At 37.3% G+C, this 57671-nt stretch carries 47 protein-coding genes and 5 pseudogenes; 18 read left to right on the top strand and 34 right to left on the bottom strand.

The features are described 5' to 3' along the window. Positions 1–5: 5 nt before the first annotated feature. Positions 6–1010 (bottom strand): annotated as a pseudogene (gene tnpC / locus NST97_RS18645) (IS66 family transposase); the annotation flags it as partial. 131 nt (positions 1011–1141) lie between these two features. Here tnpC (NST97_RS18645) and NST97_RS18640 point away from each other — a divergent pair. The 3 genes and pseudogenes from NST97_RS18640 (at position 1142) to NST97_RS18630 (ending at position 3889) form a co-directional block, all read left to right on the top strand. Beyond that, positions 1142–1705 carry a DUF6431 domain-containing protein gene (locus NST97_RS18640; protein WP_063388963.1) on the top strand — a complete coding sequence of 188 codons (564 nt, stop codon included), beginning with the start codon at positions 1142–1144 and terminating at the stop codon, positions 1703–1705. Between the two features lie 140 nt (positions 1706–1845). Continuing rightward, positions 1846–3096 (top strand): annotated as a pseudogene (locus tag NST97_RS18635) (IS481 family transposase). Further along, positions 3089–3889 carry an ExeA family protein gene (locus NST97_RS18630; RefSeq protein WP_063389145.1) on the top strand — a complete coding sequence of 267 codons (801 nt, stop codon included), beginning with the start codon at positions 3089–3091 and terminating at the stop codon, positions 3887–3889. The pseudogene NST97_RS18635 and the gene NST97_RS18630 overlap by 8 nt, the downstream one beginning before the upstream one ends. Positions 3890–4065: 176 nt before the next feature. Here NST97_RS18630 and NST97_RS18625 read toward each other — a convergent pair. The 6 genes and pseudogenes from NST97_RS18625 to NST97_RS18600 form a co-directional block, all read right to left on the bottom strand. Continuing rightward, positions 4066–4662: pseudogene (locus NST97_RS18625) on the bottom strand (transposase); the annotation flags it as partial. A 44-nt stretch (positions 4663–4706) separates the two neighbouring features. Further along, positions 4707–5063 (bottom strand): IS66 family insertion sequence element accessory protein TnpB, encoded by a 357-nt coding sequence (gene tnpB, locus NST97_RS18620; RefSeq protein WP_340881105.1) that lies wholly within the window; start codon positions 5061–5063, stop codon positions 4707–4709. Then, positions 5053–5379, bottom strand: a complete 327-nt coding sequence (gene tnpA / locus NST97_RS18615) for an IS66 family insertion sequence element accessory protein TnpA (protein ID WP_340881104.1) — start codon at positions 5377–5379, stop codon at positions 5053–5055. Before tnpA (NST97_RS18615) ends, tnpB (NST97_RS18620) begins: the two co-directional genes overlap by 11 nt. A gap of 303 nt (positions 5380–5682) precedes the next feature. Further along, entirely contained in the window at positions 5683–6420 is a 738-nt protein-coding gene (locus NST97_RS18610; RefSeq protein WP_340881103.1) for an ABC transporter permease, read from the bottom strand. After that, entirely contained in the window at positions 6417–7331 is a 915-nt protein-coding gene (locus NST97_RS18605; RefSeq protein WP_340436152.1) for an ABC transporter ATP-binding protein, read from the bottom strand. Before NST97_RS18605 ends, NST97_RS18610 begins: the two co-directional genes overlap by 4 nt. A gap of 91 nt (positions 7332–7422) precedes the next feature. Further along, entirely contained in the window at positions 7423–9723 is a 2301-nt protein-coding gene (locus NST97_RS18600; protein ID WP_341343596.1) for a type 2 lanthipeptide synthetase LanM family protein, read from the bottom strand. 176 nt (positions 9724–9899) lie between these two features. On the opposite strand from NST97_RS18600, the gene NST97_RS18595 reads away from it, so the two are divergent. The 6 genes from NST97_RS18595 (at position 9900) to NST97_RS18570 (ending at position 17885) form a co-directional block, all read left to right on the top strand. Beyond that, complete coding sequence (locus NST97_RS18595) at positions 9900–11261, top strand: IS4 family transposase (RefSeq protein ID WP_341343243.1); 1362 nt, start codon at positions 9900–9902, stop codon at positions 11259–11261. A gap of 828 nt (positions 11262–12089) precedes the next feature. After that, positions 12090–13748, top strand: coding sequence for a hypothetical protein (locus tag NST97_RS18590; RefSeq protein ID WP_339199304.1), 1659 nt, complete (start codon positions 12090–12092; stop codon positions 13746–13748). Between the two features lie 10 nt (positions 13749–13758). Further along, the gene (locus tag NST97_RS18585) at positions 13759–14175 is read left to right on the top strand and encodes an immunity 70 family protein (RefSeq protein WP_181556890.1); all 417 of its coding nucleotides are present in this window, start codon (positions 13759–13761) and stop codon (positions 14173–14175) included. 159 nt (positions 14176–14334) lie between these two features. Next, positions 14335–15240, top strand: coding sequence for a transposase (locus NST97_RS18580; RefSeq protein WP_341343592.1), 906 nt, complete (start codon positions 14335–14337; stop codon positions 15238–15240). A 20-nt stretch (positions 15241–15260) separates the two neighbouring features. After that, a complete protein-coding gene (locus NST97_RS18575) occupies positions 15261–15656 on the top strand; it encodes a CDI toxin immunity protein (protein WP_063386457.1) in 396 nt (131 codons plus the stop codon). Between the two features lie 855 nt (positions 15657–16511). Next, positions 16512–17885, top strand: coding sequence for an IS1380-like element ISGsp2 family transposase (locus tag NST97_RS18570; RefSeq protein ID WP_327847978.1), 1374 nt, complete (start codon positions 16512–16514; stop codon positions 17883–17885). Between the two features lie 194 nt (positions 17886–18079). Here the strand turns inward: NST97_RS18570 and NST97_RS18565 are convergent, their stop codons facing one another. The 6 genes and pseudogenes from NST97_RS18565 to NST97_RS18535 form a co-directional block, all read right to left on the bottom strand. Beyond that, a complete protein-coding gene (locus NST97_RS18565) occupies positions 18080–18892 on the bottom strand; it encodes a hypothetical protein (protein ID WP_341343591.1) in 813 nt (270 codons plus the stop codon). Between the two features lie 262 nt (positions 18893–19154). Next, a pseudogene (locus NST97_RS19405) lies at positions 19155–20177 on the bottom strand (ISL3 family transposase); the annotation flags it as partial. A 174-nt stretch (positions 20178–20351) separates the two neighbouring features. Further along, positions 20352–21098, bottom strand: a complete 747-nt coding sequence (treR, locus tag NST97_RS18550) for a trehalose operon repressor (RefSeq protein ID WP_063386458.1) — start codon at positions 21096–21098, stop codon at positions 20352–20354. A 23-nt stretch (positions 21099–21121) separates the two neighbouring features. Next, positions 21122–22807, bottom strand: a complete 1686-nt coding sequence (treC, locus tag NST97_RS18545) for an alpha,alpha-phosphotrehalase (RefSeq protein ID WP_339194799.1) — start codon at positions 22805–22807, stop codon at positions 21122–21124. Positions 22808–22924: 117 nt separating this feature from the next. Beyond that, a complete protein-coding gene (treP, locus tag NST97_RS18540) occupies positions 22925–24340 on the bottom strand; it encodes a PTS system trehalose-specific EIIBC component (protein WP_341343590.1) in 1416 nt (471 codons plus the stop codon). Positions 24341–24375: 35 nt separating this feature from the next. Next, the gene (locus NST97_RS18535) at positions 24376–24861 is read right to left on the bottom strand and encodes a PTS sugar transporter subunit IIA (protein WP_063386461.1); all 486 of its coding nucleotides are present in this window, start codon (positions 24859–24861) and stop codon (positions 24376–24378) included. 417 nt (positions 24862–25278) lie between these two features. On the opposite strand from NST97_RS18535, the gene NST97_RS18530 reads away from it, so the two are divergent. After that, positions 25279–26883: a hypothetical protein gene (locus NST97_RS18530; protein WP_341343589.1), complete on the top strand. Its 1605-nt coding sequence runs from the start codon at positions 25279–25281 to the stop codon at positions 26881–26883. A gap of 12 nt (positions 26884–26895) precedes the next feature. Continuing rightward, on the top strand, positions 26896–27429 hold the full coding sequence (locus NST97_RS18525) for a hypothetical protein (RefSeq protein ID WP_066249858.1): 534 nt from the start codon (positions 26896–26898) through the stop codon (positions 27427–27429). A 178-nt stretch (positions 27430–27607) separates the two neighbouring features. Here NST97_RS18525 and NST97_RS18520 read toward each other — a convergent pair. After that, positions 27608–28776 (bottom strand): IS3 family transposase gene (locus NST97_RS18520; RefSeq protein WP_341343588.1). Its coding sequence is split into 2 segments (ribosomal slippage): positions 27608–28509 and positions 28509–28776, totalling 1170 coding nucleotides; the frame shifts between segments, so codons are not numbered across the junction. Positions 28777–29167: 391 nt separating this feature from the next. Here NST97_RS18520 and tnpA (NST97_RS18515) point away from each other — a divergent pair. The 3 genes from tnpA (NST97_RS18515) to tnpC (NST97_RS18505) all read left to right on the top strand — a co-directional run bounded on the left by tnpA (NST97_RS18515) (position 29168) and on the right by tnpC (NST97_RS18505) (position 31477). Continuing rightward, positions 29168–29488, top strand: a complete 321-nt coding sequence (tnpA, locus tag NST97_RS18515; protein ID WP_003352856.1) for an IS66 family insertion sequence element accessory protein TnpA — start codon at positions 29168–29170, stop codon at positions 29486–29488. Next, positions 29482–29838, top strand: coding sequence for an IS66 family insertion sequence element accessory protein TnpB (gene tnpB, locus NST97_RS18510; protein ID WP_003352857.1), 357 nt, complete (start codon positions 29482–29484; stop codon positions 29836–29838). Before tnpA (NST97_RS18515) ends, tnpB (NST97_RS18510) begins: the two co-directional genes overlap by 7 nt. Before the next feature lie 61 nt (positions 29839–29899). After that, positions 29900–31477, top strand: a complete 1578-nt coding sequence (gene tnpC, locus NST97_RS18505; protein ID WP_094245431.1) for an IS66 family transposase — start codon at positions 29900–29902, stop codon at positions 31475–31477. A gap of 101 nt (positions 31478–31578) precedes the next feature. On the opposite strand, the pseudogene NST97_RS18500 reads toward tnpC (NST97_RS18505), so the two are convergent. The 10 genes and pseudogenes from NST97_RS18500 to NST97_RS19400 form a co-directional block, all read right to left on the bottom strand. Next, positions 31579–31839 (bottom strand): annotated as a pseudogene (locus tag NST97_RS18500) (transposase family protein); the annotation flags it as partial. Between the two features lie 641 nt (positions 31840–32480). Next, the gene (locus NST97_RS18495) at positions 32481–33812 is read right to left on the bottom strand and encodes a hypothetical protein (protein ID WP_341343587.1); all 1332 of its coding nucleotides are present in this window, start codon (positions 33810–33812) and stop codon (positions 32481–32483) included. Next, complete coding sequence (locus NST97_RS18490; RefSeq protein WP_341343586.1) at positions 33805–35157, bottom strand: hypothetical protein; 1353 nt, start codon at positions 35155–35157, stop codon at positions 33805–33807. The genes NST97_RS18495 and NST97_RS18490 overlap by 8 nt, the downstream gene beginning before the upstream one ends. A gap of 23 nt (positions 35158–35180) precedes the next feature. After that, positions 35181–35624, bottom strand: coding sequence for a hypothetical protein (locus NST97_RS18485; protein ID WP_341343585.1), 444 nt, complete (start codon positions 35622–35624; stop codon positions 35181–35183). 1 nt (position 35625) lies between these two features. Then, a complete protein-coding gene (locus NST97_RS18480) occupies positions 35626–36207 on the bottom strand; it encodes a hypothetical protein (protein WP_341343584.1) in 582 nt (193 codons plus the stop codon). A gap of 549 nt (positions 36208–36756) precedes the next feature. Further along, a complete protein-coding gene (locus NST97_RS18475; RefSeq protein WP_341343583.1) occupies positions 36757–37161 on the bottom strand; it encodes a restriction endonuclease subunit S in 405 nt (134 codons plus the stop codon). Positions 37162–37476: 315 nt separating this feature from the next. Beyond that, positions 37477–38052, bottom strand: coding sequence for an HXXEE domain-containing protein (locus NST97_RS18470; protein WP_341343582.1), 576 nt, complete (start codon positions 38050–38052; stop codon positions 37477–37479). Between the two features lie 374 nt (positions 38053–38426). After that, positions 38427–38570 (bottom strand): hypothetical protein, encoded by a 144-nt coding sequence (locus NST97_RS18465; protein ID WP_235600428.1) that lies wholly within the window; start codon positions 38568–38570, stop codon positions 38427–38429. A 520-nt stretch (positions 38571–39090) separates the two neighbouring features. After that, a complete protein-coding gene (locus NST97_RS18460; protein ID WP_339194785.1) occupies positions 39091–39468 on the bottom strand; it encodes a hypothetical protein in 378 nt (125 codons plus the stop codon). 948 nt (positions 39469–40416) lie between these two features. Beyond that, positions 40417–40722 (bottom strand): TIGR04104 family putative zinc finger protein, encoded by a 306-nt coding sequence (locus tag NST97_RS19400; protein WP_445684621.1) that lies wholly within the window; start codon positions 40720–40722, stop codon positions 40417–40419. 127 nt (positions 40723–40849) lie between these two features. On the opposite strand from NST97_RS19400, the gene NST97_RS18455 reads away from it, so the two are divergent. The 4 genes from NST97_RS18455 (at position 40850) to tnpC (NST97_RS18440) (ending at position 44473) form a co-directional block, all read left to right on the top strand. Then, complete coding sequence (locus tag NST97_RS18455; RefSeq protein ID WP_021292746.1) at positions 40850–42019, top strand: ISL3 family transposase; 1170 nt, start codon at positions 40850–40852, stop codon at positions 42017–42019. Between the two features lie 144 nt (positions 42020–42163). After that, entirely contained in the window at positions 42164–42484 is a 321-nt protein-coding gene (tnpA, locus tag NST97_RS18450; protein WP_311066156.1) for an IS66 family insertion sequence element accessory protein TnpA, read from the top strand. Further along, positions 42478–42834 carry an IS66 family insertion sequence element accessory protein TnpB gene (gene tnpB / locus NST97_RS18445; RefSeq protein ID WP_003352857.1) on the top strand — a complete coding sequence of 119 codons (357 nt, stop codon included), beginning with the start codon at positions 42478–42480 and terminating at the stop codon, positions 42832–42834. The genes tnpA (NST97_RS18450) and tnpB (NST97_RS18445) overlap by 7 nt, the downstream gene beginning before the upstream one ends. A 61-nt stretch (positions 42835–42895) precedes the next feature. Further along, a complete protein-coding gene (tnpC, locus tag NST97_RS18440; protein WP_094245431.1) occupies positions 42896–44473 on the top strand; it encodes an IS66 family transposase in 1578 nt (525 codons plus the stop codon). Between the two features lie 801 nt (positions 44474–45274). Here tnpC (NST97_RS18440) and NST97_RS18435 read toward each other — a convergent pair. The 10 genes from NST97_RS18435 to moaA form a co-directional block, all read right to left on the bottom strand. Further along, on the bottom strand, positions 45275–46525 hold the full coding sequence (locus NST97_RS18435) for a benzoate/H(+) symporter BenE family transporter (protein ID WP_341343581.1): 1251 nt from the start codon (positions 46523–46525) through the stop codon (positions 45275–45277). Between the two features lie 97 nt (positions 46526–46622). Further along, on the bottom strand, positions 46623–47411 hold the full coding sequence (locus NST97_RS18430) for an enoyl-CoA hydratase/isomerase family protein (RefSeq protein ID WP_341343580.1): 789 nt from the start codon (positions 47409–47411) through the stop codon (positions 46623–46625). Between the two features lie 30 nt (positions 47412–47441). After that, positions 47442–49001, bottom strand: coding sequence for a class I adenylate-forming enzyme family protein (locus NST97_RS18425; RefSeq protein ID WP_311067057.1), 1560 nt, complete (start codon positions 48999–49001; stop codon positions 47442–47444). Positions 49002–49008: 7 nt separating this feature from the next. Further along, on the bottom strand, positions 49009–49500 hold the full coding sequence (locus tag NST97_RS18420) for a (2Fe-2S)-binding protein (protein ID WP_063387539.1): 492 nt from the start codon (positions 49498–49500) through the stop codon (positions 49009–49011). Next, entirely contained in the window at positions 49487–50374 is an 888-nt protein-coding gene (locus NST97_RS18415; RefSeq protein ID WP_341343579.1) for an FAD binding domain-containing protein, read from the bottom strand. Before NST97_RS18415 ends, NST97_RS18420 begins: the two co-directional genes overlap by 14 nt. Before the next feature lie 606 nt (positions 50375–50980). Next, a complete protein-coding gene (locus tag NST97_RS18410) occupies positions 50981–51436 on the bottom strand; it encodes an SRPBCC family protein (protein WP_144596576.1) in 456 nt (151 codons plus the stop codon). Continuing rightward, positions 51433–53850: a xanthine dehydrogenase family protein molybdopterin-binding subunit gene (locus tag NST97_RS18405; RefSeq protein ID WP_341343578.1), complete on the bottom strand. Its 2418-nt coding sequence runs from the start codon at positions 53848–53850 to the stop codon at positions 51433–51435. The genes NST97_RS18410 and NST97_RS18405 overlap by 4 nt, the downstream gene beginning before the upstream one ends. Before the next feature lie 539 nt (positions 53851–54389). After that, positions 54390–55478, bottom strand: coding sequence for an XdhC family protein (locus tag NST97_RS18400; protein ID WP_144596580.1), 1089 nt, complete (start codon positions 55476–55478; stop codon positions 54390–54392). A gap of 11 nt (positions 55479–55489) precedes the next feature. Then, positions 55490–56242 (bottom strand): response regulator transcription factor, encoded by a 753-nt coding sequence (locus NST97_RS18395; RefSeq protein WP_341343577.1) that lies wholly within the window; start codon positions 56240–56242, stop codon positions 55490–55492. Positions 56243–56390: 148 nt separating this feature from the next. Next, positions 56391–57410: a GTP 3',8-cyclase MoaA gene (gene moaA, locus NST97_RS18390; RefSeq protein WP_341343576.1), complete on the bottom strand. Its 1020-nt coding sequence runs from the start codon at positions 57408–57410 to the stop codon at positions 56391–56393. Between the last annotated feature and the right edge of the window lie 261 nt (positions 57411–57671).

Here is a 57671-nt window from a genome sequence, read left to right as displayed (position 1 = left end):
ATGCTTTATTTAGTTTTCATTGGAATGCGACTTTCTTCTGGAATTGTCTTCGACCAAGGAAGGAGTTGATCAATAGTTTCGGCATCATGGAGATCCATCAATGGTAATTGTTCGAAAAGATATGTTAAGTAGTTCAGTGGATTTAATTGATTCTCTTTAGCTGTTTCGACAATGCTATAAATAATTGCACTCGCTGATGCACCTTTCATCGATTGGGAAAATAGCCATGCCTTACGGCCCATCACGAATGGTTTAATCGAGCGCTCTGCACGATTATTATCGATTTCAAGTCGCCCATCTTCTAAAAACACTATGAGCTTACTCCATTGATTTATACAATGTGTAATTGCCTCTCCCAATTTGCTTTTTGGGGGAACTTGAGGGCGTTTTGTTTTTAGCCATGCCAAAAAAGCGTCTAACACAGGTTTACTGTGCTCAAGACGGTATTCTTTGCGCTGTTCGGGAGTACAGTTCTCAAACTTTTCGCTGATTTGTCTTTCAATCTGGAATAATTGATTACAGAATTGAATTCCTTCTGCAGCGGTTGATGATGTTTTATCCACATTGGCTGGTAATGCCTTCAGTGCTTCATCGAATTTTCGCCTTGCATGTGCCCAACAACCTACCAGTTTGACATCCTTTAATTCATGATATCCTGCATATCCATCTACATGCAGATATCCCTTAAATCCATTTAGAAAGGCCTTCGGATGTTTACTGTGACGAGTCGTTTGATAATCATATAAGATAATCGGCGGTATGTCTCGTCCTGTTCGATACATCCACATATAAGACTTCGAATCCGCTTTTCGTCCAGGTTCTGCTAGAACCTGAAGTGTAGTTTCATCCGCATGCAGAATATCGTTTTCGAGTAATAGCTCATGCATCCGTTTATATAGAATGGAAAGCCAATTGGTTGCACCATAAATCATCCAATTGGCGAGCGTTTGGCGTGATAAATACACACCGAATCGTTCCAACTGCTTTTCTTGACGATAAAGAGGCATTCCTGTAAATTATCATTTTATCTCCGCATAAAAAGCCTTCTTTTTTGCAAATTCCTTCGGGATGTTCTTCTCCCCTTTTCTGAAAGAGTGTGCTAAATTTTTAGTAAATTGTTTCGGAGGGGGAGAACGAGACCGTGATTCGATTGTACGACTTTGGAATCGATGTGCAAACCTATGCGGACTTAGGAAAACAGAATGCTTTTCCGTCGATCCATCGTTGTCCACATTGCCAAGTCAAGCGAACCCTTTACCGTCACGGCTATTATGAACGAAATGCATTAATGGGACAAGAAGCCTATCGGATTTGGATTGCTCGTTATCGATGCACGATATGCCAAAAGACGGTTACGGTGCTTCCCACGTTTCTCTTCCCTTATTTCCAATACACGATTTGGACGATCCTCCCATGCATCAACGAGCGCCTCTCGTTTCTCTTAGACAAGGGGACACGTTCGTCAAGGTTCTTTCCTACCCGACAAGGAGTCTATTTTTATATGCGTCGACTACTCTCCAACTTACCGTGGCTTCGTTGGTTTTTTCAAACCAAAGGGAAGCGAATTCTTGGGTTGTCCGATGAACCACTCGTTCAAGCACAGGAGTGGATTCAAAAAATGGAGGAGGTCTGTTTGGAAAAACTCATCCAAGCGATGTGGAATGAACAATCTACCCATTTTTTAGCGAATAGATTCGGTGCCTAATTTGTTTCTTTTTGGATCTATTTCCAAAAGCAATCGATTCCACAAACCTTTTGCGTCGACGAGTGGAAAGTGATGGGTTATGATGAAGGCAGGACGAACCTGTTGGTTCTTCCGCAAAATCGAAGAAGGAGGAAACCCTGATGGACGAATCGGTGAGACAAGAAATCGCCCTATTTCGGTATGGATTGATCGCACCGTTAGTCAATGGGCAGGTGGATCGGACATCGTACCTGAAGGAGGTGTCAACGCGCATGCATTGGGTTCCGCACTATGGAGAGAAACGGATCGCAGCGAAGACGATTCTAGATTGGTGCACGCAGTACAAAAAAGGGGGCTTTGAGGCGCTGAAGCCAAAACGACGGTCAGACCGTGGTCATTCCCGAAGGCTGTCACCTGAAGACGAAGATCATATTTTAACCCTAAGAAAAAAACTTCCCCACATGCCCGTGACGGTGTTTTACCAACACCTTATTGAGCAGGGGGAAATCGAAACACAACTTGTATCTTACTTTACTATATATCGATTGTGCAAAAAATACAACCTCGTGGGGAAAGAAATTTTACCGATTCCTGAACGAAAACGGTTTGCGTACGATCGAGTCAATGAGTTATGGCAAGGGGATTTGTCCCATGGTCCAATGATACGAGAGAATGGAAAAGCGCAAAAAACATTTTTGATTGCCTACATCGATGACTGTTCGCGGGTCGTACCGTACGCTCAGTTTTTCTCTTCCGAGAAATTTGACGGGTTGCGGATCGTGACCAAAGAAGCGCTGCTTCGGTACGGGAAGCCGAAACGAATTTATTCGGACAACGGCAAAATTTATCGATCGGAGACACTACAATATGCTTGCGCAGAATTAGGGATCACGCTCATTCATACGCAGCCATATGATCCACAGAGCAAAGGGAAAATCGAGCGATTTTTTAAGACGGTGCAAACTCGGTTTTCCCCGTTGTTGGAGATGAAACCGGCTACGTCGCTTCAAGAGCTGAACGAACGCTTCTAGAAGTGGCTCGAAAAAGACTACCACCGGAAGCCCCATGCGTCGTTAGACGGAAAAACGCCGCATGAAGTGTTTCAATCGCAAGTGCAGGTAGTATCATTCGTGGAGGATGCGACTTGGCTGGATACGGTCTTTTTGAAGCGAGAGTTTCGCAAAGTGAAAGCCGATGGGACGATTACGTTAAACAAACAGCTGTATGAGGTTCCACCTCGGTTTATCGGACAATCAGTGGAAATTCGGTATGATGAGCAAGGGGTGTATGTATACGAAGACGGCAAAGAAGCAGCGAAAGCGACGCTGGTGCGTCTGCACGATAATGCCCACGTGAAACGCCATCGATCGCCATTTACGGGACTAGGAAAGGAGGAAGGAACGGATGTATAAAACGTTCTACTCCCTTTCTCGAGAGCCGTTTTCGAAAGACACAAGTCCGTCTGAAGCATATCGAGGGTCTTCTTACGAAGAGGCATTACATGCATTGGATTACGTGAAACGAACGAAAGGAATCGGTCTACTGACAGGAGAGCCGGGGGTGGGGAAAACGTTCGCCCTTCGGACGTTCAAAGAATCGTTACATCCTTCGTTGTATCACGTGGTGTATTTCCCGTTATCAACGGGTGGTGTGATGGATTTTTATCGAGGACTAGCCTTAGGGTTAGGCGAGGAGCCGAAATACCGCAAGGTGGACTTGTTTTACCAAATTCAACAAGGAATCGAACGAATGTATCATGAACGTCGAATCACCCCTGTGATTCTGCTTGATGAAATGCATCTAGCGAAAGATGCGTTTTTGCAGGATATCGCCATTCTGTTTAATTTTCACATGGATTCAACGAATCCGTTCGTGTTGATTTTGGCAGGGCTGCCGCACTTACAGATACGACTGCGCTTGAATCACCATCGTCCGCTTCAGCAACGAATCATCATGCGATATCGGATGGGGACACTCTCCAAAGAAGAAGTGGCAGCGTACATTGAGCAGCGAATGAAGCAAGCAGGGGTAAAACACTCGATTTTTACCCCTGCGGCTCTAGAGGCAATTGCCCTACAGTCGCAAGGATGGCCACGAGTCATCAATACGTTAACGACTACCTGCCTTTTATACGGCTACCAGCTAAAAAAAGACGTGATTGACGAAGAAATTGTTCGAATGGCGGTGGAGGAAACAGGGGCATAATGAAAGGGGCCGAACGGCTCCTTTTGGTTTTACGATTCTCGTCTGAAATAGTGCGCAAACAATCGGAAAAAGCGTGCAAAATCGGAGAGAATTCGCAAACATTTTTAGAGGTATTTCCGATTTTAGTCCAAAATAATTTGAAAAAAGTGGTTCTAAAATAGTGTGCTAATTTACAGCATTCCTTCCACGTATTTTTGATTCATGATATAGGCCATAGCCGATGCAGATGCCAGACTTTTTGGGTAAATAGGTGTTGGCATTTTGGCTGTGACAATCGGTGTCTCGATTCCTTCCCGTTCACATTGACGACAACTGTAAATATGTTGAACATGCTCAACGACTTTTACTTGAGCAGGAATAATCTTGATTTCTCTTCGGATTTCCGTACTCATTTCATGTACGGTTCCACCGCAACACAAACAAACCTGCTCTTCTTCGGCTAAGCGATAGTGAATCGTTTCCGTAGGCAAGTTCTCTAGTTTCGCATCGCGTTGTCCTACAGACTTCTTCCGTTTATAAGTAATCGTTTCAAGTGTAGGTTCTTCCACTTTGGCATCCGCTGTGATTTCAGCTTCATTAAAAAGAGGAAGTTCGAGTTGATCCGGATTCGTTTTTTCACTGGAAGCCCCAAATTTTTTATGTTGGCTAAGGCGGAATTGTTCTTCCAACCATTTGATTTTAGCCTGTAAGGCTTCATTTTGTTTTTCGAGTTCCGCATTTCTCGCTTGCAGTTCTTCAATTGTTGATTCATTGGTTTGTTTGTGTTTGTTCATAAGTTAAAGAATAAAGGAATTGACAGGTCCATGTCAAATTCCTTTTAAATCATGATTTTAGCGGATACTTGTTCATGTGCTTGTTTTTGTTCAAAAGAAAGACCATCGAGCAACCAACTGAATTGGCGGGGAGTGATGCACAAAGGGCCGGGAGTTCTTTCATCAGGCCATTGAAAGACCCCTTTTTCTAAACGACGATAGTACAACCAAAACCCATTGTGATCCCAATGGAGAATTTTCAATTTATCTCGTTTACGATTACAGAAGACAAAGAGATTAGAAGAGAAAGGATCTAACTGAAAGCTCATTCGAACAATGGCTGCTAATCCATCAATCGACTTGCGTAAATCCGTTACTCCCGCTGCTAAATAAACATGTTGAATGGGTGTTTTACTTAACATGTGTTTTCAGAACCTGAACCACTTCGTTGAAAAGGAGTGGATTGAAACCTTCTTTTACTTCGATGGAAAATTCCCCAATGTTAACGATGAGTGGGGAGTTTTTTTCATCTAACGGATGGGATACTTCAACAGTTAGCCATTGAGTGGAAGTGCGTGAAGTTTCAGTTGTCTCTAACTCTAGTCTTTTCATCCATTTATACATACTTTGATGACCTACTTGATTTTGTTTGCGCCAAGCTTTTACACTTGACTCTCCACTAGATCGATAGGCATCGATTCGTTGTTGCCACATTTGTTTTCGTTCTTCTAGGGACATAAAAATAAAAACCTCCTAACTTTTGATGTTGATGTAGTTATCACAAAACATCAAAATGGTTAGAAGGTGTGGGATATTTGGCGCTTACTTAGATCTTGAAAGGGCTATCTCTTTCACAGCAGACCAAAAATTAAGATGATCAAGTGTATTGCTTTTGGTTATCGCCCCAAAACTTCGCAAATTAAAAACAGCTTAGAAGATGCAAGTCCTCTAAGCTTCTGATTGTATTATATCTATTGAAAGTCACAAAAAATATTCACCAACACCATTTAATAAAGAGCCTATTATTTTAGAAAAGATATATTAGTCTATTTTGTTATATAATCTTTTAGAATACCATGTTGTAACAATACAAAATAAGATAAGAATTACGATTCCAGTAAAGAACATGATATTTTCCATCGTAGCATGATTACCCAAATGAAGTATAACATTTAAAGGGATAGCCCACGGAAATATTTGTGAAACTGTTGTTCCTGTTGTAAAGCCTGTTACAATAACTAAAATTATGGCTACTCCAACTGGAAGTACCATACTCTTTTTAGAAATACTTAAACAAATTGCAAAAGGTATTAAAAATATTTGAAGAATAATTGAGAATATATATAAATCTACTCCGCCAAGTAAAGTTTGTATTTCAAAACCGCTACTTTTCCAAATGAATCCGATTATTAATAATCCTATAAAGGAAATAGCAGTAGTAATTACAATACACGTACTGATAGCTAAAAATTTTGCAAATAAAATACTATTTCTCGAATTAGGATAGCAAAAAAGCTGAGATATAATGTTATGTTTGTATTCATATGCGAAAATATAACCTGTAATTAAATAAAATAAGGGTATTCCGATTAGTAAGTTGAAATAAGAAAGATTACCAAGTATTATTAAGTCCCATGACACTGGTGCATCTGCTGCCATTTGAGCCATGAATTGAGGAAACACAGTGAAAAAAACAGGAGCAATTCCGGCTAAAACCATAAGAAATCTAATAGGTGACTTCCATAATTTTAGCAACTCACAATAATATAGGTTACTCATAGGGCTACACCTTCCGTTAACTTTAAGAAATAATCTTCAAGTGTATCTGCGGTAAGATTGACTTGCTTAATACTTATTCCTTCATTTACTAAAACACGAGTAATTTCATCGGACTCGTCAATTCGTTCGTAGACACGAATTATATTGGTGTTTTCTACATGATAATCGTATATTCCTAGTTTTTGTTCTAAGACCACGCTTGCCTTATTAGCATTATCTATAACAAGTTGCAGATATTTTCGATTTCGTTTGGAAATCTGTTCAGAACTAATCTCTTCCAACAATTCCCCTCGATGAATAATTCCTATTTTAGTTGCCATTTGTTGAATTTCACTTAAAATGTGACTAGAAATTAATATTGTAATTTTTTTGAATTCAGCTAGTTTGTGAATCAATTCTCGAATTTCACGTATCCCTTTAGGATCCAAGCCATTAGTCGGTTCATCTAGGATTAATAATTCAGGTTTATGCAATAACGCTCTTGCGATACCTAAGCGTTGTTTCATACCTAATGAATAATCCTTTACCTTTCTATGTTTATTTTCTATTAATCCAACTATTTCTAAAGCTTCGTCGATATATTCTTTATTGTAGATATTCATATATCTTCTATGAATATCCAAGTTTTCATAGCCTGTTAAATTATTATAAAAACCTGGGGTTTCAATAATTGCTCCAATTCGTTCGAATGGAATCTGTGAAGGGTTATTCACTTTCTTGTTGAATAAATGAATTTCTCCAGAACTTGGTTTGATAAGGCCCATAATCATACGAATCGTGGTTGTTTTTCCAGCTCCGTTTTGACCTAAAAAACCATATATTTCTCCTTTATTGATAGTCATATTCATGTTTTTTACAACACTATGACCTTTATATTTCTTGGAAAGATTTACAGTTTTTAATATTTCCAATCCAGACACCCCCTATTTATCCTGATTTTAGTATAAGTCTATAAAATTAATTAAACCATTAAATGCTTCTTAACATTTTATTAATTTATACCTAATTTTTCTTAGGGAATTCTAAAAAGAGGGGAGAAGGTAATGGCTTTAATAACGAAAGTAAGACGTATCCTGCTCCAGTCAATCCCATCATAAAACTTGTTAGTCTTGCTGTATCCTTTTCTATTACTTTTTCATACAGAAATCTTCCTATAACATTTTGGGTGAGTTTATTAATATTTTCATCCGCTAAATTTGAAATACTTCTAAGAATAGATAGATTTCCGAGATCGCCATGACATAAACAATATTCATTTCCAAAACCTTTTTCTATTGTTGTTTGGATAGCAGCGTTTAAGTCAAGAATTAATTCTTCGCTATTTTTTAATACATCTAAATTTAATTTGTTACTTAGTGCTATACCAGCTGCTCCATTACACCAACTAGGAAATGACATTGTATTAGTTCTTAAATCATACCAATTTCGTTCTTCTGGTTTGTATTGCGCTCTTTCGAAATTCAAAGCGTTCAATGCTTTTTGTTTAAAAGTCTCAATCCCACTAACATTATATAGTTTTAATAAAGCCCATGCGATACCAGAAGCTCCATGTGAAAAACCGCCAATTGGTTTTCTAATTAATGGATTTAACCAACCCGCTTTATTATCCAAATCCATAGAATTATTGATTAGATGTTTGCCACATTTAATAGCTGCTTCGTAGAATGTCTTATCCCCAAAAGCAAGATATAACTCTAAATAAACAATTAATGCTCCTGCAACTCCATCTAAAATATCATAATTCTTATCATTCTCGATTAATGGAATTAGATCTTTAGCGATGAAGAAAGCCTCCTTTTTTAGTTCTTCTTTCATTTCATAATTGTCTTGTAACTCTGAAAGATGTATTAACGTATAGACAATGGACATATCACCCTGAAATGCTGAAATACTTTTATCTGAATCAGTCTTATGCCTATACATATTAACCGCAGACATAATAGCGGAATAGGATAATTGTTTATATTTTAATTCACTTGTAATTTCTCCTAAATAACCAAGAAACAAGGAAACACCACTTAAACCACTATACAGATTCGATTCGAGAGATGAGAAATTCCATTGACTTGCTTTACCTTTCCATTGAAGACCGAGCCATGTAACATCGTTTTCATCTTCGCCATGAAAGGCTTTTTTTTCTAATAAATCTCCAATTTGAATAGCTGCTTTTAAAAGTTCCTCTTTTTCATAAGAAAAATTAGTATTTTCATTTTCCTTAGAAATATTTTCTTTTCTATACATATGGGAGTTAGAACTAATTTGAAGTGAAATTTGAATATAGTCACACTGTTTTATACAGTCTTCGTCACTTAATTGTTCACATCGCTTTTTAACTACAGAAAGAGAATCATTATAAAAGAAATTAGGAATGATTTCATCAAAACTATTCCATAAGTGTCTAGAATTTGTTTTTGTATAGAAAAATGGAATATCGTTTAATAACATATCTTTTTTTTCTGAAGCAATAACGCCTTTTAAATGTGGTACATATTCAACACCACACCATAAACGATCCAATAATCTGTCTCTATCAAGTCCATTTCGATAATAATCTGGATGATAACTTCCTTCTAGTAGAAGAGAATAAACATAGGTCGGTCTTATTACTTTTCTAATTGTGTCATTTTCAAAGATATTAAGGAATTTTTTCAATTCAAATTTATTTTCTTTCATGATGTTATAAGTGGTTACAAAACCTTCAATAAGTTCCTTTTTATAATCCTGGACATTGACTAATTTTCCATTAATTTTAGGAATGTTATTTCCTCCAGAAATTTTTCCTTTTTCCCTTGTTGCTTTCATGGAAACTTTACCTACATCTTTCCACTGCAGAACATCAAATGGAGTTTCTTGACCTTCCATTCCTCCCAAACCGCTAACTTCTGTTCCACCAATGAAAAATGGTATTAACTGTGTTCTAAAGACTGAATTTCGAAACTCCTTCATAGCCTTAGACATTGCTGTTGTTTCATTAACACTATCTGGGATAGTTTGATGTGTAAATAGTGATTCTAAATCAATAAGGAAGGGGTGTTCTCCTGAAGCGATGACATTTTCAAAATGGAAATCTGTAGCTTCAAGTAAATATAAAAGAGCTAAATATCCTCCTTGACGTTTATAAAAATGCTTAACTTCATCTTCAGAAACACATTCAGTGTATTCTATATATTCTTCCCATCCATATTCTTGTTTGTCTAAGATTTTTTGAATTTTAAACTTGAGTTCAATGCCTTTTTCATTAATCCATTCTAAAAGATCTTGAAAATGTTTAGAAATAGAAAGGGATTTCGGTTTATATACAATCTTTTTGTTATTATCTCAGCTTTCGCAGTCCAAAATCTTGTTTAAATGCTTGATGTAAATGGTTTTGGGAAGTACAAAATTATCATTTGACATTTTTTAAAACATAAAGAAAGACACCTATTCTTTTGGTAAAATATTGGTGACGAAACCAAATCCAAAAGAAAGGTGTCACCACTATGATAACGAATAAAGACTACTTTGCGCAATTACCAAAAGAAATTAAACAAGGATTTTCCGAATTAAATATTGGATATCATTTAAGAAAAGCGAATATTACGAAACTTTCCGGGTATTCTTGTCTTACTGTTTTCAAACTGATTTTTCTTTTAGTCTTCCAATATAAGAACTGGTTTCGTGCTTTTATGAGTAAACGATCTCAGGATCTGCCCGGAAAGGATACAGTCTATCGCTTTTTAAATACACCAACCTATCATTGGAGAAAGTTTCTGCTTTCATTAAGCAGTGAAATGATCCGTCTGCTTCAACCATTAACTTCAAAAGATCGTGTCACAGCTTTTGTGATTGATGATTCTGTCTTTTCAAGAAACCGTAGTAAGTCGGTTGAACTGTTGGCTAAGGTTTTTGATCACTCTACCCATCAGTACTTGAAAGGGTTTCAAATGCTTACCCTTGGCTGGACCGATAGTTTTACTTTTATTCCCGTTGATTTTGCTCTTCTAAGTTCACCGAAAAAGGAAAGTCGCCTGCAAGAAATCAATACCAATATTGATAAACGAACATCTGGCTATAAGCGTCGCCAGGAAGCTCTGAAATCAAAACCGGACGTGGCTTCAGCTTTACTTGATCATGCGCTTGAAAAAGGGATTATAGCTGACTATGTTCTCATGGATTCCTGGTTTACACAAGCGCCTTTAATTGAGAAGATTACGAACAAAGGGTTATTTGTCATTGGCATGGTGAAGCAATTAAAGCAGCGATACGTTTACAATGGTGAACGTTTCACACTGAATCAACTTTACAAATTGGCAAAACCTCACATGGGTAAAAAAGACATTCTCGGATCCGTTTATGCTACTTTAGACAATGGAATTCCAGTAAAAATTCTATTTGTACGAAACCGTAATAAACGGAGCGAATGGCTTGCCATTCTCAGCACAGATACAACATTAGAAAATGAAGAGATCATTCGTATTTACGGCATGCGTTGGGACATTGAAGTCTTCTTCAAATGCAATAAATCCCTTTTAAATTTAGAGAAAGAATTCCAGGGACGTTCCTACGACATGTTAATTAGCCATACAACCATTGTTTTTACACGATATATTCTCATTGCTTGGCAAATGCGAAAAGAGGAGGATCCTAAGACGATTGGCAACCTTTTTTACATCCTTTGCGAAGATGTAAAAGACATAGATTTTATTACTGCCCTTCAATCACTTATTGACCTTTTCCAAACTTTGGCGGAAGCCGAGGTTTCTTTGAACATGGACATCTTTAAAAATCAAATGAATAAATGGTTGGCCACTATACCTAATTATATCAAGCAATGCTTAAATATTTCTGTGTGCGAAAGTTGAGTTATAATATTAAACCCATTTTTAATGCATGGGGTAACAAAATAAGCATTCGAGATTTAAAATCCTTGTGTTCCGAATAATAAAGCACTCGGTCATTCACCGATTGCTGCAAATTTGATAGGTTACTTCTAGGATCGATTGATTCCTCCACTTTTGCTGGGGATTTAAATCACTTCTGGGATCTTTCCCATCACTTTGGCTAGGGATTCAATCACTTTTAAGCACTTTCCCATCACTTTGGCTAGGGATTCAATCACTTTTAAACGCCATTCCATTACTTTCCCCTAACATTTTTACGCACCTTTCCATCACTTTGGCGGGTGATTCAATAATCAATCTTTTGTTTCCACTACTCGATCGACTCTCAACTTTTGAACATTAAATAGGTCAATGCCCTTATCTCAAGGATTTATGACTTTTCATCTCGATGATTCCGACTGGGTTCGAACCAGTGACCTCCACCCTGTCAAGGTGTAGTAGTAGGATAAATCATAGTCTAATAGAATGCAAAAAATTTATTTTTATCTTAAACAAAAAATACGCCAACAAACATATTATAAAACCAAAAAATCGACGACAAGCTGCCGTCAAGATTACCTGCAAAACAGAATCATTTATCCCCCTTCAAATTTTAAGGGGGATTTTTATTTTAAGACAATATGATTGGTCTCTATTACCTAAATAAGAAAATAATCTAGAAACCTCTTGGTAGTTTTTTCTTAAAATTCCCTTTTTTCATTTCTATTTACTAAAAATTCCTTTATCTGTCTTATAATGAAACAAAAAGCTTTTCCACTTGATGGAATCCATTTCGTTTCAATCGGAGGCATGGATACAGTGAATGTCAACTATATACCTTCAGAATGGGAAAGGACCAAGAAAGGCATTGGCGATCTGATCGGCCTTGGCGCATGGGGAAAAGGCATGATCGACAACTTAAAAGATATCAGCGATCTTTTGGAAGACGCCCAGTCAGACATAGCCAAATATGACAGCGATGGTGTCATCTCTTTCACCCATACCGATCGCAAAAGCCAATATCAAAGCTTATATGAGGATTTTCTTGTCATGCACCGCTTTAGCGGCCGCATCGGAGATATTGTCGACCGCACCATCGATGAGCCGTTTTATCAAGATATCGATGCTTTTGTCGAAGCGATGCGCGACTTATCGATATCAAAGATCAAGACGAAAAACCACATCGGTGTTAAAGAAATAATCGTCGTTCCAGGAACTTATGGCTCACAGGAGACGATCGAAGTGCCGAAAGCGGAAGTTGGACTGGAAGATCTGTTCAGCGGCAGCAACTACTATGCCAGGCTAATGGAACGGGAATACGCCTCATGGAAAGAACTGAACACCCGCCATGACTTTTCGAAAAAAGAATATATACAGACGACATTGAATTCCCATGCTTTTCAGTATGAATCGATCAAAGAAGGACAGTTGAATAAAGAATTCTGGGGGCAAATAGCGGCGCTCGTCGTGATTGTCGGCGTCTCATTTATTTGTCCGCCGGCAGGGATGGCATTGGGCATGGCCTATGGTACACTGGAATTAAGCTCGGCCGTTTCCGGAAAAGACTGGATTTCAGGGAGGGAACTGGGAACAGGCGAAAGAGTATTCCGCGGTGTCCTCGCCCCATTGGATATCGTCCCTGGCGTCAGCGCGCTTTCGAAATTCAGCAGCACCGCCCGGTTCGCACCTCTTCTAGAAGCCATGGATCCCAAGCTATTTACAAGCTTGAAAGCTGGCTTGCACCAGAAATCACAACGTGCCTGCGACCTGATTGTCCATGCTGAAAAAGACATCGTTGCCCGCATTCGAAATGCGAAAGCATGGGCGAAGGAAATGCCGCAGCATTTGAAAACCGGCGCAGCAAACGGTGCGTTGCAAGTCGGCCGATTCGTAGACAACGCCGCAACAAACTTAAGACACCTCCTGCCAAGCCGGCAAATGGGATTGGCCATAGAAGGGGCTGGGAATGTTAAGGTTCCGGTGGAGAATAAGATTCAAGCTTGGTTAAGTAAGATGGATGGGATAAATGTAGGCGGAGGTAAAGCAGGCAACGATGGCATTGAACTTAGCACTAAGGGTATGGGTAATGCTAGACCGTCTTGGAGACAATCAGAAATTGACATAGGAAAAGAATATCCAGAATATAGTGCTCAAAAATCTTTCAAAAACGGAAAAGAAGTACCTTATGGGACAAAAGGAAGCTCAAGACCAGATTTTTATAGAGAAGGATTTAGTATAGAGGTAAAAAATTATAAAATTACTACCCCAAGTGGTAGAAGCAGATTAGTAAACAATATTTCTACCCAAGTTGAAAAACGATTAAGTGATTTGCCGAGAGGTACTAAACAAACTGTTATTATCGATATACGGGGACAAAACGTATCGGAAGAAATACTAGATGATTTGTATGATAGAATAATGAAAAAAACAAATGGTAAAGTAAATATTAGATTTAAAACTAATGAGTGAGGTGACAGAATTGGCTGTAGGTTTGAAAGTAAAATATTACTGGTATCCAATTGGTCATGGTGATTTTTTACATTCGTTTTTTTCAACAGTAAGCTATCATTTAGAGCCAAATGGTTGGGGAACAAAGTATCCTCTTTTATTAAACAAACTATATAATGGTAAACTTGAGTATAAATATATTAAAGATGTTATTAAAGAAATAGATGAAATTCAAGAAAGTTTGAAAAATTACAGTCCATCACAAGTCGTTTGGGATATCGAAGACCTTTCAAAAACACCTCCATGGGGAGATAATATAAGTGATGAAATTACAGACTTATCTAACTATTTTGTTACAAGTGATGGGGAAGATTTAATAACTATTTTAAAAAAAGCATTAAATAAAGCTTTAAAAATAAAGTCAGACATTGAAATAGAAAGTATTTAAGAAAGTTTAAACTATGATTTTTGAAGGGGCTGTCCAAAAAGTCAGGTAACTGACTTTTTGGAGCCCCTCATTTTTTCACTTTTAAAAAAATGCACAAAAAAATCGTCCTTTCTAGTAAAATGAAGTTGCGACACAACATTACAGAAAGGACGATTTTTTATGAGCAATCAAATGATTACTCCTGAAAATTATAACACACAAATGACACTTCCTCTAGATGGAAAAGAAGAAAAAACTTCTGCCAAAAGAAATTTAGCCCCTACTTTCAAACCATATGACAACCGTCAAGTTCAAATGATTTATGATATTGAATCGCTCATACCCGAACATCACGTGGCACGTGTCGTGGACGAAATGGTGGAGGCGATACCAGATAAACAATTGTTTTCTCATTATAAAGGCGGCGGCAGAAGTTCCTATCATCCCAAAATGATGCTGAAAATCATTCTGTATGCTTATTCTCAAAAGGTTTATTCCTGCCGAGGAATCGAAAAACTCGTTAAAGAAAATATTCCTGCCATGTGGCTTTCAGCGATGCAACAACCAGATTTCCGGACAATCAACGAATTCCGAGGCGGACGGATGAAGGTCCTAATGGATGAGTTATTTGAAGCGATGATTCTGAAGCTGATTGAAGAAAATTACATCACGATGGAAAACTACTTTTTGGATGGTACTAAAATTGAAGCCAATGCCAATAAGTATTCTTTCGTGTGGAAAAAATCAACCTTGAAATTTGAAGCGAAGGTAAGAGAAAAAATTCAAGAAACACTTCAGTACATTCAAGAATTAACCCAATTAGAAGCAGGAACAGCACAAAAAGAGGCGAAAGAAGATCCAGAAATCACGGAACAGAACTTGGAAGCCATCGCTCAAAAATTAGAAGAAAAAGTCGAAATCCTAACAGAGGAAATCGAACAGGAATCTGATACAAAAGTTCGGAAGGAAAAACGAGCAGAACGCAAGAAATGGAAAAAACCTTTAAAACGGATTCGAGAAAATTTTTTACCTCGACTAGCCAAATACAAGGAACAGAATGAAATCTTTGGCGATCGTAACAGCTGAATAGATAAGGGGGAATTTGAATGAGTTTATTTGATGAATGTATTGAAGCACTAGGTGAGAATGTACACGTCTTATCTGATAGTGAGGGAGAGCAAGTACTAAGAGATTTTGAGAATTCTTTTCCATTTACTGAGTGGGGGCGTATTGAATGGGAGAAAGTGACTTATCATGCTAAAATGAATACAGTTGATGAGATCATCTCCTTTTTGAACCAAAACATTGATGAATACAGCAACGTTATATATGTTATTTGGGATGAAAGGACATTACCTATAATTCAATCTGAGTTAAATAAAGTATTTGAAGTTATAGATGATGTTACTGCTGTAAGTTTTGATACATGGATATTTTCACCATCTTCAGGATATGTTATTGAGATATTTCATGACGGTGAAGTAAGAATAGGATTGAAGTAAAATATCATTGAATTAACCCTCAAAAGGGGAATATAAATTCTCTTTTGAGGATTTTCTACTAGTGACGTAGTGCCGAACGAGCTGCTAGTGATACAATTTGTGCATGTAATCTATTCAAGTTCTATATGATAATTTTTAGAGTTATCTTGTACGCACAAAATGTGTATAAAAAAGATGCCCTATTTTACAATTTTCATCAAATATAACCCGCTGAAAAATTATCAGTTACTACCGTTTTTTTCGCCAAAAACCTTACCCTTGTTTTCCCACCATTTTATAAAAATTTTTTTCGTAACTTTTTCTTCGCTACCACCGATTACTATAGCGAGAGGATTACTCCACCTCGATTAACTCCTGGATGTCTAATAAATTTTTGATTAGGAAAATAATCTATAGACTGTTACCCATTTTCCACACTTAACCCTTGTTGCTAAGATAATTAAATGGCAGTCATTATATTTAAAATAGATTCAGGACCAATAATAAATTTAAAACATAAAAATAAAATTCCACTCTGGATTTTCAGACAAATGATGAATCGGGAACTTTTTGAAAGTATTTTGTTTTTTTCATCAAGAGAGTTAAAAATTCTTTTAGCATTTTCTTTGTTTTAATAATACTTCACATGCAAAGTAGATGTTTTTATTTGGTTATGTTAACATTTTCAGCCCCCTTAATTGACGTCTGATAAAATTATTCACACTTTTTCTTTTATAATAAATTGTCTAGACATCCATTACTGCTTCAAAAACATTTTTTCCTGAATCCGTGACAAAACATCTTTACAATGGTCGCAAACCGTTGATACGATAAGGGAAAACGACGTTGACGATTCTTCATCAAGTAGGTGATGTGATGAAAGATTTCCCGATTCGGTTTGTATTGACAGATGAAGCGATTACCCCAAGTGCTGGGCTTGCTCTCGTTGGCTACTTACTCCATCGAACGAAACTGGATAAACGGGTAAACGCACTTCGGCTTCCAACGGTTCGTCGAGAAGTGCACATTTCCCATAGCGATGTCATTCGCTCGATGATTGGCTTGCTTGCCACAGGAAAAACGGATTTCGATCATATCGAAGCGTATCGTCAGGACGATATCTTTTCGGCATCGATGGGGATTCAGCACGTGCCTTCCTCTCCAACCTTGCGACAACGACTCGATCAGCTCGCTTGTCTTCCGATGACCGAAACGATTCTTTGGGAGGAGTCCATACGTCTGTTGATTCAACGACATGCCACTTTGTCCCCTTGTTGGACCAAAGGAAAGACGACATGGCTTCCCCTTGATATAGATGGTTCCCCATTTGACAACTCCGATACGAAAAAAGAAGGAGTCAGTCGAACGTATAAAGGATTTGACGGTTTTACACCGTTGTTTGCGTATGCAGGGAAGGAAGGGTATCTCGTTCATGCCGAGTTGCGTCCAGGGAAACAACATGTGCAAGACAACATGCCCTCGTTTTTAGTCACCGCTATCCGTCGAGCTCGTCAACTGACTTCATCTCGTCTGCTTGTTCGCATGGATGCAGGAAACGATGCAGAAGCGAATGTGCACGTATGCCTAAAGGAAGACGTGGACTTTGTCATCAAGCGAAACTTACGCCGAGAATCGACAGCGCTTTGGTTCCAGATCGCTTCGCAAAAGGGCAAACGTGTCGATGATGGACAAAGCGAAGGAGTACAAACCTATGAGCTATGCCTTCCACAGAAGGCAGCGATCGATGGAAACACGTATACGTACGTTCAAGTCACCCAAGTGACGGAACGGACGATGGAACGCAATGGACAGCTGATGCTCGTTCCTGATTATGAAGTGGAAAGCTATTGGGTGCGGCTCAAAGGATACGAGCATGTTCGAATGAGCGATGTGCTCGCGTTGTATCATGACCATGCGACATGCGAACAGTTTCATAGCGAACTGAAGAGCGACTTAGATTTAGAGCGGCTTCCATCTGGGAAGATGAAAACGAATGCGCTCGTGTTGGTCATGGGAGCCTTCGTTTACAATCTTCTTCGTCTGATTGGACAAGATCTATTAAGCGATCCGAGACATCCGTTGCACCACAAAGTGAAACGCCGCCGCATCAAGACGATTATTCAGACGGTGATCACGATGGCAGGGCGACTCGTCCGTCGATCACGACAGATCTGGATGAAACTGACGCGAAGGAGTGGCTATAGCGAGCCCCTACTGAACGTCTATCAGAAATGGAGAGAGGCAAGATAACGAACGAATGTTCGGGCACTGATGTCCAACGTCACTCCCTGTGCTTTTTTGTCTATTTTTTTGGTTCGTATACCTAAAAAAGAGATTTGTTCCATTTTCGGAAATAGAGATGACATAGGTCATAAGCATAAAAGGGGTTTTATGGATTATCAATCCATCAAAATTACAACAAAATCAAAGTCGATTTCAATTCATCACGGATTCAGGTTTTTTGGTATTGAACCAGATATTGGATTATATTCGTTCCAATTGCCAAAATCATTTCTATAAATAACAAAAGCTTCAAGATAACTGTTTAATAAGTAGACTTCGTTTTCTATAATTTCAATTGTTTCAAATGCCTCTATATTTTCAATTAATCTATTTGCTTTCCTCTCCATTTTTTGTAATTCTTTCATATTAGTAACAGAGGAATTTAATATTTTAGGAGTAGAGTTTTCAAGTTTGTTACCACGTTTACTTGCAATCTCATTTTCCAATACATTCATTAGCTTTTGTACTTTTATTGAAAGTCTATTGATCGAATCTTCGGCAATACCAAATTTTTCTATATTATCATTTAACCAAGCAAGAAAAGTATAGCCATTTGTATTGTATGGAGAATATTTCCGATGATATTCTTTGTGTAATGTTTTATTGAGTAAAATCGCGTTATCAGGGTGGTAAGCAAGCTCAGGATATTTTCTTATACTATACAAATGATGAACCACAACGTTTTTAGTATCGTTAGTAAGTTCGCATTTCCCATCATTATATTTTTTTACTTTTTGCAAATATAAGTTATATTCTTTAGTTTTACGACTAATATTTTCATCAATCTCACAAATTGGACATTGTTTATTTTTTAGAAATTCGTCAGGTTTCATTTCAAAAAAGTGACCAGCTATACACTGATAAACAGCTTTTTCATTCGGATTATTTGGGTATTTTATTAATATGAATTTATAGTTGTGAGAATCTTCTTCAAGAATATGTACTTCTTTACGATGTTCATCTATAGTTTGCATAACCATCCTCCGTTTATATTTTTATATGATATAAAAAACAAATTTTTCACAAATATTTGTTTTATTTTTATTTTATCAAATAATTGGTGAAATATAGAAAATCTTGTAAATAAGTTTATAAAAAAAATCAAATTTTAATAGAAAAGAGAAAATTTGAATTTTACGAACATAATGTATTATAAGTCATTATTTTTGGTCTCTTCACCATTTTCTGTGATTTGTACACAAACCTTGCATCATGTTAACTGCTGAAGAAGAGCCCTTAAGCAATTTGATCAACATTCGTATTCCCTGTACATTCCAAAAATAAACGAAGTCGAAAACGCTTTAGATTCCGATATCCATAAGCCCTCCGTTTTATATGTTTGATTTTATGATTGGTTCCTTCTGTTCGGGCATTCGTGTGTGGAGATAAGAAATATTGGAGTATGGGTGCTTTCCACTTTTCTAATGTGTTGGCCACTTTATAAAAAGATTAGTAAGGACTATTCCGTGCTAATTGAATCCATTCTTCTAAAAGATCATGGGCATCATTGTAATCGGTCAATTTATAGAAATCTCGAAATAGTTCCTTTAAATCGTAAGCACAAGCAAGTTCTGGGTACTCTTCTAAGATTTCTTCCAAGCGTGCTTTCTGATGATCCTGTAGTGATTCATATCCTTTCAACAGGAGGAATCTTGCTTTTTTAGTTTTGCAAATCCTTTTCTAACTTTGTCTAAGGCTTGTGTGACTTTTTGAACAACTTGGTATTGATCAATGACGATCGTCGCTAAAGGAAAGACGGATTGAACGCTTTATGATAAGGCTCCCAAATGTCAAAAACGATGGTTTAAACCGTTTGGGAGGAAAGGACATTCTGATTGAATAGTTGAATGGTGGAATCACAATCTCGGTCTTTATGCATTCCGATGACACAGCCTAATTTCGCCTCTGTCAAAACGGTTTCGTATCGATGACCTTTTCGTACAGACACCTCATCTAAACTTAAAACCAGTTCATCCTTATCTAAAGCTTCATGAATTTGTTTTTGATGAAGGGCAGCTTTTTCTTGAGCGACCGAGTAGTACATTCTCTCTAAGGTCGAATACGGAATCTTTTGTTTTCGACTTACATCTTGTATAGTTGTATCCTGACATAATTCAAACAAGTATTCACGATACCTATTCGTTTGGTGTTTATTAGGTTGAATCGACTCATAAGGCTCCGAGAATACCGATTAACAATTTTGGCATTGATATCGTTTGACCAGCACAATAAACACACAGAATGATTGAGAATAGGAAGAACTTTCAATATAATGGAAATATCAATGAAAAAATCAGTTTTGATTTCTAGGAGCCGTGCAATATAAGTAATTATAAACACCTTGAATGAGTGTTCGACACTCTTTCAAGGTCAGCTTGTCAACAAAGTCTACAAGCTGAGTGGAGAAAAACAACTCGTTTTTCTCCACTGGCTTCATTTTAAGGACTTATCGGACATCCCCGGGTGATGAGTACGCCGCGCAAAATCAACAAACCGAAATTTATCGAGCCGATGTCTCGATTCGGTATACTGAAACAAGCTCGCATCTTCTAAGTAGACAAAATTTTTCACCACTACTACATGCTCGTAGCCGTTTAAATCCATATATTTTTGATCCTCAGCTGTCACTCGGTCGACAAACATTTCTTTTTTCGCAAAGCTAATGCGAAGCTTTAATTCATTTTCGATATATTCATAAATCGAATTTTCACAAATGCCGCGCGTCAATGTTGGAACGAATTTTTGGCAAAGAAAGTCCTTGTCTAAAATAATTTTCTCTTCTTCTATTTCCCTAGCACGAATCACTTTCCAAACTTTTTCCTTATTTTCGGTTTCCAATTGTCTTTTAATATATTCATCAGGCTCGATCAATTCCAGTTCATGTACGATCGTTCTTGCCGGCTTGTTCATTTTTTGAGCCAATTCTTTAAAGCTGACAAGTCCAGAGACAGGAAAATCATATTTTCCTACATCTAACACAATCGAACCTTTTCCTTTTATTTTTTGAATATAGCCATGCTCTGATAAAAGATTGAGCGCTTTGCGAATCGTCTCACGCGATGTTTGATACCGCTGGGACAATTCATTTTCAGAAGGCAGCTTTTCGTTCGGCTGAAAAATGCCTTTGCGAATATGAAGCAAAAGGTCGTTGTAAATCGCCATAAATTTATTTTCCTTCATAGTCATCACCGAATTGTATAGTATCATTTTGTTAAATGATACACAATCGCTTCATATGGACGCAACATGATTTCTTGTACATGTTCAGAAGAGTCATTATAGTTGGAAAGCAGGATACGGCTTCTATATCCGTTTATATCAAGCTCATTCGGCAAAACAAATTCTGTTTGGTCGCCAAAAAAGTTGGCCACTACTAGAAGCTTTTCACCATCTCCATTGCGCACATAAGCAAAAATTTGCGGATGATCCTCTAACAATAGCTGATAGTTTCCTGTTGTAATAATGTCATAGTTCTTTCGCAATTCAATCAAACGTTTGTAATGGTAAAAAATCGATGTTGGATCCTCTAATGCTTTTTTCACATTAATCTCTTTAAAATTCGGCGCGACATGAATCCAAGGAGTCCCAGTTGTGAATCCGGCATGCGGACTGTCGTCCCATTGCATAGGTGTCCGTGAATTATCGCGCGATTTACATTTTAAAATTTCAAGCACCTCTGCTTCTGTTTTTCCTTGCTCAAGCAAGATTTTATACATATTTAATGTTTCCACATCACGGTATTCTTCAATTCGCTCAAACTTCGGGTTGGTCATGCCAATTTCTTCACCTTGGTAAATATATGGTGTTCCTTGCATCATATGAATAACTGTTGCCAGCATCTTCGCCGATTCTTTATGATATGCTCCATCATTGCCATAGCGCGACACAATTCTCGGTTGGTCATGGTTGCACCAGAAAAGCGCATTCCAGCCTCCGCCTTTATTCATCTCCACTTGCCAAGTAGATAAAATTCGTTTTAGAGCCAGAAAATCGAATGGAGCTGCCACCCATTTTTCACCATTTGGGTAGTCTACCTTTAAATGGTGGAAGTTAAACGTCATATTCAATTCGTTCCGTGCTGGATTAGTATATTGAATGCAATGGTCAATGGTGGTCGATGACATCTCACCGACTGTCATAATATCATATTTAGAAAATACTTCCCTATTCATTTCCTGCAAAAACTCATGGATGCGCGGACCGTCTGTATAAAATCGGCGGCCGTCACCCAATGGCAGGGATTCGTCATCATCGAGAAAACGTTGATCTTTCGAAATCAAATTAATGACATCTAAGCGAAAGCCATCAATTCCCTTTTGAAACCAAAAATGCATCATTTCATAAATCGTTTTGCGCAGTTCTTCATTTTCCCAATTTAAGTCGGCCTGAGTTACATCAAACAAGTGCAGATAATATTGTCCCGTTTGCTCATCATACTCCCAAGCCGATCCGCCAAATTTGGATTTCCAGTTTGTTGGGGCACTGCCGTCTGGTTTGGCATCCTTCCAAATATAAAAATGGCGGTAGCGGTTTTCTTTTGACGAACGTGCCTGCTGAAACCACTCATGATCGGTCGAGGTATGGTTTACGACCATGTCCATTATCACTTTGATACCGCGCTGATGGGCTTCAGCAAGCAAACGCTCGAAATCCTCCATTGTTCCATAATCTTGATGAATGCTAAAATAATCACTAATATCATAGCCGTTATCTCGCTGCGGCGAAGCATAAATAGGCGTCAGCCAAATGACGTCAATCCCTAATGTCTTTAAATAGTCTAATTTCTCGATAATCCCTTGCAAATCTCCTATTCCATTTCCCGTCGTGTCTTTAAAGCTTTTCGGATAAATTTGATAAACAACGGCTTTTTTCCACCATGGCTGCTTCAATGAATATCACCTCGTTTATAATATTGAGACTATCGGGAAAAACGATACCATTGGCGGTCATTCACCAATGGTATGAATCTTTGATTATTCATATTTATTATTTAGAACACAGTTCTATTAATTATGATCTTTGCGAATTTTTCCTAACACAAATGTAAGGGCAAATGGCAGCACAATCGCGATCGCCATTCCAATGAAAAACGGCGCCCATTTTTGCTGAACGATTGATAAAAACCCAGGAAGACCGCCAACACCAATAGAAAATGCGATCACTTTATTGAGCGTAATGAACATTCCGCCAATTGCTGCTCCGATCATCGCTGAAATAAATGGATAACGGTAGCGTAAATTCACTCCAAACATTGCTGGTTCCGTGATACCCAAATAAGCTGAAACGGCAGATGTGAATGACAGCCCTTTCAGTTTTTCATCTTTTGCTAAAAACATTATGGCTAACGCCGCCGAACCTTGAGCGATATTAGAAAGAACGAGAATCGGCCATAAAAATGTTCCGCCAGTGTTGGTGATCAGCTGCAAATCAACCGGCAAGAACGTATGATGCATCCCCGTGACAACAAGAGGGGCATATATCGCTCCATATAGAAGCCCGCCAATTGCTGGAACATTATGAAACACTGAAACAAATACACTTGTAATCCCGTTGCCGATTGCAAATGTAATCGGTCCGATTGCAATAAACGCTAAAAAACCGGTAAATAGCAGTGAAAGCGGAGCGACTAACAGCAACTGAAACGCATCGGGAATTCGTTTGCGCCAAAACAGCTCTGTTTTCGCCAGCACGTACGATGCCACTAACACAGGCAATACTTGACCCTGATATCCTACCTTTTGAACATCCAATCCGAACAAATTCCATACAGGAATGTTTCCTTCTTCTTTCGCTGCTCCCCAGCCCCATGCGTTTAACAAATCTGGGTGAACAAGCATTAAGCCTAGCACAATACCAAGCAATGGACTGCCGCCGAATTTCGTTACCGCTGACCAACCGATTAAACCTGGCAGAAAGACGAACGCCGTATTGGCAATTAAGTTAATAATGCTGGCAAGATCGGCCCACTCTCTATGCACTTCCACAAATGATTTGCCTTCATAAAAAATATCTTGGCCTGTCAGGATATTATTAATTCCCATCAACAAACCTGCTGTCACAATCGCCGGCAAAATCGGAATAAAAATATCAGCTAATGTTTTAATCGCACGCTGAAGCGGGTTTAGCTTCGCTTCCGCTGCATCTTTAATCTCTTGCTTTGTCGCGCGGTCAATCCCCGTCAACTCCACCATTTCGTTGTACACTTTATCAACAAGCCCTTGTCCAATCACGACTTGAAATTGACCGTTTGCCGAAAAGGAGCCTTTGACGAGATCAATGCTTTCCAAAGCCTCTTTATCTACTTTTCCCTCATCCTTTAATGCAAATCTTAACCGGGTAACACAATGTGTTGCCGCTACAATATTCTCTTTTCCTCCAACAGACTCAACAATCTTTTCAACTGATTGTTTGCTGATATTCATGATGATCCCCCCCGTAATCGTTTACAAAACAAGTGTTATTTTGCTACGACAACCATAAATGAATCCGTTCCTGCCTGCACGCTTTCGAGCGACTTCTTTTCGAGTGATTGAACGGCATCCATATTGGTGATGACAATCGGTGTGATCGTGCTTGCTGCTTTTTCTTTGATCAATGCAAGATCGAATGTCAGTAAACTGTCGCCCGCCTTGACTTTGTCACCGACCTTCACATGTCCAACAAATCCTTCACCGTTCATCATAACGGTGTCTAAACCGATGTGGATCAATAGCTCCAGTCCCGTCTCAGAACGAATACCAATCGCATGCTTCGTATGGAAAAATTGAATAACTTCCCCATTGACCGGCGAAACGACAATTCCGTCTGCAGGATCAATAGCCACTCCATCCCCCATGAGCTTTTGGGAAAATGCTGGATCAGGAACTTGTTCGATCTCGACTATTTTTCCGGTTAAAGGTGCTAAGAGCGTTTCCTCTTTTTTTCGAAACCATTTTTTTAACATTGTGAACTCTCCTTTTAACCGCTTTCAAAACTTGTATATACAAGATGCTTTTATTTTAACCTGTATATACAAGTTCGTCAATAAAAAAGTGGCTCGGTTTCATGATAGCCACTGAAAAAGTACTTTATTTAATAAAAGAGTTCCTAATTTTGAACTTCCCCCTGTCAAGTTTACAGTGGAAATAATAAAAGTTGCTTTATACGGCTTTGATCCTATATTCCATAAAGGGCATTTTTATTCGAGACAATATGATCGGTCTCTATTACCTAAATAAGAAAATAATCTAGAAACCTCTTGGTAGTTTTTTCTTAAAATTCCCTTTTTTCATTTCTATTTACTAAAAATTCCTTTATCTGTCTTATAATGAAACAAAAAGCTTTTCCACTTGATGGAATCCATTTCGTTTCAATCGGAGGCATGGATACAGTGAATGTCAACTATATACCTTCAGAATGGGAAAGGACCAAGAAAGGAATCGGCAACCTGATCGGCCTTGGCGCATGGGGCAAAGGCATGATCGACAATTTGAAAGATATCAGTGATCTTTTGGAAGACGCCCAATCAGACATCGCCAAATATGATAGCGATGGTGTCATCTCTTTCACCCACACGGACCGCAAAAGCCAATATCAAAGCTTATATGAGGATTTTCTTGTCATGCACCGCTTTAGCGGCCGCATCGGAGATATTGTCGACCGCACCATCGATGAGCCGTTTTATCAAGATATCGATGCTTTTGTCGAAGCGATGCGCGACTTATCGATATCAGAGATCAAGACGAAAAACCGCATCGGCGCAAAAGAAACAATCGTCGTTCCAGGAACTTATGGCACACAAGAGACGATCGAAGTGCCGAAAGCCGAGGTCGGACTGGAAGATCTGTTCAGCGGCAGCAACTACTATGCCAGGCTAATGGAACGGGAATACGCCTCATGGAAAGAACTGAACCCCCGCCAGGACTTTTCGAAAAAAGAATATATACAGACGACATTGAATTCCCATGCTTTTCAGTATGAATCGATCAAAGACGGGCAAATGAACAAAGAATTCTGGGGGCAAATAGCGGCGCTCGTCGTGATTGTCGGCGTCTCATTTATTTGTCCGCCAGCAGGGATGGCATTGGGCATGGCCTATGGTACACTGGAATTAAGCTCGACCGTTACCGGAAAAGACTGGATTTCAGGGAGGAAACTGGGAACAGGCGAAAGAGTATTCCGCAGTGCCCTCGCCCCATTGGATATCGTCCCTGGCGTCAACGCGCTTTCTAAATTCAGCAGCGCCGCCCGGTTCGCACCTCTACGAGAAGCCATGGATCCCAAGCTATTTACAAGCTTGAAAGCTGGATTGCACCAGAAATCACAACGTGCCTGCGACCTGGTTGTCCATGCGGAAAACAGCATATTGGCCCGCATCAGGAGTGCCAAGGCATGGACGAAAGAAATGCCGCAGCATTTAAAAACCGGTGCGAGAAAAGGTTCGTTGCAAGTCGGTCGGTTCGTAGACAACGCCGCAACAAACTTAAGACACCTCCTGCCAAGCCGGCAAATGGGATTGGCCATAGAAGGGGTTGGGAATGTTAAGGTTCCGCCCGAAAACACCAAAGGATTGGAGAATAAAGTTCGAGCTTATCTAAGTGAGAAGACGGGGGTAAATTTAGGCGGAAGTAAAGCAGGCAACGATGGCGTTGAACTTGGCACTAAGGGTACGGGTAAAACTGTTAAGCTACCAAGCCAAGGGACGGTGGATGCAGGCGTTCCGGGAGCACCAAAAGTAGATGCTGGTAAGCAAGGAAAGCATGTTTTAGGTCATCCTAATAGTATGCCTGGTAAGAAAACTCAATGGCCAGAAGGAGAAGATGGAGTTAAATTGACTCAAGAAGCATGGGTAAAGGGAACTGTAGTTAAGCCAGATGGTAGTGTTAAAATTTATGACTTTCACAAACCAATTGGGGTGAATGGAGAAACTAGAGTAAAAGTTCATATGGATAAAAAAGGAAACATCCATGGTTACCCAGTAAAATAACGGAGGTATATCATGAAACAAAATGTATTAAATACAATTGAACAATTATATCACCATGGTGATTTTGGATATGTTTTATTGAATTATGTCGATACTAATGTTTGGGCTAATAAAATCACTCATGAAATAAAAGGAATAAACGTTGAGAATTTAACAGATTTTAATTATTCAAAATGTTTCACATTATATATTATGCCTTCGATCCATCCTAAGATAAAAATTGGTACGGATGAATTTAGAGCATATATCAGAGAACACACTTATTTAAACGGATTATTGGTTTATATTTCGGCAATTGCTCCATTCGCAGCAATAAAATATGTTAGGTATGAATATGTTGATGGAGAGATTGAAATGCAAGAACAATACCAGCCATTCGATGAAGAAACAGAACGAATCGGCAAAGATATTTTGAAATTATTAGAGAATGAGGGGATAGAAGTTCTTGAAAAAAGCTTATTAGAAATAGAAGTACCTAATATTTCGTTAGAACTTAGAGAGGAAAAGGTAACAGTATTTCATTGCCTATTTGAAGATAGTTATTAAAAAGAAATTATACTTGGATTGGCATTAAGCAAGAGACTTTAATGGTTGTAGATTATTTGAACAACGAAGACAATGAGAGCATTAGTTTTGGAGTTTTTAAAAGATAAAGTAAATTTTAAACTCTATGTGGTGTTATGTCAAGAAAACGGACACGTTAAACAGAGAGAAATAGCTGAATTTATACAGCTACCTTTCTCTGATTAGCGTAGTAAGCAGCTTCAAATTCACATGGCGATACATATTCAAGAGCGGAATGACTTCTCTTACGGTTGTAGAAACATTCGATGTACTCAAAAATGGCTTGTTTCGCTTCTTTTCGCGTACGGAATCGATTCGGATAGATACATTCTTTCTTGATTAAGCTATGAAACGACTCGATACAAGCGTTATCGTAACAGTTCCCACGTCTCGACATGCTCACTTGAAAATGGTGTTCCTGTAAGAGCTGCTGATAGTCATTTGAAGCATACTGGCTTCCACGATCCGAATGATGAATCACTCGTCCCGTTGGTTTTTCGCTGTTTAGAGCCCGTTGTAACGCTTTAATGACTAACTCTTTCGTCATTTGGTTATCGATATACCATCCTACGATTTTACGGGTATATAAATCCATGATGCTCGCTAAATACAACCATCCTTCATCAGTAGGAATGTACGTGATATCGGCCATCCATACTTCATTTGGAGCCGTTGCTTGGAAGTTCTGTTCTAACAGATTCACATACACGTTGTAAGGATGATTACTATTCGTCGTTGCCTTGTATTTACGTACCGTAATGGATCTCAATCCTTCTTCGCTCATGATGCGAGCGACCGTCTTTTGAGACACACGAATCCCTTGTTTGTGTAGTTCTTGCGTAATTTTTGGGCTTCCGTAAATCTTACGGGACTTTAGATACTCATTTCGAATTTGTTGAGTGAGTTGTTCTTTTCGTTCTTTCTGTTTACTTTTCACACGCTTGAGCCAGTCGTAATACCCACTTCTTGAAACACCGAAAACTTGGCACATCTTCACAACAAGAAATTCATTATGGCGTTGAAAAATGAACGCGTAAATTACTTCTGGTTTCTGGTGAAGATGCCTAGCGCCTTTTTTAGGATCGCTAATTCCTCCTCCAATTCTTGATTACGACGGCGTAATTCAATGATTTCTTGATTTTGCGGCTTGATATGGCCTGAACCCACAAAACTCTTTCCGTCGCTTTCTTTGTATTCTTTAACCCAACGGTGAAGAGTGTTGTAAGCCAAACCTAGTTCTTTTGCCACTTGAGCGATGGACTTGTCCCCCTCCAAGCATAACTCAACAGCTTGAATCTTGTATTCTTGATCAAATGTTCTCTTTTTCATGATTGAACACCTCGAACCTATTGTAATTAAGTTTATTATAATCTCCCTGTTCTCCGTGTCCAATTTTTAGACTAACATCACGCTTATATCATGCCTGAACGGAAAGTCAGTTGATATAATGGGTGATGGTTAGTGAAACTGCCGCCCATTTATAAAGTACATTTTTATAATTTCCTAAGGGTACTGGTAAAAAAACAGTTGAAAAAGGAAAAGATTACTCAACTCGTATTGACAATCAGGTAGAGGAAATTGAAAAAATGCCTTTACCTTCGAGTATTGCTACTACATTTAAAGATTCAAATTATAGGTAAGCGTCAAATCTTGCACACCTTCTTGATGTGCTAATTTCATGAGATAATCTCCTCAAGATGAAATTGAAGGAGGTTTTTTTATGCCTAAGAATCCTGAATTACGAAAGGTTTGGGAACAACGAATCGCTGACTATCGTAAAAGCGGTCAAACTCAAGTAAACTGGTGCAAGGAAAATCAATGGAGTATTCACCAGTTTAAATACTGGTTAAGAAAAATTGAAAATCCAATAAAAAATCAAGGAAAGTCTACAAAATGGGCATCCGTTACCCTAGAAGATCATTCACAAACAGTTGAAAATTCATTACGGATTGAAATTAGTGGGATTTCAATTGAAGTAAAACCTGGTTTCGATCCGGCCTTTCTTTCAGAAGTGGTTAGGACGTTGAAATCAACATGTTAGTTGGTACAAGAGCTGAACGAGTTTACTTGGCAAAAGGAAGTACTGATTTGAGAAAATCCATTGATGGATTAGCTGCTTTGGTGAAAGAGGGATTTGATTTAGATCCCTTTTCATCAAGCTATTTTGTGTTCTGTAATCGAAAGCGAGATAAATTAAAAATTCTTCACTGGGACTATAATGGTTTTTGGCTTTATTATCGTCGATTGGAAAAAGGAAAATTTCAATGGCCAAATGAAAATGACACTGGAACGATACAAATTAGTTATCGGCAATTACGCTGGTTATTGGATGGTCTTGCAATGGAGCAAAAGAAAGCACACCCAGAAGTAAAGGCTAGAACAGTTATATGAATTTTTTACTTTTAACAAAAACCTTGGAGGAAAATAGCTAAAACCGTCGAATTATTACTACATGATGAAAAATTTAAAGAATCCTAACCAAAACCCATTTGAATTAATTGAAAAACTTCAACAGCAAATCGTTGAATTGACGGCGAAATTACAATGGTATGAAGAACAGTATCGTCTTAGTCAAAAACGAAAATTTGGCTCTTCAAGCGAAAAAACAAATCCTAATCAATTAGAACTACCTTTATTCAATGAAGCAGAGGTAGAGTCTAATGTAAAAGCCGAAGAGCCAACTGTTGAAACAATTACATATCGTCGTAAAAAGAAACGTGGTCAACGTCAAGCTACGTTTGAAAACCTGCCTATGGAAACGATTGAATATCGTTTACCCGAAGAAGAGCAGGTCTGTTCGTGTTGCGGTGAAAAAACACACGAAATGAGCACAGAAGTACGACAAGAATTAGTGATTATTCCGGCTCAAGTCAAAGTTTTAAAACACGTTCGATATGTCTATGGATGCCGTCATTGTGAGCGTAATGAAATAGAGACACCAATCGTTACAGCACCTGCCCCAAAATCTGTGTATCCAAAAAGTTTAGCTTCACCGTCAAGCATGGCATATATTATGAATCAAAAATATGTAGAGGGGCTACCTCTATATCGCCAAGAACAACAGTTCAAACGATTAGGTGTGATCTTATCCAGGCAAACCATGGCCAATTGGATGCTTTATGGTGCCGAAAAATGGCTTGCGCCAATTTATCAACGAATGAAAGAGCATCTCCTCTCTAAAGACATTCTACATGCGGATGAAACAACTGTTCAGGTTTTACATGAACCTGGAAGGTCAAGCACATCGAAATCTTACATGTGGCTTTATCGGACTGGAAGAGAGGATCCACCACTTGTCCTTTATGACTATCAGGAAACTAGAGCAGGAGAACATGCCAAAGAATTCCTAAAAGGGTTTAAAGGATACCTGCATGTCGATGGATATGCAGGATACCATAAGGTATCCGGCGTAACATTAGTTGGATGTTGGGCTCATGCCCGCAGAAAGTTCGATGAGGCTTTAAACGTACTTCCTGAATCCAAACGTCATTCAGCAGTCACAGCTCGGGAAGGACTCAATTTCTGTAATCAGCTATTTGCCATCGAGCGTGATTTGAAAGAATGTACACCAGAAGAACGATATAAAAAACGACTTAAACACAGCCAACCATTGTTGGAGGCTTTTTCAGCATGGCTAAAAACAGAGAAAAGCAATGTTTTACCAAAGAGTCTATTAGGTCAAGCCATTACATACTGCCTCAACCAATGGGAAAAACTCGTGGCATTTTTAGAGGATGGACGATTAGAAATCGATAATAATCGAAGTGAACGATCCATTAAACCATTTGTGATCGGAAGGAAGAACTGGATTTTTAGCAATACTCCGAAAGGAGCTAAGGCCAGCTCAATCATTTACAGTATTGTGGAGACAGCAAAAGAGAATAAATTAAATCCATTTTATTATCTTCGCTACTTATTTGAAAGGCTTCCCAATATGGATATAAGCAATATGGATGAGCTTGATCAACTACTTCCTTGGTCCAAAACAATTCCTTTGAATTGTCGGGTTTTTAATAACTTATCACAATAATAGTATTTAATCCCTATCATTAAAAGGTGGGGATTATTTTACGCTTACCATCATGTTAGCTGGATTTAAATGTCAATCAGACCGTCTCCTTCTTCAGCTTACTGATAAGGCTCCGAGAATACCGATTGACAATTTTGGCATTGATATCGTTTGACCAGCACAAATAAACACACAGAATGATTGAGAATAGGGAGATCACGAACCTTTCTTGTCCTCCTGTCATGGACATAAGAAGTCATACATCCACAATAAGGACAACGTTCCTCATGACACTTTTTTTGAACATGAACAAAATATTGATTGGAGAAAGAAAGTTGTTTAATCACTTCAAATTCTGGCAATTCTAGTGATATAGAAAGCACTTACGAAACCTCCTTATGTTTGTGTGGTAGCTAACATTATTGACAGGTTTTCGTAAGTGTTTTCTTCTTTTTTGACAAAATCACAAAAAGTGGTGATGAATCATTTCTTTTTTAATGAAAGAATAGTTTTTATTTCGTAGATCATCTCGATAAATCCAGTCCACCTTATTAATTCCAGTAAAATGTAAATCGTCACTTTTTAGCTTATTTATTCCTAACTTTTTCAGTAGTGCAAATACTATCCATAAATTCAAGTCCGCTACCCGTTCCTAAGGAAAGTACTTTATAAGGTCTCTTTATATAATTTAATTCAATAAGATGCTGAAATATTTCGTAATACTCTAGCAGATATGCATATAAATATTTTAAGTTGTATATCCTCTGTGCATCTTTATTCGCATAATTTTGGAAAGTATAATGGGTAAAAATATCCGTTGGTATTCCTTCTATATCGTTAAAAATATGTTCTAATCTTTTTTTAATAAAATTTTGTATTCTCGATTCCAATAAAACACTACCAACAAAACTCTCTACCTGCAATAAAGCTTATGCTGGGGTCTTCATTTAATTACATAAGATTTTACTAAGTTTTCACAAAAATACTGTACCACTTGAAAGTAGTACGGTAATATATGTAGAAATTAAAGATGATTATTAACATAATCAGCCATTCCCTCATAATAAAAATTAATATCATCTTTTCCAAAAAAGGATTTATATCTTGTTTCAGCTAAAGAACCTAAGAAGTATTTTTCTAAGTATTCACCTTGTTGTAGCATATTTCTTAATCTATTCGGATCATCATTATGATAAAGAACCACATCTACTTTAGTTGATGGTCTAATTGCTTTTTTTAGCATATATCTAAATTCAAAGTCAGCTTGCGGAAGGGAGTATCCAATAAACACTACCCGTTCTGCTTCCGAGAGCTCCACAAAAGCATTTTTCCAAATATTTTTAAATGTTACACTTTCTAAATTCTTCAATAGTGTAGGTGTTATTAACTCACTCTTTAACTTAATTTGATTGCGATCACCAACAGAATGATAATTTTCCTTACAAAATGGACATTCCGGATAGTTCTTATTATAAAATTCTTTAATAGCTATATAGTCTCTTTGAGAATAGTAAAGCCGTTGACAATTCTTGCACAAAAGCCAGTTCATTGCTCCATGTAATTTTAAAAGCTTTAAGTTGAAGAAACCTTGTCTTTTTAAAATTGTTGAAGGAATATTCTCTTCAGATTTGCTATCAAAATAATAATGATAGTTATGATCATATACACAATAATCAAGTCGGAGCTTATTATACTTATCATCACGCTTGGTAATTTCGTAAAAGTATTTATCAATAATAAAGTCCCAGTTAAGGGTGATAATGGATAAAGGATCTCCTTGTTGTCCACTATCAATCCTTCTATCCATTAACTTTCGTAAAAAATTAATATAAGTATCATCATTAAACTCATAACTAAGACTTGACTTAACAAAAAGCCTAATTATACAAAGTACAAAATCTTCACGAAGTTGTATAATTTTTGAGGTATCATATCCTTGAATATGTTCATTGGAAACAAAGGCCTTATCCAGTATTGTAAAAATATCTTCGAGTGCTATATATCCCTTATGTTCAGATAAATAACTATATATATTTTCTAAAAAATCACTCCTTCTCTTGAGCTGTTCTATAGTTTCAAATTTCTCATCATCGGAGTATGATTGAAATTCCTTCTTAAATCCCTCATCGTTTATAAAATCCAAATATGTTTTATTAGAAAATAACCTAACAATAAACTCCGCAATATTTTTCCTTGCCTGCCTATATCTCTCTTCAGTTTTTAACAATGTTGAATTATACCCACTAGTAAAATCGACATCATCTTTCATAAAAATGTTTTTTAAAATATCTGCTTGAGATGGGAGTTTTGCTAAAACAGAAGAGCCAGCCCCCAATACAAAGACCGTCTTACTCATGTTCTTCACCCATACTAATAAAAATATCACGCCAAGTTTCGAAGGTCGCTACATTGTTATATCCTAATACTTGAGAGTATTCTTCGCTAGCTTTTATAGATTGATCGACTAAATCTAAAATTTCATATTTATTGATTGAATCCCATTCCTTTAATTTATTAAATAAGAAATGTCTAATACATAGTCTTTTTGCTTCGGCAGTAGGATATTGCCTAGATACGGTAGCACCAGTTTTCCTCTCTATATCAATAGATTTGGAACCTCCATATTGTGAAAAGTTATCTAAATTAGCTGCTATAACTTCTTTACATTGTTTACAATCGCAAATTTCTGAATAATATCTCTCGTAATCTTCAGGTAGAATACCCATTATTGTTAACAAAGTTGCAACTCGTCCAAATTCTATTCTTTGGTGTATAGGATATAAATAATATTTATTAACAGGTATGCCTCCACCGACTGGAACGATAGCTCTTTTTTCACCGTATTCAATTCCATGACACACACCTGATAGCTTTGCTTTTGAATTTTGATGACAAAGCAGTACTGAAAAATAGTCTCCATACAAGTTATAGACTTTAATTTCTTTATCGGAAAAACCTTTAACTAACTTACAAAAATTCTTTAACAATAATTTTGAAGCCTCAAATGCGGAAAAATCATCAATCCATAGTAATAAAGTTTTTATGTCATAAAATGTGTATTTTTCAACAATATCATCTATAAAACTTGAATCCTCTAAAATATCCTTTTCAATAACTAATTGAACGGCTAATTTTTCAGATTCATATTCATCTAGAGAATGCTTTACCATACTTAAATTAATTTCTAACCATTTTTTATAATTCTTTGTGTTCATCATAAAATATGGTATAACTAGCCATTTAGGTTCAAAAGTAATATTAGTATATTGAAGATATTTAAAGTAGTCTTTTTCTTTTGAATTATTAATTACATGATTTCTTTGGAAATTGAGAACTTTTAGTGCAAAGTCTTTTCTAAGCTTTTCACATTCAAAATCTGATGGTACTAATACCTTTTCTTCATCTAATATCTTTCTTTTGACAAATTCGGAGAAATTATCAATCATTTTAACAATAGAAGATTTAATTTTTCCATTGTTACCCTTTAAAAATTGGATGTCGTGTTGTAAAGAGTGGGTTAAAGGATCTATAATATAACTAAATTTTCTAGTTGCTACAAATTTAGAAATTGCATTTGATGCGTGCGATATCATATTACCATTTATAACCAAAATATCAAAATCATCTTTAAATTCATCAATGTATTTTTGTTCTGCTACAGTGCCATATCTAATCATTTTAGCGTATTTTTTTTTATCCATAACATACCCTCCCCACTATCCACTTAATTTAATAACAATGTACTTAATAAATTTTCTCTTTGCTTTTGCCAAACATACTTAGATTTTTGTGGTTTAACAGCTTCTAATAAGCATGGATTTTGTTCTTCATCAAAATAAAAATAGTATAGCCCGGTTCCTTCCTTTTTACATACTGATTCAATATTATGTTGAGTTTCTTTATTTTTTGGTTTTAATATGCATATATACATATAATCTACTGCGATACAATGCTTTTTTACTTGGCTAATTGCTCGCTTCCAATTCTTTAATTTGAATTCAATTGCAATAACATTTTTATTTTCATCAATCAAAACCATGTCGATTGATGAAGAAAAAAGAGGAACTTCCTTGTGTATTTTCCAGTTCCCCTTAGAAAAAATTTGTTCTGATAACTCTACTTGATGCTTTTCGGTAATCTTTTGATTCGGCAAAAGTAAATTAACCAATTTACTTCACCTTCTCTCTAATTTTCGACTTAGAGGCGTATTCAGGATATTTATTATAAACATAACTCAAGATACTTCGAAGATCCGTTGTGTTAATTTGTTTTTTAAATTGTTCAAGAAATAAAATTACCTGTTCTTTATTTTCTAGGTTGGGGATAATTTCGTTTTCTACATATTTTATGCCTAAAGGTGTTAAACGATATTCAGAAACAGTGGGAAGTTGCTCTTCAAACAAGCTCTCGTTTTCATCAATCGACTTTAAATCACTATCATAATCTAATTCGTCATTTTTTCTAATAACTTTTGTTTTTTCTTCAATAAAACCAATATTTGTAAATAAGTCTAATTGTTCATGAACATCATATGAGAATGGGCCATAATGATACGCTTCAAATTTAGGTAAGTCTTCCTCAGATGAAAATTTGTTTAACTTTAATTTACCGAATATTTCCTTATTAAAAATAAACATCATTTTAGTAATTCTTGTTCTACCTTCAATTGGTTCTCCAATAATTCCTGTGCTTCCCTTTACATAAAATAAAAGCAGAAGATAATCAGCCCCACTAATCTTACTTTGGGTCATTTATTTCACTCCTTAATAACCGAAATAACCGAAGTGTATTCAAGCGTTACTTAACTTAAGTATAATATATACAAATTATAACCAAAAGGAATTTTAATATTTAATAATTATTTAAGGTTTCTGTACCCGGATCCTTTTATTAATTTGTTTTTAGTTTTTTGAGCATAAGGATCAAAATTCCACTACAGTTAGATCAATAAGCCAACTTTATGTAATAAGCTCCTGTTCCCTTTTAAAATACCAATAATTTACATTTTTAGGTAAATCAAAATTTGAAGAACAAATAATTAATGATACGCTTAGTTCCAAAATCTAATTCAGAACTGACAATAATAATTTGATGTGATTCATTAATCTCCTCACCGTAAAGTTGAACAGGATAAAATAAAGAATGAGGGTAGAATCAAAATCAATTGTTAACCTCTACCCACTTTTTTATTGTACTTAACTATTTTATTTTTACTAATTAGTCCATACAAAGTACTTTACACAAACATTTTTTGAAGAAGCCCATTTTTCCATTCTGTTAGTGTATTTAATTTTGTTTGTTCACTCTGAATTTTTTTTGTCCAAGCTTCTAAAGAAGTTTGCTATTTTTTGTTGTTCTTTAATTTCAGGTATAGGGATAGTCATCTTGAAAAAATCCGAATCTTTTATGCTAACACGGTCATGCCTTGCTCCTTGATCGCTATTCTCATAAATGAAGCGATACCATCTATCACTTTTAAAATAATAGGCAAGAAAATCGCTATCTATCGATTTAGAAACTTTAAAGCATAAATAAAGTGGGGAAACAACACCTTTATCTTTAAACAAATACTTATTTATTGGCTCGTAAGGAGCATCTGTAGATTTTCTTGGATTATAAACAAAATCCCCTTGTTCTAATACATAATATCCACTCAATATTATCAATGTTAGCAATATCTTTATCAAAATAGTCCCTTTGAGCAATTAGACCTTCTTTAGCAGAATTGGAGATAACATTAGCGATTTTACCATTCTTGTTCTTTTTAGTAATTTTATTAGCAAACTTCCCTAGTGTATCATACTTCCAATTTGGGAATTCTTGTCCATCATCGTCTTTAAACCGAATTTGTATGAACACACCAATGATGTCTCTATTTAATATTTCAATATCATGTACAACAATTGTATTAATTTGATCTTTCTTAAGTTTTTCGATAAAATACTCTGCACATTCTGGGGTATATTTATATGAAAGTTACTCGCCTACAGTTAATCGTGTAACTTCAAATCTATCTTACATTACACAAAATTCTTGTCGGCACCATCTTCCTCAACTTTTTTTGTAGCTTTATTTCTTTCATACACCAGAAACAGAAATAATATTGGCACGATGATGAAAGCTCCAATAGTACTCCACAATATATCTGTTCCGCTTATGACTTGTTCTTTCAGCAATCGATAGTAGGTATATGAAGAATAGGGCAACACTAGAATGATGGAAGTGATTACACCAGGAGTGTATTTCCTTAGATAGAGTGCTTGCCCTAAATGTGTGAACACATGGGCAAAAAAGATAAACAGTAACATTAAAAAAATATAGTAAAAAGAGAAAATGACGGCTAAACATGTTGCTGTTGTAATGGTAAGGAAAATCCAAAATACATCGTTCGCAAATTGAACAGTTGTCATCTGAAAGCTGCTATAAAAATATTTTCGTATTGATTTAGGTAAAACCGCAAGAACTTGTTCCTTGTTCTGTTTGGTCCACTTCTCCACCGTAAGAATCTCTTCGAAATCATGAAACATAAACAAAATGGGAAATAACCAAAGCACGCTAACCAAATGAAGTTGAGAATCCAACCAATCTAATACCATTTCAATCACCGCTTTTCGAACGATTTGAAATTCTGCCCAAAAACATCTGTCCTACTTTACTTTTTCTCCTGTTAATAAATATCGATGTACCAATCGTTCTATAATAGCAGCGATGGACTCTGCTGCCACCCTGTGTCAATTTTTTCTTTTACAATTCCGAATCGCTTGTTATTGAACATATCAATCTTATTCGAATCTGATCACTGTCTCCTTGTCTGATTTGTTTTTTCCTAAAAAAGTAAATAATTTGATAAACATGTTGGTTACAAAAGTTTTGACATCCGATAGCGATAGTTCAACAGATTTTTCCAACATCCCTTAGTTTTATTAACTGTTGATCAAAATTTTGAAATATTTGTTGAAAGATATCTTCCTTACTTTTGAAACGCAGCTTGTGTTAAGCTTTCGTTTGCAACAAATTCACTTCTTTTGGTACTTTGAAAACCCTTTTTTCGTAAAAAGCTCTTCTGGCATAGAAATAACTTTCTCTTACTCGCCTCGCCTTTTTTTACAGCCAACAAGAACCCCCTTTTTATAACTAACTAATTAGTTAGTTATAATTATAGGAAAAATTTGCTTTGTTGTAAATAGGTTTTCGAACAGTGAAGAATGGAAAGTACCGAAAGTAAAAAGCCTGAGGCGCTTAAAACTAATGTCAGTCTTTGCTTTCGCTGATAGAAAAAATTATTGCATTTATAATAAAAATTAATCAATAAGGTGAAAGCATAACGAGGCTGCCGCAATGGCCGTTAAACCGATGAGACAGCTGCTGTTTTTTGAATGGGACTTATCCTTTGTTGCGCCTTTTTTCTCACACTGTAGACAGCACAAGCCAGATCCTATTCCGGGGATTATGTGTTAAAAACGGGGATAGTATTAATTGGATAATAATAGGAACGAATAAAGCTAAATAGAAAACGGCGAAGAAGTTTGGACATTATTTTGAAGAAAACAGGGAGGCGAAAAGCTAATTTCAGACATCATTTTGTTTTTATCTAACGGTTTTGTCCAAAAAAAACGCTTAATAGATCAATGCGGTTAATATATGTTTAAAATATTTTTGACTCGCTTGATTTCTTTCTTATTTTCAAACAACTCTTCCACAAGAATTTTTTGACCGTTTGCTACATCAGTGAGCTGTTTGTCCATCTCCTCGATCTTTTGTTCAACTTGGTCGAGCCGCTCATTGATTTCGACCAATTGCTGCTTCGTTTGTTCAAACTGCTGATCGGTTTGTTCAAATCGTTGGTCAATTTGTTCAAACCGCCGATCAATTTGCTCAAACCGTTGGTCAATTTGTGCAAACCGTTGGTCAATTTGTTCAAACCGGTTATTCGTTTCTTCTGAATGGTTTTTTAGCTGCTCAGCCAGTTCTTTAATCGCTTGCAAAATCATTTCATTTGTAATTTCAGCCATCGGTATGCTCCTTTCTTCATTATAAATATAATTATTATTATACCATATTGCGGTCATTTCGATATCAATCGCATCAACTTTCATGTATTCACATGGTAATTGGAGTATGATGTTTAAAAACACTTTAAGCAATGTTTCGCTCAAATGGAGAAAGTTCGACACTCTCTACATTCGAAGAGCGGTTATAGATACTTTTTGTTGATCTATTAAGAATCTATCACATTATTTCAGAATAATTTTCGCTGATTTTTCCATTTTCGGTTTTCGAATGATTGTCTTTTGTTGCGTTTCATAATTTAACAACGATGTTTCGTTTATTGATCATTTAATACAATCAATGATTATTTGTAATCTTTAACCATACTTCTTTTTGCGCAAGTTCAGAAGATGTTGAGTAGAGATTTTTCTCATAACGTACTTTGCGTTTCTATCCCTTTTTTGCTCTTACTAATCGGTAGAGATCAAACGATGTCCTCGATAACAGTCCGAATGTCTTTTCGTCTTCCTCAATAATAAAAATAGAAATTTTGGAAAAACCCTCTTTCGTTTTTGAAACTCTTTCGTTTTTGAAAGGCATCGCTTAAATAGATCCAACCTACTTTCTCATTAATTTCGAAGGAGCAGTTGAGAGATTGAATAGATTTCTAAACTGTTTTCGATCCTCAATTTCCTTATATTATTAGAAAATATTCATTCCTCTTTCATATATCTCTCTTCTCGTAATCGTAAACGACTGCTTCTCTCATTGACACTATAGTTATATGCGGGGATTTTTTTCAGGCGATACGGGGGTACCGGTTCTGACGTCCTTTTGATGAAAAATCGGGATTATTGAATTAAGATGAGAAGCTAAAAACTTTACACACAAATATTCTCCATAAAACTCCTCCCTATCATCAAGATTGCGCAAAAACCCTTTTATCATCAGCTTTAACAATACGTCCTTTTTCACCAAAGGGGCTCCTCATGATCGACAAACGAATATAAAAATGGCAGCAATATCATATCCAAAACTGACAACAACAAAAATATCAACATAGTAAACTTGAATGGAAGCCCAAATACCTGTAATGCAAAAGATATGACCAATGGTACAAAAGTTGCTATACCCATTTTTTGTCTTGATTTCATTGTTGGATACATTTTTGTTCCACACTTAGGGCACTTTATTTCTTGGCTAAATTTGAACGAAGCACAAAATATGTTTCTCCAACTAAATGGATGGTTACATTTACAACATTTTGGCAATCCCATTGAAACTAGGCTCTTCACCACAAAATGTACTTGACAATCAGGTTGTTTTCTGATCAAGGGTACAAAAAATGCGAAATTTCCTGTATGGTAAAGGTGACCAAACCATCAACCATGGAGGAAATTTCGCATGCAATCTCAGTTTATCAAAGATTTGATCACTTTACCAGGCTTTCTTATTCATGGAGAACGAAAAGAGGGAGAACGATGGATTTTTGAACTTTCCCTCCCTCCTCATTGTCCGATCTGCCCGACTTGCTTCGGACGGACAACCAAAATATCATCGAAACGAAAACAATGGATTCATGGCTATACAAATACGGTCGGTTTATTTTGGATTGAACTTCCCATAGAAAGACGGCGTTGCCAAGCCTGTTTTCTGACGTTCACCGTTTCTTATCCGGGACTTCCGTCTCACAGTATCGCGACGGAATCGTTTCAACATTGGGTCGCCCAGTTATGCATCGGAAAAACGATTCAAGAAGTCGCTCGCTTGTTACAACTCGCCTATACGACAGTAGAACGCTGGTTTTATCAATATGCCCCGGCTCTTTTACCAACATCGAATCCTACAGTAGTATGTGTGGATGAATTCGCTTTCCGAAAGGGACATGATTACGGAGTAGCGGTGATGGATACACAGACTCGGAATGTCCTTTCCATTGCTTCTGGAAAAAATGAAGAAGCCATTGTGGAGGCGCTTCAACCCGTCGCCTCCAAAGTGAAGTATGTTGTCAGCGACTTGGCTCCTGCCATGAGAAAAGCCATTGAAAAGGTATGTCCAAAAGCCATCCATGTTCTTGACCACTTCCATGTGATTCAGTTATTCACCGATGCACTGGAACGTTGTCGCAAATACCTTGCCAAAGGCGGAACCAAACATGGAAGCGTTCGCCGCGTGTGCCGATTGTTAAGCCAACGTCCAGAAAAATTAACAGAAGAAGAGAGACAGGAAGTTCGACAATGGTGCCAAGAAAGTGCTTATTTACGTGATGTCTATCAAGCACTTCAACATTTCCGTTACGTATCCAAAAGCCAAACAAGAAAGCAAGCCGAAACTCGTTTGACCCAATGGTTTGACCGGTACCTTTTTAGCGACTGTGCCGCCGTACGTAGTATTGCCAAGGCACTCATCACCCGAAGAGACGCAGTGCTTTCTTGCATCGTTTTTTCTTACTCAAATGGTCCAATGGAAGGAATCAACAACAAAATAAAATTGATCAAAAGGCGAGGATATGGGTATCGAAATATCCAGCGTTTTACTTTGCGTGTCCGTCTAGAGACCTCTATCACATTTTAACGTAAAAATCAAGTACATCTTTTGGTGATGAACCTGAAACTACCCCTTTTTACTTTATTTGTAAGCGTCAAATCTTGCACACCTTCTTGGTGTGCTAATTTCATGAGATAATCTCCTCAAGATGAAATTGAAGGAGGTTTTTTTATGCCTAAGAATCCTGAATTACGAAAGGTTTGGGAACAACGAATCGCTGACTATCGTAAAAGCGGTCAAACTCAAGTAAACTGGTGCAAGGAAAATCAATGGAATATTCACCAGTTTAAATACTGGTTAAGAAAAATTGAAAATCCAATAAAAAATCAAGGAAAGTCTACAAAATGGGCATCCGTTACCCTAGAAGATCATTCACAAACAGTTGAAAATTCATTACGGATTGAAATTAGTGGGATTTCAATTGAAGTAAAACCTGGTTTCGATCCGGCCTTTCTTTCAGAAGTGGTTAGGACGTTGAAATCAACATGTTAGTTGGTACAAGAGCTGAACGAGTTTACTTGGCAAAAGGAAGTACTGATTTGAGAAAATCCATTGATGGATTAGCTGCTTTGGTGAAAGAGGGATTTGATTTAGATCCCTTTTCATCAAGCTATTTTGTGTTCTGTAATCGAAAGCGAGATAAATTAAAAATTCTTCACTGGGACTATAATGGTTTTTGGCTTTATTATCGTCGATTGGAAAAAGGAAAATTTCAATGGCCAAATGAAAATGACACTGGAACGATACAAATTAGTTATCGGCAATTACGCTGGTTATTGGATGGTCTTGCAATGGAGCAAAAGAAAGCACACCCAGAAGTAAAGGCTAGAACAGTTATATGAATTTTTTACTTTTAACAAAAACCTTGGAGGAAAATAGCTAAAACCGTCGAATTATTACTACATGATGAAAAATTTAAAGAATCCTAACCAAAACCCATTTGAATTAATTGAAAAACTTCAACAGCAAATCGTTGAATTGACGGCGAAATTACAATGGTATGAAGAACAGTATCGTCTTAGTCAAAAACGAAAATTTGGCTCTTCAAGCGAAAAAACAAATCCTAATCAATTAGAACTACCTTTATTCAATGAAGCAGAGGTAGAGTCTAATGTAAAAGCCGAAGAGCCAACTGTTGAAACAATTACATATCGTCGTAAAAAGAAACGTGGTCAACGTCAAGCTACGTTTGAAAACCTGCCTATGGAAACGATTGAATATCGTTTACCCGAAGAAGAGCAGGTCTGTTCGTGTTGCGGTGAAAAAACACACGAAATGAGCACAGAAGTACGACAAGAATTAGTGATTATTCCGGCTCAAGTCAAAGTTTTAAAACACGTTCGATATGTCTATGGATGCCGTCATTGTGAGCGTAATGAAATAGAGACACCAATCGTTACAGCACCTGCCCCAAAATCTGTGTATCCAAAAAGTTTAGCTTCACCGTCAAGCATGGCATATATTATGAATCAAAAATATGTAGAGGGGCTACCTCTATATCGCCAAGAACAACAGTTCAAACGATTAGGTGTGATCTTATCCAGGCAAACCATGGCCAATTGGATGCTTTATGGTGCCGAAAAATGGCTTGCGCCAATTTATCAACGAATGAAAGAGCATCTCCTCTCTAAAGACATTCTACATGCGGATGAAACAACTGTTCAGGTTTTACATGAACCTGGAAGGTCAAGCACATCGAAATCTTACATGTGGCTTTATCGGACTGGAAGAGAGGATCCACCACTTGTCCTTTATGACTATCAGGAAACTAGAGCAGGAGAACATGCCAAAGAATTCCTAAAAGGGTTTAAAGGATACCTGCATGTCGATGGATATGCAGGATATCATAAGGTATCCGGCGTAACATTAGTTGGATGTTGGGCTCATGCCCGCAGAAAGTTCGATGAGGCTTTAAACGTACTTCCTGAATCCAAACGTCATTCAGCAGTCACAGCTCGGGAAGGACTCAATTTCTGTAATCAGCTATTTGCCATCGAGCGTGATTTGAAAGAATGTACACCAGAAGAACGATATAAAAAACGACTTAAACACAGCCAACCATTGTTGGAGGCTTTTTCAGCATGGCTAAAAACAGAGAAAAGCAATGTTTTACCAAAGAGTCTATTAGGTCAAGCCATTACATACTGCCTCAACCAATGGGAAAAACTCGTGGCATTTTTAGAGGATGGACGTTTAGAAATCGATAATAATCGAAGTGAACGATCCATTAAACCATTTGTGATCGGAAGGAAGAACTGGATTTTTAGCAATACTCCGAAAGGAGCTAAGGCCAGCTCAATCATTTACAGTATTGTGGAGACAGCAAAAGAGAATAAATTAAATCCATTTTATTATCTTCGCTACTTATTTGAAAGGCTTCCCAATATGGATATAAGCAATATGGATGAGCTTGATCAACTACTTCCTTGGTCCAAAACAATTCCTTTGAATTGTCGGGTTTTTAATAACTTATCACAATAATAGTATTTAATCCCTATCATTAAAAGGTGGGGATTATTTTACGCTTACCTTTATTTTACCATATGATATATATTTCTCTATGATTGATAAACAACAATCTTTTAGAGAATAGCTTTTATTTTACACTGATGTAACCTGTTACAAATCCGCGGAGTGTATCATGTTTTCATGAGTGAAATGTTTGGATATTATGTGTGAAAATAAAGGCAGAAATTACACTTATTATCGGCATATAATAAATAATAAGTGTATGTATTAAGATGAAAAAGAGAATATTGCAAATAATTAAGAATGATCAATGCCGATCTTTAGGTGAAAAGAGTAATAATAGCATGAAAAAGATATTTTTTATGAGTCAAAAGGATTTGTTAAAAAGAAGGTTAAGCAAATATTATCGAAAGTTCGAACAAAATAATTAGGATCAAACGCGGACTTTGCTGTTAAGCTGAATTTAAAAATAATGGGATCGATATGTTTCGCGTTGCAATGAATAAGTTCGGAACATGAAAAATATGATAAAGTAGAGTAAATATTTATGGATAAAATCAATTAACCTCCTTCTTTTTGAACATTTTTAAGAAGGAGGTCTCAAAGCAATCGTACGATAGGCTTGTTCAAAACAGATCTTATTTAGAAAAAATTTTTTCATCCTGTTGTTGTTAAGGCTGTTTTCGTAAGATTTGCTGCTTTGCGACTATCTAGGACAATCAAAAAGAAATAGTAAAACAACAATCTTTTAGGCAGAACCTAAACGATTTTTAGAAAGCGATTTTAATTTGTGTCATTTTGAATTTGAACACCTTAAAATGTTTCAGAAATGGCACGATCCGTTTTCTCAGGAAGATCAAAATTATCCTCATGTTCTTTTTGAAAATGATGAGGTTCGATTAACAAGGAAACCAACACTCCTCCAACTAATGCCCAAAACGGTGAACTAATATTAAAAAAACTAATATCCGACATACCAATGATTAATGCGAAAAACGCTCCAACTTGAAATTTAGTTTCAGAAAAAGCACTTTGTAAAGAGTTCACCAGTACGCTAATCATTGCTAGACCAGCAATAGTACCAACGAGTACAGATGGTAGAGCCGTTACAAACGGTACGACGATGCCGGCAAGTAATCCAAATAAACTGAATAAAATACCGTTTACCACAACAGATGCATAACGTCCTTCCTTATTTTTCCCCGCTTCCTCTGAAGCACAAATGGCCGTCATCGGACCGGCAATATTTGCATTATGTCCTCCAAAGAAAGAAGTGACCATCCCACCAATTCCGCTTATTATTGTCATAACATTGACAGGCGGCTTGTATCCTTGAGCCATTAATACACCGGTTGCTTGAGCATTTTCTGCTCCGATAACTAAGAAAGCAAGCGGAATTGAAACAGATACTATTGCCTCAAGACTAAATGAAGGTATTAAAATTTGTGGAAGAATAAAACTACTTTGCTGATCTTGAATTTGAAATTCGTTCATGATTACTACTAAAATAACAGAAACAATGAAAGATGTTAAAATTGGCGGTATGACTTTAATAAATCGTACTGATAGCAAGTATACGAGAACTGCTACCCCTGCGATCAATGGGGCTTTTTCAATAGATGTAATCATTCCGGTTCCAAACCGGATCATGGCCCCAACAATCATCCCCATTACGATCGGAACGGGTATCCAGTTCATTATCTTTCCGATTGTACGAGTAATTCCTAGTAGTAAGACAATGACACCAGCCACAAAATAAGCACCCGCCATTTCATTTAAAGAAAACTGTGATAATGCACCTGCAACAAGTACTGCACCTGGAATAGAGTAAGCTCCTGCAATCGGCTGGCGATATTTTAAAGCCAAATAAATCCCCAACAATCCACCAAAGAAATAAACAGCAAAGAGCCACGAGATCGTCTGCGCATGTGTTAAACCACCGTCTGCTGCTCCACCAATAATAATTAAAGCTGGACCAGTACATCCAAAAATAGCGGCAAGTGTACCAGCGCTCACTGTGTTAATATTTAAATGTTTCGTAAATCCTTTTCGTTCGGTATTCATCGTATACCCCCTTTTATTATGAATTTTCTGAAAACAACTATTTTTTATATGCTCCCTCAACTATAGTTGGGGAGCACGAATAATTCGTATTTCAATATTATTTTCCTGTGAAATTCGGCTTTCTTTTTTGAACAAATGCTTCGACGCCTTCTTTGAAATCTTCTGTAGTGCGAAGCAATCCATAGGCTTTTCCTTCTATTTCAATTCCTGCACTAAGCGGTGTTTCATCGGCTGCATTGAGCACTTGTTTACATACTTTTAATGCAAGCGGAGAGAAGTTTACAAGCTCTTCAACGAGTGAATCGACAGCGCTTTCTAGTTCTTCCTTTGGAACAACCTTTGTAATAAGGCCCCATTGATACGCTTCCTCAGCAGGAATTCTTCTTGCACGCATAATCATGTCTTTTGCGCGAGTTAATCCTACTGCTTTAGCCACCCTTTGTGTTCCGCCGCTTCCCGGAATCATACCAAGATTCATCTCAGGCAGTGCTAATAATGTGTCGTCTGCTGCAATTCGAAAATCACATGCCATAGCAATTTCAAAACCGACTCCAAACGTATAGCCTTGAAGCTGAGCAATGACAGGCTTTGGAGAACGTTCTGGTGCTGCAACGTTTACAGCAAGATGTGATAATTCTTCTTGATGCACTTCCAAAAATTCAGGGATATTCCCTCCTGCACTAAATGCCTTATCTCCTTCACCTTTAATAATGATGACGCGAACATCATCGTCTTTATTTAACTCATCAAAAATTTCTGGAAATTGCGAGCGAGCTAGCATGCTAATATAATTCATTTTTTCTGGACGGTCGAAAACAATTGTTGCCTTCTTTTTTTCCGGATTTTTTTCTACTCGAATGTGATCATATTGTTTTACTGCTTCCATGTTTTGGTTCCCCTTTCTTTTTTGAAAAAATTAAACGATTTTTTCACTTTCATTTATATATAGTTCAAATTCTCCCGTTTTGAGTTTACGACGGAGAATTTTCCCAACAGGGCTTTTCGGTACTTCTTGAATAAATACATATTTTCTTGGACGTTTAAAGTTTGAAAGTTTTGTATTATTTTTACAATAATCGTCAAGTTCCTGTATGGTAAGTGACGGATCTTTTGGTACGACATAGGCAGAAACAACTTGGCCCCAGCGCTCATCTTCTTCACCAATTACAGCAACTTCATGCACTTTCGGATGCTTGGCTAAAACATCTTCTACTTCAAGAGGATGTATATTTTCTCCGCCGGAAATAATCATATCATCGACACGTCCGACGACATATAAATCTCCATCCTCATCTAATTTGCCAAGGTCTCCAGTAAAATACCATCCATCCCGAATGGCTTTTTTTGTAGCATCTGGTCTATTCCAGTAGCCTTTAAAGCTTTCTGGTGATTCAATATTGACAATGATTTCTCCCAGTTCTCCTTTTTCCACTACATCCTCTGGAGTTGCATTGCCATCAGGATCTGCCTTAACAATGCGGATACTCTGATGAAAGCCTGGCTTACCGGCACATCCTGGTTTTTCCTTCACATTATGGTTTATTGTAAATGTGTAAATTTCAGTGCTGCCAAAATGGTTCACAAACACTTCAGGCTTTAACATCTCAATACATTTTTCTGTTAAAGCTGTTGTCATAGAAGCGCCTGCATAACCAATTTTTTTCAACTTAGACAAATCGAAATGATGAAATTCAGCGTGATTTAACATATCGTGATATAACGTAGGTACTAAGTAAAGGCATGTAATTTCTTCACGTTCTATTAATTCCAACGCTTCCTTTGCATCAAAATCAGGCAGAATAACATATTTTCCATTTAAAAACATAATAGATAGAAGGGAGCGCATTCCCATTGTGTGATAAAGCGGCATTGTCCCTAATGTACTTTCCCCATCTTGATATTGGTTTTGAATAATATGGGCTAGCGCTGCACTATATTCATTTTTGTGCGTTCGAGGAACTCCTTTCGGTTTTCCTGTTGTTCCGGACGTATAAAGCATAAGAGCGATATCGTTATCATCTATCGTTGGCTTTTCCAAGCTGCCAGGACTTCTTTCAACAAGCTCATCATAGTAGATATCAGCTCCTTCTACTTCGCCGAACCCAATAAGTATCGGTTTTTGGTGCAGATTTGCTTTCAGCACGGATTCTTGGCTTACGCTCTCGTATACGACAGCAGCAGCCTCAGCATCATTTACACAATACTCAACTTCTTTCACCGAAAGCCGAAAATTAATTGGAGTGTAAATGGCTCCAATTTTTTGCAGCGCCCAATAAATCACCGTATTTTCAAGACGATTTTTTAAAAGAATCATAACGCGGTCATGCTGTTTAATGCCGATTTTTTGAAGTGAAGCAGCGACTTTCTCCACTTCGTTATGATATTGCCTGTACGTATACCTTCTGTCTCCTTCTACAACAGCAAGTCGATTTGGATGACGCTCAACAGCAAATTCAAAAAGAGTTAAAAGGTTCATATCATCATCACCTTTCCACCCGAGCATGATTACTATTTTCTTCAACTGTTTTTTGAATTGCTTCTATAATTCCAACATAACCCGTGCATCGGCATAAATGTCCTGATAGCATTTCTTTTATTTCTTGAACGGAAGGATTCGGGTTTTTTTGTAAATAGTCAGTTGCTGACATTAAGATTCCAGGTGTACAGAACCCGCACTGAAGGCCGTGACATTCAATGAAATTTTTTTGTAATGGAGTTAATTGACCGTCTTCTCCCAAACCTTCTACTGTTGTGATCTCCTGCCCATCCACTTGAACCGCAAATATGAGGCAGCTTCGAACAGCTGAACCATTTAAATGGATCGTGCAAGCACCGCACACACCATGTTCACAGCCGACATGCGTGCCAGTGAGACCGCACGTTTCTCGTAAAAAATCACTTAACAGCAATCTCGACTCAACTTGTTCTTTATACTTTTTCCCGTTGATCGTCACTTCAATTTCATGAACGCTCATTGGCTTCACCCCTCGCTCGTTCGTAGGCTGATTTCACCGTACGCACTGCCAATTTTTTCGAAAGATGTCTTCTATATTCAGCAGTTGCGTGTATATCTGACTCTGGATCTACCATTTCATCCACTATATCCTCGACTTTTTGGAGAAGGGAGTCAGATAAAACCTCTCCTTTCATCCATTCGTTTGCCCCTTCTATTAACAATGGCGTTGCTTCAACACCGCCTAATACAAGTCTTACATTTGTAATGCGATCTAAATGATCAATCGTTAATTGACAAGCAGAGGCAACGAGTGCAAAATCACCGTGACGACGAGAAATTTCATAAAATGAATATCCATTTCTTTCTTGTTCTATAGGAATGTGAATTTCCGTCAGCATTTCATTTGGCATTATGTCCGTTGTTAAATAAGTAATAAAGAAATCCTCGACGTTTACTTCTCGCACCTCTTCTTTAGAAGCAATATGAAGGGTCCCTCCTAGCGCCATCAATGAAAGAGGAATTTCAGCTGTTGGGTCAGCATGAACAAGACTTCCTCCAAATGTTCCCCGATTTCTCGTTTGAACGTGCCCAATAAAGGGAACCGCTTCACTTAGAAGCCCTAAATGCTTCTGAACTACATCTGATCTTTCAACTTCCGCCTGCCTCGTTAACGCACCAATTTTAACTTTGTCACTATCAAACTCAATAAATTGCAAATCATGAATCTGATTAATGTCAATTAAACATTCTGGCGATGATAGTCTCATGTTCATTATTGGTACAAGACTTTGACCACCGGCAATGATTTTCCCGTCAAATCCTGCTTCTTCTAAAAGTGTTAAAGCTTCATCAACTGTTTTCGGGGAATAATAATCAAATTTTACGGGTTTCATATACTCCCCTCCTCGTTTAGTATTTTTAGAATCCTCTTTAGAGAGAGGCATTTTCCACTTAGACTCTTTAACTTTTTCAGATAGTGTTGCTAACTGGCACTATCTGAAAAAGTTCCATTTTAGGGGTAGACTTTTCGTGATGCCCCTAGATAGTGGTATTAAGGATCATTGGGAGAAATCCATCAGCTATGACTACTTATAAAGTCTGTTTCTCCAGCTCTTGTTCGAACTTCTAACCCGCAATCTTGTTCCCTCTTGCCACCAATGCTGAATGTGACAGCTTCCAGACAGCATGGATTAGAGCAAGTTCTCGTGATTGCTCAACAAGTGGACTGGGGACATCCCGAATAGTCCTTTCCACAGATCCTTACATGAAAGGGGGTTATTTTCAGGAAAAGGGCAAAAATCGCTTTAATGATGCTAAATGTAGCAAACTCCATTCAAAAGGCAGCCAGATTTACTTATCGGTGCAGAAGACTCAATCGACCTTTTCATTGCGTCCACTCACAGTATGATCTAGCAGCTCAAAGAATTGGATAAAGCCATTCAAAAGGTTTGGAATTTCCAATTCCTTTGATTTTTGTGCTTGACTAGTATTTTCTCTATTTAAATAGATTGTTCGCTTTTCGCTAGTTCTTTATTAAACTTTTTAAAGAAGTCCTGAATGATTAATTTAGCTACACCATTTAGCATTCTTTGCCCAACCATTGCCACTTTTCCGCCAACTTCCGCTTCATACGTATAGTTCAATTCAGTCTTGTTATCGTCAATTGGAACAAGATCAACAACTCCTGCTGCTTCAACACTTCCTGGTCCGCCTTCCCCTTTTACAATGAGCTTATAATGGTTCGGTTTTTGAACATCAGCAATTTCAATGGTTGATTCATATTTTCCTTTCACAGCAGCAATTCCAATAGATACTTCCGCTTCATATTTGTTTTCATTGACAGGCTCTAATTTTTTACAGCCCATAATGCAATTTTTTAATGCCTCTGGGTCCAGCAGCACTTCCCATGCTTTTTCAATTCCTGCATTTAATGTTACGCTCCCTTTTCCGTTCATGATGAAACCTCCTGTTTTTTAGACTGATTCAAAATGTTCCATACTTTATTTGGTGTTACTGGTAATGAATCAATCGTCACACCATATGGCTTCAACGCATCATTTACTGCATTTGCAATGACAACAGGTGCACTCATTGTATTTCCTTCTCCAAGACCTTTAGCGCCTAATGGTGTAAGTGGTGACGGCGTCTCGATATGTTTGATCGTTACATTTGGTACTTCAGGCGCTGTTGGACATAAATAATCCATAAACGATCCAGTTAAAAACTGACCTTTTTCATCGTAGACGAGTTCTTCATACATGGCGCCGCCAAGCCCATGGACTAGGCCTCCCAATATTTGTCCATCGACAATAAGCGGATTTAACAGTTTTCCTGCATCGTGAACCGTGAAATAATCAAGAATGTGAATGTCACCCGTCTCTGGATCAATTTCAACTGTCACTAAATCTGCAACAAATCCATACGTAACCGATGAATTAATTAAATCCTGATCATCCGGCGGTTCAGCCTGGGCAGTATAATAGGCTGTTTCATAAATTCCAGGCTCCATCCCTTCTGGCAAAGAAAGCGGATTCCAATGGGCTGATCCAACAACCCTTTTTATAGAAATAGATTTAGATGGATCGGTTTTGGAAACGATCTTACCGTTTTCGATCGTTAAATCTTCTTCCTTCGCTTTTAAAAAATGTGCGGCAATTTTGATAAGCTTATTTTTTACCTTATGTGCTGCGTAGTACACTGCACTTGATCCGAGTGACGCAAACCGGCTGGAATAGCTTCCAGAAGCAATGGACCATGCACTTGTTGCTGTATCAAGTTCAGCTACAACATTAATTTTTTCATGCGGAATTCCGAGAATTTCCGATACGATTTGGCTAGCGACCGTTTCATGCCCTTGTCCGGACGGTGTTGTACTAATGCGCACATTCACATTTCCCATAGGATCCATCGAAATCGTCGCCGCTTCTGAACAACCAGATTTCGGCAATCCTGCTTTTCTTTCCTCTGGAGTTAAGGCGATCGTAATGTATCCCATATTCGAACCGGATGGTTCAACGATAACAGCGAGGCCAACACCAAGAAGCTTTCCCATCTTGCGTGCTTCAGCTTGTTTTTTTCTGAATTCATCATATTTACCGATTTTTAATAGCAGGTCAAATGCTTTTTCATAGTCGCCGCTGTCATACACTCCACCAGATGCCGTTCTGTATGGAAATTGTTCTTTTTTAATTAAATTCCGTCTGATCACTTCAGCTGGCTCTAATTTTAATTCATCTGAAATGATTTGCATGATCCGTTCAAGAGGGAAATACGTTTCTTGTCCCCCATATCCGCGTATAAGCCCTGTCGGCAATTTATTCGTCATAACGGCATACGCATCAATCATTAAGTTGGGAATATCATAGGCACCGGTTGTGTTAGCATGATTCCGGTACAGACATGCCGGCTCTGGTGCCCGAATATATGCACCAACGTTGTCAATCATTTTCATTTTTAATCCGAGTATTTTTCCGTCATTTTTTACTGCTGCTTCAATATATGTGACTCGATCCGTACAGCTTGAACTAGCTGCTAAATGCTCCTGCCTGTCCTCGATCCATTTCACTGGACAGCCTACGAGACGGCTTACAACGGAACAAAGAACGATATACGGGAATATTCCTGCCTTAATTCCATAACTGCCGCCAATATCTTTTGGTATAATAATCCGCAACCGATTGCTTGGAATTTTTAATGCACCTGCCATAATCGAATGAAGCACAAACGGTCCGTGAAAGTTTGCGTGAACCGTATAACTATCAGAGCTATCCTCGTATTGTGCAATAATGCCGTATGTTTCAACTGGCGTCGCAGAATATTTCGGAAATTGAAAACGATGCTTGATGATTTTGTCAGCTTTCTCAAAAGCCTTCTCTACATCTCCATAGTGAAATGTTCGATGATTAGCAATATTTGAACCAACATTTTCATGTAAAATAGGTGCTCCATCTTCTATTGCACGTTCAATATCTACAATTGGTTCAAGATTTTCATATTTCACCTTAATTTTTTCTAACGCATCCTCCGCAATATAACGGTTTTTTGCCACGACAACTGCTACTGGCTCACCTACAAAACGAACTTTATCAATGGCAATTGGATAATAGTGTACTGGAGCACTGACGCCAACACTAAAAGGATTTAATAGAGGATGTACATCCTTACCTGTTACAACACCCTTTACTCCAGGAATTTCTAAGGCTTCCGAATAATCGATAGACACAATTTTGGCATGCGGATAAGGGCTCCTTAAAATGGCCACATGACCAGTATTCGGCGGGGTACCGATGTCATCAATATATTTTCCCTGACCAGTCAATAATCTAGCATCTTCAACACGCGTCACTCTTTTCCCAATCACTTTACTCATTTAACTTACCTCCTTCCGAAGAAATCTCTCATAATTTTGTGGTGACTCACTAACTTGAGGATATTGCGATCGCAGCAAAACAAATATCATTACGAATTTTTGCCCTTTATCTCATCCTTTTAAAGAAGTAAGAAAACTTAAAAAGAACTGGATGACCTTTTTAATTCGATATTTTGCTTGAACAATAAACAGGTTCCTATTTCTTTCATAGCATTGAATCACAGCACAATAACGCAACTACGGTGTCAGTCTTGTCAGATGCATTTTTTAATCTTATTTTTAGCAACGTAATCAGCCTTGATTGGTAATATCACCCAAAACCAATCGGTTTACTTATTTCATAGAAACTTCAGGTCCGAGTTAAGACAGCAACAATACCGCTTAACTGAGATTTTTTACTTACATCCACGGTATTTTGGTTAATACCTTTCCAATAGATGGTATTAATAGATTGTGTTTGACCATCCGCTTTGAGAAAGCTGCAGCTGATAACACACAACAAAATATGTTTTTTCACCTTTATGACTGATGTATCTTTTTTAGGAATAAGCCATTGCCGCCAGCTCTGATAATTTCTTTCCTGTTCCGCCTCTGTACACCGTCATAATTTCAGCCAAAATACTAAAGGCAATTTCTTCCGGTGTTTTCGCTCCAATATCAAGACCGATAGGACTATGAATTTGCTGAATAGAAGGATGAGCCTTTAGAGTTTGGCTGCTTTCAATTAATTGGGCAGTTCTTTTTTTCGGACCTAAAAGGCCAATGTAAGCCGCATTTGAATGAATGATGGATTCTAATATTTCTTGATCGTGCAAAAAATTGTGTGTCATTATAATGACATATGTGTTTTCATTAAACGAAACGTCAGGAACAGACCCTTTAGGATAAACTTGGATAAAATCAGCATCAGGAAAATTATTTTCATTGCAATGAGTAGGACGATGGTCAAGAACAGTCACAATCCATTTCAAGCTTTTCGCCATTTTGACAAGCGGAATGGCATCAGGACCTGCGCCAAAAATCTTTAAGTGTGGTGGTGGACTTAATGATTCATAATATACGTACAATTCTTTTTCACCACCTAAATAAACCATTTCATTTTTTAAATTGTTTTTCCGATCTTGATAATCATGAGCAATTTCAGAAACGGTAATAAGTGAGTCGTCATTACTTTGCAAAGGGTCTAGGATCCACATTTTTCCTTGAAGATTTTCATCTTTCGCATTCACGATCGTGACAGCGTGTAATTGTTTTTGGAGGGATTGTGAAAAATATTGATCAATCACTTCTGTCCTTTCAGGCTGCTTTTTTGGCAGATATGGTTGTAAAAAAATGTTCATTTTTCCATTACAGCCGACACCAAGTCCCCAAACAATATCCTCTTCTCCGTAAAAATCATAGTGGAGAACTGCCGGTTTTCCCGTTTCGAGCACTTTTACAGCATGTTCCACAATATCTGCTTCGACGCAGCCTCCGCTTAAAAGACCTGTTAGCTTTCGATCTTCTGATACGAAGCATTTTGCCCCTGTCTTTTGGTAGGTAGATCCTTTTGTAGAAATAATGGTTCCAATAACACCTGATAACCCTTCCTTTTTGCAGCGTTCCAATTCCTTTTTAATCGTAATCACGACTTCACCTCCTATTCTTCAAAATGAAACTGATCCCGATACTCTCTTGGCGTCTTCCCAACCATTTTTTTAAAAGCGGTTGCAAAATAGCTTGCATTTGAAAAACCGGTATTGTTAGCGATAATTTCAATCGGAAGACTCGAAACTCTAAGCAGCGTTTTAGCTTTTTGAACTCTAACAAACGATAAATATTCCACAAATGTCATACCAACTTCTTCTTTAAACAATCGGCTGAAATAAGATGGACTTAAATACACTTGATTTGCTACTTCTTTTAGAGTAAGAGCATAACCATAATTCATTTGAATAAACTGAATGGCACTTTCGATCGGATTTTTTAAGTCAGAGGAAAAATGACTTTTACCATTGATGGTTTGATTAATTTCTTTATTTAATCCTTGGGGCAAAATCCGCTCAAATGTATCAAGCAGTTCATTTTTGGAAAGCGGTTTCAACAAATAAGCTGAAAAACCTGAGTTGATCGCTTCCTGAACAAACTCGAACATTTTTAACTGAGTCACAACAATCACGGGCAAATCTGGATACAATTGCAACGCTGATCTCCCTAATTTGATACCGTCTATATCTGGCAAGGAGATATCCACAATGAGTATAGTCGGTCGATTTTGCTTTAAAAGGATCATACCTCGTTGAGATGTACTTGCTTCATAAATGGAAAGAAAGCTGAATTTACTATCTTCAATAATTGACTTTACATCCTTCCGAGCAGATTTATCATTATCAACAATTAATACATCAGCCAATTGCTTCCCTCCTTGTTTTTATATATTAGATAAAAATGTATTTTAATGGTTTAAAAATTTTGCGATTTCAATTTTAATTTTTTCTCTTTCGAATTTTCTAAAAAACATAAAAAAAACAATCAGCATTTCATCACCAAACGCCGATTGTTTATCCTCCTATATATGACATCTCAATTTTATTTTTGTTCAACATACCTTTGTTTTCTGTACGTTCAACAGAATATTGATCTTTACGATTTTGCCAAACACGTTCAATAGCCATTTTGATTTCTTCTGAACTTTTTCCTGAACGAATGAAATCCCGTAAATCAAATCCTTCATGGGCATATAAACAAGTGTACAGCTTTCCGTCTGATGAAATACGCGCCCTCGTACAGTTTGAACAAAATGGTTCTGATACTGATGTAATAAATCCGATTTCTGAACCTGTGTCTTGATGACGATATCTCTTGGCTACCTCTCCAAAGTAGTTTTCATCAATTGGTTCAATGGAATAAACAGAACTAATCATCTTTACAATATCTTTTTTTATCAAGACATCTTTCATATTCCAGCCGTTTGTACTGCCTACATCCATAAATTCAATAAATCTTAATGGAATCCCCTTGTTTTTAAAATATTCCGTCATCGGCAAAATTTGGTGATCATTTACTCCTTTTTGTACAACCATATTTACTTTAACCGAAAATCCGACTGATACAGCATAATCAATATTTGCCAAGACCGTCTTTGCTGATACATCTCGGCCATTTAAACGTCGAAACGTATCGTCATCAATCGCATCAAGGCTGATGTTCAATCGGCGAAGACCTGCTTCATACAATTTTGAGCCATACTTTTTTAAATACACGCCGTTTGTTGTCAAACCAATATCATGAATTCCTTCAATTTTTGAAAGCATGGCAATTAGTTTATATACATCCTTTCGAAGAAGCGGTTCGCCTCCCGTCAGCTTAATTTTCTTCACGCCAAGCTCAACAAAAATTTTCGTGAGCCGGGCAATTTCTTCAAACGTCAACAAGTGATCCTTCGGAAGGAATTGATAATCGTCTCCGAATATCTCTTTCGGCATACAATACGTGCACCGGAAATTACATCGGTCGGTTACAGAAATACGCAAATCGCGCAAAGGGCGGTGCCTCTGATCCAAGACTTGGTTCTTTTTCATTTTTTATCACATTCCTTTATAAGGATTTTCAAAAATGATCGATATTATAAATGTTATCCTATCAAATTATTAAAACGGTTTCAAAAATATTGCATGAATGGCAAAAGGACACTCCTTTTTCTTTCCTATCATTTTGTATAACAAAGAGGACTCCTTACAGATTATTTAGATAAAACGGAAAAATAACTACTGTTACACTTTGTCGTCAATCAGGAACAAAAACCTCTCGGAAACCCGGTTGGTCGTTTCGCATAATTTATA

This window comes from Aeribacillus sp. FSL K6-1305, from assembly GCF_038050115.1.
GTDB classification, from domain to species: Bacteria; Bacillota; Bacilli; order Bacillales; family Aeribacillaceae; genus Aeribacillus; species Aeribacillus composti.
Note: the sequence above shows the minus strand (reverse complement) of the source record. Positions and strands in the feature narration are given on the sequence as shown.

Bases quoted from the DNA above. Each gene is read 5' to 3' on its own strand.
- treR (WP_063386458.1), bottom strand. From the start codon at position 21,098: ATGAAGGAAAATAAATTTATGGCGATTTACAACGACCTTTTGCTTCAT.
- tnpA (WP_311066156.1), top strand. From the start codon at position 42,164: ATGCCTAAGAATCCTGAATTACGAAAGGTTTGGGAACAACGAATCGCT.
- NST97_RS18455 (WP_021292746.1), top strand. From the start codon at position 40,850: ATGCAATCTCAGTTTATCAAAGATTTGATCACTTTACCAGGCTTTCTT.
- NST97_RS18630 (WP_063389145.1), top strand. From the start codon at position 3,089: ATGTATAAAACGTTCTACTCCCTTTCTCGAGAGCCGTTTTCGAAAGAC.
- NST97_RS18575 (WP_063386457.1), top strand. From the start codon at position 15,261: ATGAGTTTATTTGATGAATGTATTGAAGCACTAGGTGAGAATGTACAC.
- NST97_RS18495 (WP_341343587.1), bottom strand. From the start codon at position 33,812: ATGAGTAAGACGGTCTTTGTATTGGGGGCTGGCTCTTCTGTTTTAGCA.
- tnpB (WP_340881105.1), bottom strand. From the start codon at position 5,063: ATGTTAAGTAAAACACCCATTCAACATGTTTATTTAGCAGCGGGAGTA.
- NST97_RS18580 (WP_341343592.1), top strand. From the start codon at position 14,335: ATGAGCAATCAAATGATTACTCCTGAAAATTATAACACACAAATGACA.
- NST97_RS18460 (WP_339194785.1), bottom strand. From the start codon at position 39,468: ATGGCTGAAATTACAAATGAAATGATTTTGCAAGCGATTAAAGAACTG.
- NST97_RS18420 (WP_063387539.1), bottom strand. From the start codon at position 49,500: ATGAGCGTTCATGAAATTGAAGTGACGATCAACGGGAAAAAGTATAAA.
- tnpC (WP_094245431.1), top strand. From the start codon at position 42,896: ATGATGAAAAATTTAAAGAATCCTAACCAAAACCCATTTGAATTAATT.
- NST97_RS18490 (WP_341343586.1), bottom strand. From the start codon at position 35,157: ATGGATAAAAAAAAATACGCTAAAATGATTAGATATGGCACTGTAGCA.
- NST97_RS18435 (WP_341343581.1), bottom strand. From the start codon at position 46,525: ATGAATACCGAACGAAAAGGATTTACGAAACATTTAAATATTAACACA.
- NST97_RS18470 (WP_341343582.1), bottom strand. From the start codon at position 38,052: ATGGTATTAGATTGGTTGGATTCTCAACTTCATTTGGTTAGCGTGCTT.
- tnpA (WP_340881104.1), bottom strand. From the start codon at position 5,379: ATGTCCCTAGAAGAACGAAAACAAATGTGGCAACAACGAATCGATGCC.
- NST97_RS18570 (WP_327847978.1), top strand. From the start codon at position 16,512: ATGAAAGATTTCCCGATTCGGTTTGTATTGACAGATGAAGCGATTACC.
- tnpA (WP_003352856.1), top strand. From the start codon at position 29,168: ATGCCTAAGAATCCTGAATTACGAAAGGTTTGGGAACAACGAATCGCT.
- NST97_RS18480 (WP_341343584.1), bottom strand. From the start codon at position 36,207: ATGACCCAAAGTAAGATTAGTGGGGCTGATTATCTTCTGCTTTTATTT.
- NST97_RS18595 (WP_341343243.1), top strand. From the start codon at position 9,900: ATGATAACGAATAAAGACTACTTTGCGCAATTACCAAAAGAAATTAAA.
- NST97_RS18405 (WP_341343578.1), bottom strand. From the start codon at position 53,850: ATGAGTAAAGTGATTGGGAAAAGAGTGACGCGTGTTGAAGATGCTAGA.
- NST97_RS18565 (WP_341343591.1), bottom strand. From the start codon at position 18,892: ATGCAAACTATAGATGAACATCGTAAAGAAGTACATATTCTTGAAGAA.
- NST97_RS18425 (WP_311067057.1), bottom strand. From the start codon at position 49,001: ATGAACCTTTTAACTCTTTTTGAATTTGCTGTTGAGCGTCATCCAAAT.
- tnpB (WP_003352857.1), top strand. From the start codon at position 29,482: ATGTTAGTTGGTACAAGAGCTGAACGAGTTTACTTGGCAAAAGGAAGT.
- tnpB (WP_003352857.1), top strand. From the start codon at position 42,478: ATGTTAGTTGGTACAAGAGCTGAACGAGTTTACTTGGCAAAAGGAAGT.
- NST97_RS18535 (WP_063386461.1), bottom strand. From the start codon at position 24,861: ATGTTAAAAAAATGGTTTCGAAAAAAAGAGGAAACGCTCTTAGCACCT.
- tnpC (WP_094245431.1), top strand. From the start codon at position 29,900: ATGATGAAAAATTTAAAGAATCCTAACCAAAACCCATTTGAATTAATT.
- NST97_RS18590 (WP_339199304.1), top strand. From the start codon at position 12,090: ATGGATACAGTGAATGTCAACTATATACCTTCAGAATGGGAAAGGACC.
- NST97_RS18430 (WP_341343580.1), bottom strand. From the start codon at position 47,411: ATGGAAGCAGTAAAACAATATGATCACATTCGAGTAGAAAAAAATCCG.
- NST97_RS18610 (WP_340881103.1), bottom strand. From the start codon at position 6,420: ATGAGTAACCTATATTATTGTGAGTTGCTAAAATTATGGAAGTCACCT.
- NST97_RS18415 (WP_341343579.1), bottom strand. From the start codon at position 50,374: ATGAAACCCGTAAAATTTGATTATTATTCCCCGAAAACAGTTGATGAA.
- NST97_RS18410 (WP_144596576.1), bottom strand. From the start codon at position 51,436: ATGAACGGAAAAGGGAGCGTAACATTAAATGCAGGAATTGAAAAAGCA.
- moaA (WP_341343576.1), bottom strand. From the start codon at position 57,410: ATGAAAAAGAACCAAGTCTTGGATCAGAGGCACCGCCCTTTGCGCGAT.
- NST97_RS18530 (WP_341343589.1), top strand. From the start codon at position 25,279: ATGGATACAGTGAATGTCAACTATATACCTTCAGAATGGGAAAGGACC.
- NST97_RS18525 (WP_066249858.1), top strand. From the start codon at position 26,896: ATGAAACAAAATGTATTAAATACAATTGAACAATTATATCACCATGGT.
- treP (WP_341343590.1), bottom strand. From the start codon at position 24,340: ATGAATATCAGCAAACAATCAGTTGAAAAGATTGTTGAGTCTGTTGGA.
- NST97_RS19400 (WP_445684621.1), bottom strand. From the start codon at position 40,722: ATGGGATTGCCAAAATGTTGTAAATGTAACCATCCATTTAGTTGGAGA.